Raw genomic sequence first — 57,671 nt, forward strand, 5'->3', positions numbered from 1 at the left:
ATATTACCTGCGCCAAAATGTAATGCTTTCATAGTGTTAACCTTCATCAATGTTTTTACCCGAGAGGGCTGGGGTGAGGAACGTTTCCCCTCACCCTAGCCCTCTCCCCCATGGGGGAGAGGGAAGAGAACTTATTTGTTAAGAAGTGCCAGGACTTCTTCCACGCTGGTGGTGCTCGCCAGACGCGCAATGACAGATTCATCGTCCAGCGCGTTGGTCAGGCTGGTAATCACCTGAATGTGCTCGTTGTTGCGAGCGGCGATACCAATCACCAGACGGGCGATGTCATCTTCTTCTTCGCCGAAGCGCACGCCCTGCGGATACTGACAGAATACGACGCCGGTTTTCAGAACGCGATCTTTCGCTTCAACCGTACCGTGCGGCACCGCGATGGATTCGCCCAGGTAGGTTGGCGTCAGTTTTTCGCGTTCCAGCATCGCGTCAACGTATTCAGGCTGAACGTAGCCGCCTTTCACCAGCTGCTCGCCGGCAAAGCGAATCGCTTCTTCTTTAGTTGCCGCGGTACGACCAAGGAAGATGTTTTCCGCACCCAGTTTGAACAGGTGGGCATTGCTCTCGTCAAAGCTGTCCTGCAGGCTTGAGCGCACTTTCACTTCATTGTCTTCGTGACGTTGCGCCGCAACCAGACGTTCGGTCAGGCTGGTGTACAGGCCGCTGTCGAGGAAGTTGGTCAGCGAGATATGCTGCGCCTGCGGCACCTGGCGCATGGCGCGTTCGGTCAGGTCGCGGTGCGTGATAACCAGGTCAACGTCCGGCGGCAGGCTGTTAATGGCGCTGTTGGTGACGGAGATGTTGGTCAGGCCCGCATCCTGCACTTTCTTACGCAGCACGCCTGCACCCATTGCGCTGGAACCCATACCGGCATCACAGGCAACGATGATTTTACGAACGTGGCTCAGGTCGTTAGACACATCGCCAGCCGCCAGCGGGGTTGCGCCTTTGGATTCGGCTTTCATGTCGTGCATACGACGGGTCGCCGCTTCGATGTCATCATCTTCTTTCACTTTGCTGGTTTTCAGCAGGATAGAAGAGACCACGAAGGAGACGGCCATGGCTGCACAGATAGCCGCGATGTTGGCGAAGTACGCCCCTTTTGGCGTCATCGCCAGCACCGCCAGGATAGAACCCGGAGAGGCCGGAGACACCAGACCGCCGCCCAGCACGCTCAGGGTGAACACGCCGGTCATACCGCCAAGGATAACGGCCAGGATCAGACGTGGGTTCATCAGCACGTACGGGAAGTAAATTTCGTGGATACCGCCCAGGAAGTGGATGATTGCCGCACCACCAGCAGACTGCTTAGCGCTGCCGCGACCAAAGAACATGTACGCCAACAGTACGCCCATACCCGGACCCGGGTTGGCTTCAATCAGGAAGAAGATAGACTTGCCGAGATCGTGAGACTGCTGAATACCCAGCGGCGAGAAGATGCCGTGGTTGATGGCGTTGTTGAGGAACAGGATTTTCGCCGGTTCTACGAAGATAGACGCCAGCGGCAGCATATCGTGCGCAACCATAAAGTTAACGCCTGCCGCCAGAATTTTGGACAGCACTTCTACCGCAGGGCCAATGCCGAGGAACGCCAGAATCGCGAGGATCATCCCGATGATGCCCGCAGAGAAGTTGTTCACCAGCATTTCGAAGCCGGATTTGATCTTACCATCAACCCAGACGTCGAATTTCTTAATCGCCCAGCCGCCCAGAGGACCGGCAATCATTGCACCGAGGAACATCGGCATATCCGCACCGACGATAACCCCCATGGTCGTGATGGCACCCACTACGCCACCACGGTCACCGCCCACCAGTCGACCACCGGTGAAACCGATGAGCAGCGGCAGGAGATAGGTAATCATTGGGCCAACAAGTTTCGCCAGCGTTTCGTTAGGCAACCACCCTGTCGGAATGAACAATGCAGTGATGATACCCCACGCGATAAACGCGCCGATATTTGGCATCACCATGTTGCTGAGGAAACGACCAAAGCTTTGAACTTTGATCTTGAAATCGGATGACATAAAACACCCCTTCTTCTGTTTACGCTTAGGCTTGCGGCCCGAGGTTTATTGTTAATGAGGCGGCAGAGGTAGCCGGGCCCTGTTCTGATGCTGTGAAATCTGGCACTGAATCGTTCAACTGTCCAGACGGCGAAAATTTATGTGACGTGTATCACGTAAATGTAGGGGGTGTGGACATTAATGAGGTGATCTGAATCACAAAATGTATGACTAAAAAAAATACGATGGTGAGAAAAACGACAAAAACCACCCTTTTCTGTGATGAGCGTCACGATTTGATTTTGTGGGTTTGTTTCTGGATTGTGACTGATTTCACAAAATATTTTTATGCAGATTTCTCCGGCTGTGATCGGCGGCAAACTCTGCTTCGCGATTCAGCGCCAGGAGGATATTGCACGACACGATAAGCTAAAAAACCACTTTTGATGTGTGGTATGGCGAAAAGTTAAAAGGTGGATTACGCTCATATTGTAAGGTTAAGTATATTATTATTCAGGATATATTTTGACACGCTTATAAACTTGCACGGAGATATTATAAAAACCGATACTCCCCGGCTCTGAAATAACCAGTATACCTTATGTATTTTAAAATAAATTAATTAGGTTGCGTACTGTTTTATTAATTCAATGAGTTGACGTTGTTTAAGTGAGGAGAATATGTTTCTCAACTATTTCGCGCTGGGCGTATTGATTTTTGTATTTCTGGTTCTCTTTTACGGAATCATCGCCATCCATGACATTCCTTATAATATGGCCAAAAAGCGAAACCATCCGCATGCCGATGCGATTCACACGGCAGGGTGGATTAGCCTGTTTACGCTCCATGCCATCTGGCCGTTCCTGTGGATATGGGCCACGCTGTACCGTGAAGATCGCGGCTGGGGGATGCAAAACCACATCACCAAGCCTGATGAGGTTCCGGGCATGGATGCGCTGGCCAAACGCGTGGCCGAATTAGAACAAAAGCTGGCCGCGGTACAGCCCGCTGCTGATAAAAACACGCTGGAGCGCTAATCATGGATCTGTTGATTATTTTGACCTACGTGGCATTTGCCTGGGCCATCTTTAAAATATTCCGAATTCCGGTTAACCAGTGGACGCTTGCCACCGCGACATTAGGCGGGGTATTTATTGTTGCCGGACTTATTCTGTTAATGAACTATAACCACCCGTATACCTTTACGGCGCAAAAGGCGGTTATTTCTATTCCGATTACGCCGCAGGTGACCGGTGTGGTCAGTGAAGTCACCGATAAAAATAACCAGCTTATTAAAAAAGGCGAAGTGTTATTTAAGCTGGATCCGGGCCGCTACCAGGCGCGCGTCGACAGACTCCAGGCCGACCTGGTGACCGCGACGCATAATATCGACAATCTGAAAGCGCAGCTTTCGGAAGCGGTCGCCAATACCACCCGCGTATCGGCTGAACGCGATCGCCTGTTTAAAGATTATCAGCGCTACCTGAAAGGCAGCCAGGCGAAGGTGAATCCGTTTTCTGAAAGCGATATCGACAACGCGCGCCAAAATTATCTCGCACAGGATGCGATGGTGAAAGGCTCCGTTGCCGAACAGACGCAGATTCAAAGCCAGCTGGACAGCATGGTGAACGGCGAGCAGTCGCAGATTGCCTCCTTACGCGCGCAGCTTGCCGAAGCGAAATACAACCTGGATCAGACCGTGGTGCGTGCGCCAAGCGATGGTTACATCACCCAGGTCTTAATCCGTCCCGGAACTTATGCCGCCGCGCTGCCGCTGCGTCCGGTGATGGTCTTTATTCCTGAACAGAAGCGTCAGATCGTGGCCCAGTTCCGTCAGAACTCGCTGCTGCGTCTGAAGCCGGGCGATGAAGCGGAGGTGGTGTTTAACGCGCTGCCGGGCCAGGTGTTCTCCGGTAAGCTCACCGCAATTCTGCCTGTGGTGCCGGGAGGAACCTATCAGGCGCAGGGCGCGCTGCAGTCTCTGACGGTCACACCGGGTACGGATGGCGTGCAGGCCATCATAGAGCTGAGCCCTGACGCTGAAGTCGATGCCCTGCCGGACGGTATCTATGCCCAGGTGGCGGTCTACTCGGACCATTTCGCCCACGTCTCGGTGATGCGTAAAGTATTGCTGCGCATGACCAGCTGGATGCACTACCTCTATCTCGATCACTAATCCTTCCTGGGCAGGAATACGACACGCATACCTGCCCTTTTTTCATCGCTTGATCCATACTGACTTTTTTCCGGCATCAAGGATCAGGCAATGAAACTCATCGGTAGCTACACCAGTCCCTTCGTGCGAAAAATCTCGATTCTCCTGCTGGAGAAAGGGATTGAATTTGAATTCGTGAATGAACAGCCCTACAACGCTGAAAACGGCGTCGCGCAGTACAACCCGCTGGGGAAAGTCCCGGCGCTGGTGACGGACGAGGGCGAATACTGGTTCGATTCCCCGATTATTGCGGAGTATATCGAGCTGTTGGGCGTTGCCCCGGCAATGCTGCCGGCTGACCCAAAGGCGGCGCTGGCGATGAAGCAAATTGAAGCCCTGGCCGATGGCATTATGGATGCGGCGTTAACCTCCGTGCGTGAACAGGCAAGGCCCGCTGCCCAGCAGTCGGAAACGGAACTGTTACGCCAGCGGGAAAAAATCAGCCGCAGCCTGGACAGGTGCGAACAGCTTATCCGGGAAGGAAAGATTCAAACCGACAGCCTGAACCTGGCAACCATCGCTATCGCCTGCGCCATTGGCTATCTTAACTTCCGCCGCGTTTCCCCTGGCTGGTGCGTCGACCGTCCGCTGCTGGTGAAGCTTGCAGACACGCTTTTTAGCCGCGAGAGCTTTGCCCGTACCGAACCGCCAAAGGCTTGATGCGGGTTATAACACTTCGGCGTCGGAGGCGGTACAATCCCTCCACATGTTAACTCCCTCTCCCGTCGGGAGGGGGGAAGATATTTACTCGCCAGGCGCTTTCATGACTACTCATCATTCGCTGTACAGCCAGATCCCCGCTACCGACCGTCTCCTTCGCGAGCCCCGCATTCATGCTGCCGTTGAGCGTTTTGGCCATACCGCGACGGTGGAGATGTTACGCCTGCTTCAGGACGAAGCCCGATGCGCTATTCAGGCAGAAAACGCCTTGCCCGACTGGTGCGCGGCGTGGGAGCAGGAAGTTGAAAACCGGCTGGATGAGAAAGCGCAAAGCGCGTTACGCCCGGTGATTAACCTGACCGGTACCGTGCTGCATACCAACCTGGGACGCGCGCAGCAGGCGGATGAGGCTATCGCGGCGGTTGTGCAGGCCATGCGGGCGCCCGTGACGCTGGAGTACGATCTGGACGGCGCCGGACGCGGGCATCGTGACCGGGCGCTGGCGGATCTGCTGTGCCAGCTGACCGGTGCGGAAGATGCCTGCATTGTGAATAACAACGCCGCCGCGGTGCTGCTGATGCTGGCGGCCACCGCCAGCGGCAAAGAGGTGGTGGTTTCCCGCGGCGAGCTGGTGGAGATTGGCGGGGCGTTTCGTATTCCGGACGTGATGCGCCAGGCGGGCTGCACGCTATATGAAGTGGGCACCACTAACCGCACCCATGCGAAAGATTATCGCGCGGCGGTGAATGAAAATACCGCCCTGCTGATGAAGGTCCACACCAGCAATTACCATATTGAAGGCTTCACCAAAACGGTTGAAGAGGCGGAGCTGGCGGCGATTGGCCGCGAACTGAATATTCCGGTGATTGCCGATCTCGGCAGCGGCTCGCTGGTGGATCTGAGCCTTTATGGGCTGCCCAAAGAGCCGATGCCGCAAGAGATGATTGCCGCAGGCGTCAGCCTGGTCAGCTTTTCCGGCGACAAGCTGCTTGGCGGGCCGCAGGCCGGGATTATCGTCGGCAAGCGCGAGCTGATTGCGCAGCTCCAGCAGCATCCGCTCAAGCGCGCCCTGCGAGCCGATAAAATGACGCTTGCCGCGCTGGACGCGACGCTGCGGCTCTATCTCCATCCGGAGAAACTGGCCGACCGCCTGCCCACGCTGCGTCTGTTAACCCGCGATGCCGCTTCGATTCGCGCCCAGGCCGAATTACTGCTGCCGCGCATTGCCCCGTGCTACCCCGATTTTGACGTTCGCATTGAACCCTGCCAGTCGCAGATTGGCAGCGGTTCGCTGCCGGTGGACAGGCTGCCGAGTGAAGCGCTCACGTTCACCCCGCGTGACGGCCGCGGCAGCCACCTTGAAGCCCTGTCGTCGCGCTGGCGTGGCCTTCCCGCGCCGGTTATCGGGCGGATTTACGATGGCCGAATGTGGCTGGATCTGCGCTGCCTTGAAGATGAAGAGCGATTTCTGGAGATGTTGTTGAAATGATTATTGCCACCGCCGGTCACGTCGACCACGGAAAAACCACGTTGCTGCAGGCGATTACCGGCATAAACGCCGACCGCCTGCCGGAAGAGAAAAAGCGCGGCATGACCATCGATCTGGGCTATGCCTACTGGCCCCAGCCTGACGGTCGCGTACTGGGTTTTATTGATGTACCGGGGCATGAAAAGTTTCTGTCTAACATGCTGGCGGGCGTGGGCGGCATCGATCATGCCCTGCTGGTGGTGGCCTGCGATGACGGCGTGATGGCGCAAACCCGCGAGCACCTGGCGATCCTGCAGCTGACCGGCAACCCGCAGCTGACCGTGGCGCTGACCAAAGCCGATCGCGTGGATGACGCACGCGTCAGCGAGGTGCGCGAAGCGGTACAGGCGACCTTGCAGGAGTATGGTTTTGCCGATGCACCAATTTTTGTCACCGTGGCGACAGAAGGGCGCGGTATCGATGAACTTCGCCACCACTTACAGCAGCTTTCGTCGCGTGACCACGCCAGCCACCACCGCTTCCGACTGGCCATTGACCGGGCGTTTACCGTCAAAGGTGCGGGGCTGGTGGTGACCGGTACGGCGCTGAGCGGTGAAGTGAAGGTAGGCGATAGCTTATGGCTGACGGGCGTTAACAAACCGATGCGCGTGCGCGGCCTGCATGCGCAAAATCAGCCCGCGGAGCGTGCTCATGCCGGGCAGCGGATCGCGCTAAACATTGCCGGGGATGCGGAAAAAGAGCAGCTTAACCGCGGCGACTGGCTGCTGGCCGATGCCCCACCTGAGCCGTCTGAACGCGTCATTGTCTCCCTGCAGACAAACGTGCCCCTGACCCAATGGCAGCCGCTGCATATTCACCACGCGGCCAGCCATATCACCGGGCGCGTGTCGCTGCTGGAAAACGACCTTGCCGAACTGGTATTCGATTCTCCGCTCTGGCTTGCAGACAACGATCGTCTGGTTCTGCGTGATATTTCCGCGCGGGAAACGCTGGCCGGGGCACGGGTGGTCGCGCTGAATCCACCGCGACGCGGCAAGCGTAAACCTGAATATCTGCAGTGGCTGGCAGCGTTGGCGCAGGCCAGCGATGATAACGCCGCGCTGCGGGTGCATCTCGATCGCGGTGCGGTGAGCCTGCGTGATTTTGCATGGGCACGCCAGCTGAGCGAGGAAGGGTTACGCCTGCTGGCCCAGCAGCCGGGCTTTATTCAGGCTGGAAACAGTCTGCTAAACGCCCCGGTTGCTGCACACTGGCAGCGTAAAATACTGAACACGCTCGAAACCTACCATGAACAGCATCAGGATGAGCCTGGCCCGGGCCGTGAGCGTCTGCGGCGCATGGCGCTGCCGATGGAAGACGATGCGCTGGTGCTGCTGCTGATTGAAAACATGCGCGAAAGCGGGGCGATCAAAAGCCACCACGGCTGGCTGCATCTGCCGGATCACAAGGCCGGGTTCACCGAAGAGCAAGAAGCGGTATGGCAAAAAGTGGCCTCGCTGTTTGGCGATGAGCCGTGGTGGGTTCGCGATCTGGCCCGCGAAACGAATACCGACGAGCAGGTAATGCGTCAGGTATTGCGCCATGCGGCGCAGCAGGGGCTGATAGTCGCGATCGTGAAAGATCGTTATTACCGTAACGATCGCATTGTGGCCTTTGCGAACCTGATCCGCGAGCTGGATCAGGAGCGGGGCTCTACCTGTGCAGCCGATTTCCGCGACCGGCTGAACGTGGGCCGCAAGCTGGCGATTCAGATCCTGGAGTATTTCAACCGCATCGGCTTTACCCGCCGTCGCGGTAACGATCATTTATTGCGAGATTCGTTATTATTTCCTGAAACTCCGTGACCCCCGTCGTAAAGCCGTTACCGGTTGGCGAGAAAATCGCCAGCCGGAACTACCCTTGATGTACACCAACAGCAAGGAGACGGTCATGACAAACAATCCTCCCTCATCGCGTATCCAGCCCGGCGAGTATGGTTTTCCCCTCAAGCTGAAGCCCCGTTATGACAACTTTATTGGCGGCGACTGGGTGGCACCCGTCGACGGCGAATACTATTCCAACCTGACCCCCGTTACCGGCCAGCCGCTGTGCGAAATAGCCAGCTCAGGCAAGCGCGACATCGATCTGGCGCTGGATGCGGCGCACAAAGCGAAAGATAAATGGGGCCACACCTCTGTTCAGGATCGTGCGGCCATTTTGTTCAAAATCGCCGACCGGATGGAGCAGAATCTGGAGCTGCTGGCGACGGCGGAAACCTGGGATAACGGCAAGCCGATCCGGGAAACGATGGCGGCAGACGTGCCGCTGGCCATTGACCACTTCCGCTATTTTGCCTCCTGCATTCGCGCTCAGGAGGGTGGAATAAGCGAGGTAGACAGCGACACCGTGGCGTATCACTTCCACGAACCGCTGGGCGTCGTCGGGCAAATCATTCCGTGGAACTTCCCGCTGCTGATGGCGAGCTGGAAAATGGCGCCCGCGCTGGCTGCCGGCAACTGCATTGTGCTGAAACCGGCGCGTCTGACCCCGCTCTCGGTGCTGCTGCTGATGGAAATCGTTGGCGATCTTCTGCCGCCGGGCGTGATTAACGTGGTCAACGGCGCGGGCGGTGAGATAGGGGAATATCTGGCTACCTCGAAACGGATCGCTAAAGTGGCGTTTACCGGGTCGACGGAAGTGGGCCAGCAGATTATGCAGTACGCCACGCAGAATATCATTCCGGTTACCCTGGAGCTGGGCGGGAAATCCCCGAACATCTTCTTCGCGGACGTGATGGAGGAAGAGGATGCCTTCTTCGATAAAGCCCTGGAAGGGTTCGCGCTGTTTGCGTTTAACCAGGGCGAAGTCTGCACCTGCCCGAGCCGCGCGCTGGTGCAGGAGTCCATCTATGAGCGCTTTATGGAGCGGGCCATTCGCCGCGTAGAGTCTATCCGCAGCGGTAACCCGCTCGATAACGTCACGCAGATGGGGGCGCAGGTCTCGCATGGACAGCTGGAAACTATCCTCAACTACATCGATATCGGCAAGAAAGAGGGGGCGGATATTCTGACCGGCGGTCGCCGTAAGGTGCTCGGCGGGGATCTGCAGGAAGGGTATTACCTTGAGCCGACGATCCTGTTCGGTCAGAACAACATGCGCGTCTTCCAGGAGGAAATTTTCGGACCGGTACTGGCCGTGACCACCTTCAAAACGATGGAGGAGGCGCTGGAGATTGCCAACGACACGCCGTATGGCCTGGGAGCCGGCGTCTGGAGCCGTAACGGTAATCTGGCTTATAAAATGGGCAGAGGCATTCAGGCCGGGCGCGTATGGACCAACTGCTACCACGCCTATCCGGCGCATGCGGCATTTGGCGGTTATAAGCAATCGGGCATCGGGCGTGAAACCCACAAGATGATGCTGGAACATTATCAGCAGACGAAATGTTTGCTGGTCAGCTACTCCGATAAACCGCTGGGGCTGTTCTAATCGCCCTGCTCAGGCCGTCCATGGGCGGCCTGAGCTATTTGCTGGCGCAGGCAGTTCAGAACGCCATCCAGAACGTATTGCACGCGCCAGGGTTGGTATTCGCGTTTGCGGAAGATGGCCGTCAGATCGAGCCACCACTCTTCCTGATGCGGGAAGCAGGGGACCAGCATCCCTTGCGTTAATTCTCTTTTCAGACTCTCTTTTGGCGCAAAAACAATCCCAAGATTATTTCTTGCCAGCTCCAGGGCCGTCTGCGTATTGTCGCAAATATAATTACCGGTCACCCGGTAGTCATGCACGTTATCGCTGCCATGCACGCGGAAACGCCATATATTTGCATCATCGACCAGCATGGAGTCAATGAGAATACAGGAATGATTAATTAAATCTTCAGGTCCCTTTAAGGGATGCTTATTTAAATACTCAACGGTTGCAAATGCCGTAACGGAATATTTTGTTAACACGCTGGCAACCAGACTTTCGTCTTTCGGCTGCGCATAGGTAATTAAAATATCGCAGTCATCTGGAAACGAAACACCTTCAGCAAATTCATTGCGATCCAGATTGTACGTTTTCAGGGATATGCGGATGTCACCGATATCCTCGATTTTGTGGATCACATGTCGAGACAGATAGGTCACAATACCCGTAGGGGCGTAAATCGTGACCTTACCGCGTTTTTCATGCTTGTAATCAGCAATGAAATTAACAAGTTGCGTGTTTTTATCCAGCGTGGCGTTAACGTAGGGAAGTAACGCTTCACCGAACTGAGTAAGCGCCAGCTGGCGCGTGGTGCGTTCAAAAACCTTGAGTCCAACCCGCGTTTCAAAATCAGACAGATATTTGCTGACGTTGGCCTGCGCCATGCCCAGCAGGGCGGCGGCATCACCAATGCTGCGAGTTGCGGCGATGACGGATATGATTTTTAATTCGCGTGGCTTTAGCTGTAAATTACTCATCCTGCGCACCCATCTATATGATTTTATATATAATATTATATAAACCGCAGCGTTGCATTGGCAAATTTGTAACCATTATTATGCGCCTCGCTTGTTTGGCATTTTAATGGATTACATGTAATGACTATTAAATACAATTTACTCATCGCGGCCACGTTATTTGCAACATCCTCAGCAATGGCCGGTGACTTTTCACTAGGAGCGGGGGCTGTATTTAATGAGTCTCCTTACAAAGGCTATAACGAAAATACGACCGCAGTACCGTTAATTAGTTACGAAGGCGATAGCTTTTATGTTCGCCAGACCACGGGCGGATGGATCCTGTGGAAAGACGCAAAAAACGAACTCAGCCTGACCGCATCGTGGATGCCGCTGCATTTCGATCCTGATGACAACGACGACCATCAGATGAAAAAGCTTGATGAGCGTAAAGCTTCTGCCTTCCTCGGCGGCGCGTACTACCGCCACGAAAGCTGGGGTTCGCTGAAAGTGGCGGTCTCGGGCGATGCCACTGATGAAAGCGGCGGTCTGATCGGCGAGGTTTCATACTTCCGCCCAATCAGGATGGAACGCCTGACCCTGACGCCCTCTGTCGGTATTTTCTATAGCGACGAAAGCTATAACGACTACTACTACGGCGTATCCGGCAGCGAGTCTCGCCGCTCCGGACTGGATCAATACACCGCCGGTGACAGCTGGACGCCATACGTTGGCCTGGCGGCTAAATATCAGTTAACCCAGAAGCTATACCTCAACGCCAGCGCGGTTTACACCGTTTTGCCTGACGACGTGAAGAACAGCCCGGTGATCGATCGCGACGACAGCTTCGCGCTGATGACCGGCCTGACCTGGCGTTTCTGATGCGCTAAAGCCGGGTGGCGGCTTCGCCTTGCCCGGCCTACATGGACTACCATCGCAGTTTTACGTAGGCCCGAGCAAGCGAAGCGCTGCCGGGCATATTTGAGAGTACCTATCTCCCGTTTCCCTTTCCGTCATGACTTCCTCATTAATATTCCTGATACGCTAATGCGATCTGCGCCATCAATAAAGGTGCGTATCATGTGTATCATTCTTAAAGAAATTTATACTGGGCACTCTCGCCCGGATTTGGCGACGGGCGCGAATTAAGCACGGATATCAGGAGTCGTTATGTTTTATCCGGCTTACATTCATTCTGATTCCGACGGTAGCGCCAGCGGCTTTTTACCTGACGTTCCAGGCTGAGGCAGCACGTCGCGTGCTGCCTCAGTAAAAAATTAATTATATAGAGCTGCTGTCGCTTTCAGGATATCAGCAAAGGAATAGATATCATCGACTGTCGTTATAGGATGACGCGTTTCGTTTTTTTCTATGTCGAAAAGTCCGATGTATTTTTGCGTACGATTGAAATGCAATCGGCAAAGGGGTTTGCGGTTGTTGTCATCTACAAGGATACCAAAGTAACTTTTGGTATCTCTGTGAGTTATACGGGGTGCCTCCAGTACTGCTCTGGTGATTGCTTTAACTATATGATATCCCTCGAGCTCCTCTAGCGTTGTAACCACATCACTTTCATCTTTATGTTCGTCTTCCTCAATCTGTGATGACTCATTTGGAGTATCGATGATCGCTGGGGTTATGCCCGTAATAGCTGACTTAAGTCGCTCATTAACCTGATCATTTATGTACTGGCTTGCAGCTTTTTTGGTCAAGTTTAAAAAAGATTCTCTGACTTTTTGAGTCAGAATCCCATCATAAACTCGGGATGCAAAAAATTTCACAAAGTCATCTTCAGGATTATTTAGCTGAGAATGCAGGATTTTTTTGATTTGACTGACATATTTTAATTCACCAGCAGCATTGATAATTGATTCCAAATCAAACGAAGACTTAGTTAATTTTCTTAGCTCAGGTATGATATTTTCGTCAATATCAAGAAGATCTACTTCCAAAAATGGTTTTTCATCCATTTTATTGGGAGCATCCAGATCTGTAAAAAATTTATAATTTTGTCCATTGGTGAGGATTGAAATTCTGGCGTTTGTTACATGGAAATACCTGAATAACTGCGAAGCATGATTTATATTTAATGGTTCGCCAATTTTCTTACATTCAATAAGTATCTGAACGTCATTATTTTTCATTATAGCATAATCGATTTTCTCGCCCTTTTTTGTACCAACATCACAGACAAACTCAGGTGTTACCTCTGAAGGATCAAAAACATCATAACCCAGAACGTTATGAATGAATGGCATTACAAATGCGGTTTTTGTTGCTTCTTCAGTATTAATTACATCAAGTTGTTGTTTTATTTTATTTGATAAGGCATTTAATCTTTCTGTGAATTCCATGGGATATCCTTATTTTTAGCTGTGTGTCTTTATGGAATAACACTAAAATGCATGTCAGACAATGGTATGTCTGAGCTGAACTGCTGCAAAAAAACAATACCGAGGGTTAGATCACATTGTCTTTCAGTCGATGATAATCCGTGAACTCGGCATCGCTGAGCTTGATAAAAATATTATATATCCATAAAGGTGACATTATTCTTGTTTATGTTTATCCACCCAAATCCGCATCTCTGCTACTCCCCTATTTGCCCAACTGAACCGGGGTATAAAGGTTAGCGTGCAGTGCTGGCGCTGGAGATGATTTTATAGCAGGTGTCGCTCTCTTCAGGGAATGGAGACAGCGTGGATCAGGCCGGTGCGGCGATGGCGTGGAAGGCGAAGCAGCTTATTCGCACGCAGTTTCATTTACCGCTTTCGATGTCGCAGCTGGCAAAAGCGTTGCACTGCAATGCCGATTACCTGGGGCACGTATTTCGCCGGACTTTCCACTGCCCTGACGGAGGCGATACATCGCCAGCGCGTCAGGGCAGTGGAAAAGCTGTTGCTGGATGGCTCTGCGTCGCTTACCTAAGTAGCAAACCGCTATGGTTTTAATGACGTGGGCTATTTTCGGCAAATATTTTCAAAGCATACGGGCTTAACACCTGCCGTCTGGAAACGGCGGTATTGTAAAGAGCATAATAATTCTGGCTGAGCGCCTCCTATTTGACCCATCACACCTTCGCTGAATCGGGCAGTATGTAAGATGTGTGCAGTACCGGCTTTTAATGCACGCGAGGCGTAACACATGAACCGATTTATCGTGGCGGATGCGGAAAAATGCATTGGGTGCCGCACCTGCGAAGTGGCCTGCGCGGTGTCGCATCAGGACGCCGTCTCCGCTCATGCCTTTACGCCCCGCCTTCGGGTGGTTAAGGGGGACGACTACACAACGGCAGTGGGTTGCCATCAGTGCGAGGATGCGCCATGTGCTAACGTCTGTCCAACCCATGCTATCAGCCGTACGGCGGGAGCCTGGCTCGTTGAGCAGACGCGCTGCATTGGGTGCAAAAGCTGTATGGTGGCGTGTCCGTTCGGGGCGATGCAGGTGCGCATGGAGGGAAATAAGCCGCAGGCGCTGAAATGTGATTTATGCCTGCATCGCGGAGGCGGACCGGCCTGCGTGGAGGCCTGTCCAACCCACGCGTTGCGATGCGTTGATCCTGCCAGACTACGCGCCGAACGGCTGCATAATCTGGCGTAAGAACTTACTGGCCGTCTTCGCGCCAGGCTTTTTCAATTTCTTCGGCGAGAATTTTAACACCCGCTTCGATTTTTTCCGGATCGGGCACGTAGTTCATGCGCATGCACTGGTGTGTATGCGGCCACGGCTTATCCAGCCCCGGGAAGAAATAATCGCCTGGTACCATCAGCACGCCGCGCTTTTTCAGGCGCTGGTAGAGCAGTTCGGTGGTGATAGGCAAATCCTTAAACCACAGCCACAGGAAAATCGCCCCTTCAGGTTTATGGATCAGGCAGCGTTCTTCCGGCAAGTAGCGGCGAAGTATCGCAATCGTCTCCTGAACGCGCTGGTAATAGAATGGCTTGATCACGTCATTTGACAGACGCAGCAGGTCGTTGCGCTTAATCATTTCGCACATCATCGCCGGGCCAATGCCGCCCGGTGAAAGGCTGATAATGCCGTTCATATTGGTAATGGCGGTGATGATTTTCTCGTTGGCGATGATGATGCCGCAGCGGCTGCCCGGCAGACCCAGCTTAGAGAGGCTCATGCACAGGACAATGTTCGGGTTCCACAGCGGACGCGCTTCGCTGAAGATAATGCCCGGGAACGGCACGCCGTAGGCGTTATCGATCACCAGCGGAATGCCGTGCTGATTCGCCAGCGCATCCAGCTTCATCAGTTCGTCGTCGGTGATCACGTTGCCCGTTGGGTTAGTCGGGCGCGATACGCAGATCATGCCCGTCTCTTCACCAATATGCAGGTGTTCAAAATCGACGTGATATTTGAACTGGCCTTCCGGCAGCAGCTCGATGTTCGGGCGCGCGGAGACGAACAGATCCTCTTCCAGGCCGGAATCGGCGTAGCCGATATACTCCGGCGCCAGCGGGAACAGCACTTTTTTGGTGGTGCCGTCGGCGCGACGCCCTGCGAACAAGTTAAACAAGTAGAAAAACGCGCTCTGGCTGCCGTTTGTCAGTGCAATATTCTGTGGTTCGATATCCCAACCCAGCTCGTCACGCAGCATTTCGGCGAGGAGTGCCAGCAGTTCAGTTTTCCCCTGCGGGCCGTCGTAATTGCAAAGCGCATCGGTTGCTTTGCCACTTTCCAGCATCTGAGCGAGCAGCGTCTGGAAATAGGTATTCATCTCCGGAATTTGAGCCGGGTTTCCGCCGCCGAGCATGATTGCGCCCGGTGTGCGCAGCCCGTCGTTGAGGTCCTCCATCAGGCGAGTAATGCCTGAATGGCGGGTAAATTTGTCGCCGAAAAGTGAAAACGTCATAGCAGGTGATCTGTCGAGCTTATTTTGAAAGTGGGTAACCATAACGCTAGCACCGTGCTGGTGCAAATCGGGTGATGTGGTCGGATTTGTTGTTTTGTATGGCGGAGTGGGGTTTATGTAGTGAATAGTTCTGGTGGATTTTCCCTCAGCCCAGCCCTCTCCCACAGGGAGAGGGAACTGGAGTGAGCCGTTATTGATTACCTGCCCATACCACCATCACCTTATCGCCATTGTGCTCGCGCACGAATCCATACCCCTCGTTTAGCGACAGCGTGGTTTGTTTGCCTTCACCAATCGCCGGGTGGCGGGCGCGGAACTGGCCCAGCGTTTGCCAGTGGGCGACGGTTAAGGCCTGCTTGCCCGTGACGTCCTGCCAGTTCATATCCGAACGGGTGCCCTGTAATGGATCAGAACCCGTCGGACCGAACGGACGCTCGGATTCATCACCGTAATAGATTTGTACGCTGCCGGGTGCCAGCAGAAGCAGCTCCGCCGCGCGCTGGCCCCCTTCGCGGAACAGACGCGTATCGTGTGATGAGAGATAGCTCAGCACGTTGAAACTTTGCAGCTTTTCCGCCATCTGCTGCCAGGTGAGATCCATATCGGCCAGGCAATCCACCGCTTTTGCCGCCTGCTCCTGATAGTCAAAGTTGATCATCGCATCAAAACCGTGGCGGTAATAATCGCTTTGCATCACCCCGTGGCCCCAGGATTCTCCGGTCATCCAGAACGGTGCGTTGTCGAGCTTTTTGTCCGGGTTCGCCCCTTTCCAGGCGGCCAGCGCCTGACTTGCCTGGTCTTTCAGCTGTTGCCAGGCCGCAAGCTCAACGTGTTTCGCCGTATCCACCCGGAAACCGTCGATGCCGTAGTCACGTACCCACTGGCTCAGCCAGTGGGTCAGATAATCGCGCGGGGTATATCCCGGGATGGCCTTCGCGTGGGTGTCGGGCTTGTGTTGGTAGAAGTTTGGCAATCCGGAAGGCGTCGTGGATTCCGTTTTCAGATCCGGCAGAAATGCCAGCGACATGGTCAAATCGTCGAAGCCGGGGTTGTCGTAATCGCCGATGTCCGTGCGGATCCACTTTTTGCCCCACCATTTCTCCCATGCGGCTTTGTCGCTAAAGTTGATGTAGTCGTTAAAGCTGTGCCAGCTTTGGCCCGCGCCCGGCTTCCAGTCCGTCCAGCGTTCTCCCAGCGTCTTTTTCAGCTCATCTCCCTTCAGATACAACGAGCCAAACTGGTACTCCTGCATATCAGCAAGCGTCGCGTAGCCCGCGTGGTTCATGACGATATCGAACAGGATGCGAATGCCGCGCTTGTGCGCTTCGTCGACAAGATGGCGTAAATCATCTTCGGTGCCCATGTTGGCGTCGAGCTTCGTCCAGTCCTGAGTGTAGTAGCCGTGATAGGCGTAATGCGGGAAATCCCCTTTAGTGCCACCGCCTACCCAGCCGTGGATCTGCTCAAGCGGGGAGCTTATCCAGAGCGCGTTCACTCCCAGCTGCTGTAAATAATCGAGCTTGCCGGCGAGCCCTTTAAGGTCTCCGCCGTGGAAGGTGCCAATCTCCTGCATACCGTCTTTATGACGACCGTAGCTGTTGTCGTTGCCCGGGTCACCATTCACATAACGGTCGGTCAGCACAAAATAGACGGTGGCGTTTTGCCAGCTAAACGGCGCAGGCTTGTCGGTTTCGGCGCGCTCAAGCAGCAGGAGGCCGTTACTGTTAGCGGCTGGCTGCAGGGTGATTTTTCCATTCTGCACCGTCGCCGTCTGTTTACTGTAGTAGTCGCGTACGACGGAGCCCTCCGGGAAGGTACTGCTGACGTCCAGCGTCAGCGGTTTACCGTCCCACTTCGGACACTGGCGGATGACGTTTGCAACCGGCTGTTCTGCGACACTCTGAATCGTCAGCAGCAGGGTGGGCGTGCCGGAGCGGGTATCAATCCGCATCTGGTAGTTACCGTCGCGGAAAAGGCGCCACTGCGGCGGCGTGCCGTCACAGGGCTTGAGCGACAGCATCTCGTTGAGTTTTATCGCGTCCGCAGGCTGCCAGCACGTCGTGTCAAAACTCAGCGTCAGAGGACGCGTACCCTTCGCAAGCTTTGCCTGGCTGGTGAAGACCCCGGTGCCTTCGGCGCTAAATGCGCTAAACCCCGGCGATGACCAGTCGGCATGCGCCAGTGCGGGTAACATCAGAAAGGCTAATGCGGTACGTTTCATTCCTTTTTCCTGTCGCGGCATTTTTGACCAGTGTGCCATCAGGCGAGGGGCAAAAACTCATCCCCTGTCGCTTTCTGCCAGGAGGATGCGTGAGGATGAGTGATCTCGCGCAAAATTAGGCAGTTATCTGCGATAGCGCACACAGTTTTTGTGGAATGATGTTTTTATGAGCAAGTTTCAGGTGACATAGTTTCGGAATTGGACTATTTCTATACGTGCTCTTGAAGTCTATTTTTGATATGATTTGAGATTCCGCTCTCAAATTTGTGAAAAAAATAAGGTGTTGGGATGATTACATCCGACCAGGAGACCTAATGATATCGACTCCCATTCGACGATATGGGGCTGCGATACTCATGTTACTCACCACGGCATTTTCGGGTGAGGTGCTTGCGAAGACGCACACGGATACAACGAGTAAGAAAGCCCACGTAATAAAGACGACAAGTAGTAAGGTTAGCAGTAAACAAGAGTATTCTCGCAATAGTGCAAAGAGTAGTTCACTTCCTGATTTGCGAAAATACCCTTCCGGAACACCAAGGAAAAAAGCGTTTCTCCGGACGGTAATGCCTTACATCACGAGTCAAAATGCCGCGATTACTGCGGATCGTAACTGGCTGATTTCCAAACAGTACGATAGCCGCTGGTCGCCGTCAGAGCGCGCGCGTCTGAAAGATATCACAAAGCGCTATAAGCTGAGCTGGAACGGTAACACGCGTCGTGTGCCGTGGAATGCACTCCTTGAGCGTGTGGATATCATCCCGGGCAGCATGGTTGCGACCATGGCTGCTGCCGAAAGCGGCTGGGGTACTTCTAAGCTTGCGCGTAGCAACAACAACCTTTTCGGCATGAAATGTGTGAAAGGTCGTTGTAATAATGCCCCTGGCAAGGTGAAAGGCTATTCGCAGTTTGAATCTGTGAAGGATTCCGTCAGCGCCTACGTGGTGAATCTGAACACGCACCCGGCCTACTCATCGTTCCGTAAATCCCGCGCTCAGCTGCGTAAAGCGGACCAGGAAGTGACGGCCAGTACGATGATCCACAAGCTGAAAGGTTATTCGACAAAGGGACAGAGCTATAACAACTATCTGTTCGCCATGTACCAGGATAACCAGCGCTTAATCGCCGCCCATATGTAATCTCGAAAAAACGCCTTCCACTGGAAGGCGTTTTCATTTCTATATCAACACCTCGCTGTGGCGATCCCGATACTCCTTCGGCGTGGTGTCATACTCTTTGCGGAACACCGAATAGAAGTATTGCAGAGACGGGTAACCGCACATCTGCGAGATTTCGTTGATCGATAGCGACGTGGAAATGAGCAGGCTGCGTGCTTTCTCCAGCTTTTCAGCATGGATGACGGCATGAATGGTTTCGCCCACCTCTTCTTTAAAACGCTTCTCCAGATTCGAACGCGAAATGCCCACCGAATCCAGCACCTGATCGACCTTTATCCCTTTGCAGGCGTGGTTGCGAATGTAGTGCATGGCCTGAATAACGGCCGGGTCGCTTAAGGAGCGATAATCGGTTGAGCGACGTTCTACGACGCGGACAGGAGGCACGAGCAAGCGCTGAAGCGGCAGAGATTCTTTATCCAGCAGACGATGCAGCAGCTTCGCCGCCTGATAGCCCATCTGACGCGTGCCCTGTGCAACGGAGGAGAGCGCCACGCGAGACAGATAGCGGGTCAGTTCTTCGTTATCAATGCCAATCACGCACAGCTTTTCGGGCACCGGAATGTGTAAATGTTCGCAGACCTGCAGCACGTGACGCGCGCGAGCGTCCGTCACGGCGATAATACCGGTTTGCGGCGGCAGCGTTTGCAGCCAGTCCGCCAGGCGGTTTTGCGCGTGCTGCCAGTTTTCCGGCGCGGTCTCCAGCCCCTGGTACACCACGCCGCGATACTTCTCCTGTGCGACCAGCTGGCAAAACGCGTGTTCTCGCTCAACGGCCCAGCGCTTGCCGCTGGTGGTGGGTAAACCATAAAACGCGAAGCGGTGAACGCCTTTCTCTTTTAAATGGAGAAAGGCGGCCTCGACCAGGGCATGGTTATCGGTGGCAATATAATGAACCGGCGGATAGTGTTCGGGCGAATGATAGGAGCCACCGACGCCCACGATCGGAACGTCGACGTCGGTCAGCAGTTGCTCAATAACGGGGTCGTCATAGTCGGCGATGACGCCATCGCCCAGCCAGTCTTTGATGTTCTCCAGACGGGTGCGAAAATCTTCTTCAATAAAAATATCCCATTCAGATTGCGACGCCTGCAAATATTCACCCACGCCTTCCACCACCTGACGGTCGTAGGCCTTATTGGCATTGAATAACAACGTAATGCGGTGACGCTTTTCAAACATGGCTCACTTCCCAATTAAGTCACAATACGGTTATCAGGCCCGTCGCTTGGTGGCCGAGTCCATCCAGACTGCCAGTAAAAGAATGGCCCCCTTGACGATATACTGCCAAAACGTCGGGACGTCCATCATACTCATCCCGTTATCCAACGACGCCATGATAAATGCCCCCATGACCGCGCCCGCCACGCTCCCGATACCCCCTGCGAGGCTGGTGCCGCCAATGACGCAGGCGGCGATAGCATCCAGCTCGGCGATGTTACCGGCGGAGGGAGAACCGGCACCCAGACGCGAGCTGAGGATCAGCCCGGCGATAGCGACCATCAGGCCGTTAATGGCGAAAACCGCGAGTTTGGTGCGTTCGACGTTAATACCCGAGAGACGGGCAGCTTCAAGGTTGCCGCCAATGGCATAAATACGACGGCCAAACGCGGTGCGCGTCGCCATAAACATGCCGCCCAGCAGTAAAAGCGCCAGCAGCAGGACGGGTGTCGGGACACCGCGATAGTCGTTTAAAAGCCAGATGGCGCCCAGCACAATGACCGCCGTGAGCGCCTGACGTCCCACCACTGAGGTTGAAGCAGGTGAAGCCAGCCCCAGCGACTGACGACGCATGCGTCCACGCCACTGCCACGCGACAAACGCCAGCAACCCCACCACACCGATCGTAAAGCCTACGCTATCTGAGAGGTAACTCTGGCCAATCTGCGACATGGCTGCACTGGTCGGGGAGACGGTGGTGCCGTTAGTGATGCCTATTAAGATCCCGCGGAAGGCCAGCATCCCCGCCAGGGTGACAATGAACGATGGCACCTTACGGTAGGCAACCCACCAGCCGTTCCAGGCCCCCAGAACCATACCCAGCACCAGCGTGACCGCCACGGTTAGCGGCAGCGGCCAGCCGAGCCAGACGTCAAAAATTGCCGCGACGCCGCCGAGGAGCCCCATCATCGACCCGACCGACAGGTCGATCTCCGCGGAGATAATCACGAACACCATGCCCACGGCCAGAATGCCGGTGATAGCGGTCTGGCGGAGCAGGTTGGAGACGTTACGCGCGCTTAAGTACGAGCCATCGGTCATCCAGGTAAAGAACAGCATGATGACGATAATGGCCGCGATCATCACGAAAACCTGCAGGTTAAGCGCTTTTAGCCCCGCGAACGCACCGGGCGTCGGAACAGCGACTTTGATATCAGACGGATTGCTTTTCGACATGACGTTCGCTCCTTAAAGCGGCTTCCATCACCTGCTCCTGCGTCAGGTTCTGGTTAATCAGGTTGGCTTTCAGTTTTCCCTCATGCATGACCAGCACGCGGTCGCTCAGGCCGAGCACTTCGGGTAACTCAGACGAAATCACAATGACGGCAATCCCTTGCTGTACAAGCTGATTAATCAGTTTGTAGATTTCATATTTGGCACCGATATCAATCCCGCGCGTCGGCTCATCAAGGATTAATATGCGTGGATTGAGAAGCAGGCAGCGCGCCAGAATCGCCTTCTGCTGGTTTCCCCCGCTCAGGCGGCCTATCGCCAGCTCCGGCGAGGAGGTTTTGACCTTCAGCCGGGCAAGCGACTGGAGGATGCACTGCTGCTCGGCGGCGTCGTCCAGGCTGCTCAGCGCGCCGGAGAACCGATCGAGTGCCGCAAGCGTAATGTTTTTACCCACCGCCATTACCGGTACGATGCCGTCTTTCTTACGATCTTCCGGCACCATGGCAATACCGTGGGCAATCGCCTGCTGGCAGTTGTCGATTTTCACCGGCTGGCCGTCGATATAAACCTCGCCCTCCCAGCGCCCCGGCCACACGCCAAAAAGGCACTGTACGGCTTCGGTGCGCCCGGCACCGACGAGGCCAGCAATCCCAAGAATTTCACCGCTGTGAAGGGAAAACGAGACGTTATTGACGCGCTTGATGTGGCGGTTAACGGGGTGCCACGCGGTCAGATTTTCCACGCGCAGCACTTCATCGCCCTTAGCGTGAGGCTCATTCGGGTAGAGCGCCGTCAGCTCGCGGCCCACCATCATGGTGATGATGTCATCTTCGCTCATCCCGGCGGCTTCACGCGTGCCGATGTGCTGCCCGTCGCGGATCACGCAGATGGTGTCCGAAATGGCTTTAACCTCGTTCAGCTTGTGCGAAATGTAGATACAGGCGATGCCGTGGTTTTGCAGATCGCGGATGATGTTGAGCAGAACCGCGGTTTCCTGTTCGGTGAGCGAGGCTGTAGGCTCATCAAGGATCAGCAGCCTGACCTGCTTATTGAGCGCTTTAGCGATTTCGACCAGCTGCTGTTGCCCAAGGCCCAGATCCCCCACGCGGGTATCCGGTGAAATGTTGAGGCTCACCTGCGCCAGCAGCTTTTCGCAGCGGAGCGTCATGGTGTCGTAATCCAGCACGCCGTGGCGGGAAATTTCGGCTCCGAGGAAAATGTTTTCCAGTACGGTGAGATGCTTCACCAGCGCCAGCTCCTGGTGGATGATGGCGATGCCTTTGCGTTCGGTATCGCGGATGTGTGTCGCCTGAATCACTTCGCCGGCAAAGATGATTTCGCCTTCGTAGCTGCCGTGTGGGTAGATCCCGCACAGTACTTTCATCAGCGTCGACTTGCCCGAGCCGTTCTCGCCGCACAGTGAAACCACTTCGCCGGGGTTCAACCGGAGGCTAACGTTATCGACGGCTTTCACCGTGCCGAAGCGCTTGGTGATGCTTTTCATTTCAAGTAAATAGGGCATAACCGCTCCACATAACCCGAGGGAAGAACAGTACTACGTGATGCGCCCCCGCAGAGCAGGGGCCGCGCCGGATTACAGTTCGCTCTTCTTGTGGAAACCGTCTTTAACCACGGTGGCGTCAATGTTCTCTTTATTGACTTCAATCGGCGTGAGCAGGCGAGCCGGAACGTCTTTCAGGCCGTTATTCAGCGTTGCGTCTGCTTTAGGTTGTTTGCCATTGCCCAGCTCTACGGCGATTTCCGCCGCCGTATTTGCCAACTGGGTAATCGGTTTGTAGACCGTCATGGTTTGGGTGCCTGCGATAATGCGTTTTACGCCAGCGAGATCGGCATCCTGTCCTGAAATGGCGACTTTACCGGCCAGTCCCTGGGCGCTCAGAGCCTGGATAGCACCGCCTGCAGTGGCATCGTTGGAGGCCACAACCGCATCAATTTTGTTGTTGTTGGCCGTCAGCGCGTTTTCCATAATTTTCAGCGCGTTTTCTGGCAGCCAGCCGTCGGCCCACTGATCGCCTACCACTTTAATTTTCCCGTTGTCGATGTACGGCTTAAGGACTTTCATTTGCCCTTCGCGGAACAGTTTGGCGTTGTTATCTACCGGAGAGCCGCCCATCAGGAAATAATTGCCCTGAGGCACTTTGTCGATCAGGCTTTGCGCCTGTAATTCCCCGACTTTTTCATTGTCGAACGAAATATAATAATCAATATCCGCATTATTAATCATGCGGTCATAGGCCAGGACTTTTATGCCTTCCTGTTTGGCTTCTTTCACCACGTTACTTAATACCTGGCCGTTATAGGGGATAATGACCAGAACATCGACGCCACGGTTGATCATATTCTCGATCTGCGACATTTGTGTTTCTTCGTTGCCGTTAGCCGACTGAACAAACACGCTGGCGCCGAGGGATTCTGCTTTTTTAACAAAAATATCGCGATCTTTTTGCCAGCGCTCCAGGCGCAGGTCGTCAATCGCCATGCCAATTTTGACCTCTTTGGCATGCCCTGCAAAGCTTGCAAGGAGGAGCGTAGTGCAGAGCGTTAGAGTCAGGTTCTTTATCTTCATAATTATTAGGCCTTTTTGTAGGGGTATGTGTTGCTGAGATAAAAGAAACATTCACTGCTGAGACGCAGCAAATTTTTAACGCGGAAAGGCGGGCTGGCAATTACAGATTTTTATCTTCTCATTATGATATTTGGTTTATTTCTGAATTTATGACCGCGATCGGATTTTAAAATACGTAACGTCTTAATTACATTTGATTCTGGAATATGCGCCGAAAAATAGTTTGTCTGCGCATTATTTTGCGAGCCAGCGCACAGTTGTGCATTCTCTCAATAGCAGTGTGAAATAACGTAATTGAGCAACCCAAAATGTCTATTCACTATTACTCCTGTATCAACGACTCGCCGCATACCCTGATTATGGAGCTCAATATGCAAGCTTATTTCGACCAACTCGATCGTGTTCGTTACGAAGGCCCAAAAACGACCAATCCTTTAGCATTTCGTCACTACAACCCGGATGAGCTGGTGCTGGGTAAGCGCATGGAAGATCATCTGCGCTTTGCCGCCTGTTACTGGCATACCTTCTGCTGGAATGGCGCCGATATGTTCGGCGTGGGTTCCTTTGACCGCCCGTGGCAGCAGCCGGGTGAGGCCATCGAGCTGGCAAAACGCAAAGCCGATGTTGCGTTTGAGTTCTTCCACAAGCTGAACGTGCCGTATTACTGCTTCCATGACGTCGACGTGTCGCCGGAAGGAGCATCGCTGAAAGAGTATCTGAACAACTTTGCACAGATGGTGGATGTACTGGCGGCAAAACAGCAGCAAAGCGGCGTGAAGCTGCTCTGGGGCACGGCAAACTGCTTCACAAACCCTCGCTACGGCGCGGGTGCGGCCACCAACCCGGATCCGGAAGTGTTTAGCTGGGCGGCCACGCAGGTTGTGACGGCAATGAACGCTACGCATCAGTTGGGTGGCGAGAACTATGTCCTGTGGGGTGGCCGTGAAGGCTATGAAACCCTGCTCAACACCGACCTGCGCCAGGAGCGCGAGCAGATTGGCCGCTTTATGCAGATGGTTGTCGACCACAAGCACAAAATCGGCTTCCGCGGCACGCTGCTGATCGAGCCGAAACCGCAGGAACCGACCAAGCACCAGTATGACTACGACGTGGCGACGGTATATGGCTTCCTGAAGCAGTTCGGCCTGGAAAAAGAGATTAAAGTTAACATTGAAGCCAACCACGCCACGCTGGCGGGCCACTCTTTCCACCACGAGATCGCGTCTGCAATTGCGCTGGGCATCTTCGGCTCTGTCGATGCGAACCGTGGCGACGCGCAGCTGGGCTGGGACACCGATCAGTTCCCGAACAGCGTGGAAGAGAATGCGCTGGTGATGTACGAGATCGTCAAAGCGGGCGGTTTCACTACCGGCGGCCTGAACTTTGACGCCAAGGTGCGTCGCCAGAGCACCGATAAATACGATCTGTTCTACGGCCACATTGGCGCGATGGACACCATGGCGCTGGCGCTGAAAGTGGCGGCTCGTATGATTGAAGACGGCGAGCTGGATAAACGCGTAGCGAAGCGTTACAGCGGCTGGAACAGTGAGCTGGGCCAGCAAATCTTGAAAGGTCAGTTATCGCTGGCGGAAATTGCGAAGTACGCTGAACAACAGCAGCTGGCGCCGCAGCACCAGAGCGGGCACCAGGAACTGCTGGAAAATCTCGTAAACCACTATCTGTTTGATAAGTGATTGAGCTGAAGATGCACGTAGGCCCGGTAAGCGTTAGCGCCACCGGGCATTTCTGTTAAAGGAGTCACCGTAATGTATATCGGGATCGATCTTGGCACATCGGGTGTGAAAGCCATCCTGTTGAGCGAGCAGGGCGACGTGTTAGCAACGCAGACGGAAACGCTGCAGGTTTCACGTCCGCATCCGCTGTGGTCGGAGCAGGATCCGGAGCAGTGGTGGCAGGCGACGGATCGCGCAATCAAAGCTTTAGGGGAGCAGCACAGCCTGCGTGACGTGAAAGCGCTGGGGATTGCCGGGCAAATGCACGGCGCTACGCTGCTCGACAGCCAGCATCGCGTGCTGCGCCCTGCGATCCTCTGGAACGATGGCCGCTGTGCGGAAGAGTGCGCGCTTCTTGAGGCGCGCGTACCTGCCTCCCGCGAGATTACCGGCAACCTGATGATGCCCGGTTTTACTGCGCCCAAATTGCTGTGGGTGCAGCGCCACGAACCGGAGATTTTCCGTCAGGTGGCGAAAGTCCTGCTGCCGAAAGACTATCTGCGTTTTCGCATGACGGGCGATTTCGCCAGCGACATGTCCGATGCCGCGGGCACCATGTGGCTTGACGTGGCGAAACGCGACTGGAGCGAGGCGATGCTGGATGCCTGCTATCTGACCCGGGAACATATGCCCGCGCTGTACGAAGGCTGTGAGGTGACAGGCACACTGCTGCCAGCCTTTGCGGAACGCTGGAATATGCCTGCCGTACCGGTGGTGGCCGGGGGCGGTGACAACGCGGCGGGCGCCGTGGGCGTTGGCATGGTTGAGGCGGGCCAGGCGATGCTGTCGCTGGGAACGTCCGGCGTCTATTTTGCCGTCAGCGACGGGTATCGCAGTAATCCTGAAAGCGCTGTGCACAGCTTCTGTCATGCCCTTCCCGGGAAATGGCATTTGATGTCGGTAATGCTCAGTGCGGCGTCCTGCCTGGACTGGGCGGCAAAACTCACCGGCATGGACGACGTTCCGGCGCTCATTTCTGCGGCGCAGCAGGCGGATGAGGCTGCGGGTACCGTCTGGTTTTTACCGTATCTTTCCGGCGAGCGTACGCCGCACAACAACCCGGAAGCGAAAGGGGTGTTCTTTGGCTTAACTCATCAACATGGCCCGGCAGAACTGGCGCGCGCGGTTCTGGAAGGCGTGGGGTATGCGCTGGCCGACGGGATGGACGTGGTGCACGACTGCGGCCTGAAACCGACGAGCGTCACCCTGATTGGCGGCGGTGCGCGAAGCCCTTACTGGCGACAGATGCTGTCGGATATCAGCGGTTTGCAGCTGGATTTCCGTACCGGCGGGGATGTCGGGCCCGCGCTCGGTGCCGCGCGCCTGGCGCAGATAGCCATTCATCCGGAACAACCGCTTTCGCAACTGTTGCCGCAGCTTACGCTTGAACAGGCGCACGTACCTGACGCGGGGCGCCATGCGCGGTACGCGGAAAGGCGTGATGTGTTCCGCAAAATCTACCAGCAGCTGCTGCCGCTGATGTCGTAAATACGCTTGTCCGGGAGTGGCACGAGGATGTCCTTTTTTGGTCTGTGCGTGCCTTCATTTCCTTGCCAGTATGGTGTCACACCCACTGGCGAGGAGATTTATCATGTCACGTATTGCATTAATCAACATCGATACTCAGCAGTCCTTCCATCAACGCAATTACTGGCAGGAGGACGAAATTCCTGCCTTTCAGCAGGCGATGCTGGGGCTGATTGAAGGCTGCCAGGCGCGCAATATTCCGGTCGTTGATATTTTTCACGTGGATGAAGACGGCCCCTTCACCCTCGAAAGCGGCTATGTCAAACCGATGGCCTTTTTGCGTCATCAGCCGGATGTGGTTTTCCAGAAACACGTCCATAATGCCTTCACGGATACCGGGCTTGACCGCTGGCTGCGCGAGCGTGATATCAACCAGCTGATTATCTGCGGCATTCGCACTGAACAATGCTGTGAAACCACCGCCCGGGTGGCATCCGATCTGGGTTATGCTGTGACCTTTGTTAGTGAGGCAACGCTAACGTTTCCCATGACGTACAAGGGCATTACCCTTAGCGCAGCGGAAATTCGCCATCGTACCGAGACGGTTCTGGCCGGGCGTTTTGCCGAGATTAAAACGGTAGCGGAGACGCTGGAGTCATTGTAATGCGCATCGACGTCTGGTTCGTGATGTTGCCCGGGGTGCTGTCATTAGACATGACCGGCCCGGCAGAAACCTTTGTGCTGGCAGGCGACGCGTTTCGCCTGCATTACATTGGCCCGCAGCCGGAGGTTCCGACGTCCATTGGCCTGACGATGAGCGGCATCCAGCCGCTGCCGGATCGTCTCCCGGAAGGCAGCCTGCTGGTGCTGCCGGGTGTGAGCGACTCCCGCAGTCAGTTCTCAACGCCACAGGCGCAGAAGATCCAGCACTGGCTGATGCGCCTGCAGCCGCAGATCCAGCGCCAGGAAATCACCGTGATGTGCGTCTGTTCAGGGGCCTTACTGGCGGCGAAATCGGGCCTGCTGGATAACAAACAGTGCACAACTCACCATGACGTTATAAGCCGTCTACGCACTGCGGCGCCCACGGCGACGATTAAAGAAAACCGCATATTTGTGCAGGATGAGAACATCTGGACCAGCGCGGGGATCACGTCAGGCATCGATCTGGCGCTGCATATGATTAACCGCCTGTGCGGCCCCGAAAAGGCGCTGACCGTAGCGCGTGAGATGGTGGTCTGGTTCCGCCGTTCCGGTGACGATCCCCAGCTATCCCCGTGGCTGCGCTACCGCAATCATCTTCATCCGGCGATCCATCGGGCGCAGGATGCGCTCACCGCCGAGCCGCAAAAAACGTGGAGCTTGCCTGACATTGCCGCACTGGCGCACGTCAGCCCGCGTCATCTCACCCGGCTTTTCCAGTCACATTTAGGGATTAGCGTTCGCGATTATCTGGAACAGCTGCGTCTGGCGGTGGCGGAGCAGTGGCTATTGCAGGGGCACGGCGTTGAGCAGGCTTCACTGGCGGCGGGGTTTTCTTCCCCGCGCCAGTACCATCGCGCCCGGCAGCGCAGCGTTAACTGACGAAGCGGCGAACGTCTATTTTTTGCAGCAGCATCGACAGCAGCAGGCTGATCGCCAGCGTGGCGGCAAAAATCCAGACCATATCCAGCACCGGCCAGCTTTTTAGCTCAACGCCTCTCGTGCGCAGCGCGTGGATCACCAGCGCGTGAAAACCGTAAATCCCGAGAGAGTGCCGCGAGATAAGGCTCAGCACGGGCAGGGGACGCGCGTTCAGGGTATTTTTGGCGAGCGTGAGCAGCGAAACGGCACAGATAAAGACCATCGGCCCGCAATAGAGATACCAGGTATCGGCAAAATTGCCGCGCCACTGCAGCTCGTGCAGCGTCCCGCGTGAAATCACCGCCACCCCAGCGATAAACAGCGCCCCGCAGAGCCAGTTCAGACCGCGTTTTTGCGTGTCCATCATCCCGATGGCGCGCCCCAGCATGCCGTAAAGCACGTAGTAAAAAGTATCGCCATTGATATAAAGGTTCACCGGCAACCACTCAAATCCGTCGATTTTTTGCGAAACCGTATTCGGGTTGGCGATGATGCCAATCACCACCATCAGGGCCAGAAGCATTTTACCGCTGACGTTTTTTACCTGGATGAGCGGGGAGACCAGATAGATAACGATAATGGCGAAGAAGAACCACAGGTGGTAGAACACCGGTTTTTGCAGCACGTATTTCAGCGATAGCCCGGCGTTAATGGAGGTGAACAGCGCGATATAGAGCAGGGCAACGGCGCTGTAGAACCCCAGACAGGCCGCGATGCGAATGAAGTGCCGCGGCTGCGCGCTGCGTTCGCCAAAAAAGAGAAAGCCGGAAATCATAAAGAACAGCGGCACGCTGACGCGTGACGCAGAGTTGAGAATATTGGCGATATCCCAGTTAACGGGGCTGATGCTGTGGGCATTCGTGACGTACCAGGTCGTCGTGTGGATCATGACCACCATCAGGCACGCTACTCCTCGCAGGTTATCAATCCAGTTAATTTTTGACTGCATCAGTTCCTCGTATTCCCTGTAAATTGAGTGTGACTGCCATTGTCCAAAAGTCTTCGCTTGGAAAATTCTGAGTTTTATTCCGCAGGCTTGTAGGGAGGCCGCGAGATTCGCAGAATGCCGGACCGTAATCTATAAAAGCTTTGATACTAAAAATAACAGCCACTGACCAGGGCGGTAAAAAAAATGATGATGAAGCGTGTGGCGTCACTCTTTCTGCTGGCGATCCTGGCGGGATGCAGCGCACCGCAAGAAGCACCTGTGCAGAAAGCGCAGCAGGGTAAAATGAGCCCGGAACGTTCACTGAATATGGAAGCGCTCTGTAAAGATCGGGCCGCTCGCCGCTATAACTCTGACGTACAGAAAATTGATGTCACCGGGTTTGAGCGTTTTCAGGGAAGCTACGAGCTGCGGGGGCATACGTCGCGCAAAGAGGGCTTTGTCTGCTCGTTTGATGCGGACGGTCAGTTTTTACACCTCTCTATGCGCTAGCCTGCTCGTATAATCAACAGCCAGACGCCGTCAGCGTTCTGGCCGGAAGGCTTATTTCCCCAATTTTCCCTAAACAACCCCGTTTCGTACTGTATATCTTGCAGCCAGCGGGTATACTGGTCCCTTCCATTTAAAACCACACGTATCCAGCACGAAATACTATGCAAAAGTTTGATACCAAGACCTTCCAGGGCCTGATCCTGACCTTACAGGATTACTGGGCTCGTCAGGGCTGTACCATTGTTCAACCTTTGGACATGGAAGTCGGCGCCGGCACTTCACACCCGATGACCAGCCTGCGCGCGTTGGGGCCAGAGCCAATGGCGACCGCGTATGTGCAGCCTTCCCGTCGTCCGACCGATGGTCGTTACGGTGAGAACCCGAACCGTCTGCAGCATTACTATCAGTTCCAGGTGGTGATTAAGCCATCACCCGACAACATTCAGGAACTGTACCTCGGGTCGCTGAAAGAGCTGGGTATGGATCCAACCATCCACGACATTCGCTTCGTGGAAGATAACTGGGAAAACCCAACGCTGGGTGCCTGGGGTCTGGGTTGGGAAGTGTGGCTGAACGGCATGGAAGTGACCCAGTTCACTTACTTCCAGCAGGTTGGCGGTCTGGAATGTAAGCCAATCACTGGTGAAATCACCTACGGTCTGGAACGTCTGGCGATGTACATTCAGGGCGTAGACAGCGTTTACGACCTGGTCTGGAGCGACGGCCCGCTGGGTAAAACCACCTACGGCGACGTGTTCCATCAGAACGAAGTGGAGCAATCCACCTATAACTTCGAATACGCGGACGTGGACTTCCTGTTCACCTGCTTCGAGCAGTATGAGAAAGAAGCGCAGCAGCTGCTGGCGCTGGAGACTCCGCTGCCGCTGCCTGCCTACGAGCGTATTCTGAAGGCCGCCCACAGCTTCAACCTGCTGGACGCCCGCAAAGCCATCTCCGTGACTGAACGTCAGCGCTACATTCTGCGTATTCGTACCCTGACCAAAGCCGTTGCAGAAGCTTACTATGCGTCCCGTGAAGCCCTTGGCTTCCCGATGTGCAACAAGTTGAAGTCAGAAGACATCAAAGAAAACGAATAAGAGGCGGCCATGTCTGAGAAAACTTTCCTGGTGGAAATCGGCACCGAAGAGCTGCCACCAAAAGCCCTGCGCAGCCTGGCTGAATCTTTCGCTGCGAACGTGACCGCCGAGCTGGATAACGCTGGCCTGGCACACGGTAAAATTGAGTGGTTTGCCGCACCGCGCCGTCTGGCGCTGAAAGTGGCTAACCTGGCGGCGTCTCAGCCGGATCGCGAAGTCGAAAAACGTGGCCCGGCGATTGCCCAGGCGTTTGACGCGGAAGGCAAGCCGAGCAAAGCGGCTGAAGGCTGGGCGCGCGGTTGCGGCATCACCGTCGATCAGGCCGAGCGTCTGACCACGGATAAAGGCGAGTGGCTGCTGTATCGTGCGCACGTGAAAGGCGAAAGCGCGGAAGCGCTGCTGCCGGACATGATTGCCACGTCTCTGGCGAAGCTGCCGATTCCTAAGCTGATGCGCTGGGGCGCGTCCGACGTGCACTTCGTGCGTCCGGTTCACACCGTGACCCTGCTGCTGGGCGATACCGTTATCCCGGCGACCATTCTGGGCGTGGCGTCCGATCGCGTGATCCGCGGCCACCGCTTCATGGGTGAGCCTGAGTTCACCATCGACAATGCTGACCAGTACCCGCAGATCCTGCTGGAGCGCGGTAAGGTTATTGCCGACTACGAGCAGCGTAAAGCCAAAATTAAAGCGGATGCTGAAGAAGCGGCGCGCCAGATTGGCGGTAACGCAGACCTGAGCGACAGCCTGCTGGAAGAAGTGACCTCTCTGGTGGAATGGCCGGTTGTGCTGACGGCGAAGTTCGAAGAGAAATTCCTCGCCGTTCCGGCTGAAGCGCTGGTGTACACCATGAAAGGTGACCAGAAGTACTTCCCGGTTTACGCCAACGACGGCAAGCTGCTGCCAAACTTCATCTTCGTGGCAAACATCGAATCGAAAGATCCGATCCAGATTATCTCCGGTAACGAGAAAGTCGTTCGTCCGCGCCTGGCGGATGCAGAGTTCTTCTTCAACACCGACCGTAAAAAGCGTCTGGAAGATAACCTCCCGCGCCTGCAGACCGTGCTGTTCCAGCAGCAGCTGGGTACGCTGCGCGACAAGACCGACCGTATTGCGGAGCTGTCCGGCTGGATTGCCCGTGAAATCGGTGCGGACGTCAACCACGCGACTCGCGCGGGCCTGCTGTCCAAGTGCGACCTGATGACCAACATGGTGTTCGAATTTACCGACACCCAGGGCGTGATGGGCATGCACTACGCGCGTCACGATGGCGAAGCGGAAGATGTAGCCGTCGCCCTGAACGAGCAGTATCAGCCGCGCTTTGCGGGTGACGAACTGCCGTCTAACCCGGTTGCCTGCGCCGTGGCGATCGCCGATAAGATGGACACCCTGGCGGGTATCTTTGGTATCGGCCAGCATCCGAAAGGCGACAAAGACCCGTTTGCGCTGCGTCGTGCTGCGCTCGGCGTGCTGCGTATCATCGTTGAGAAGAACCTGAACCTCGATCTGCAGACCCTGACCGAAGAAGCGGTGCGTCTGTACGGCGACAAGCTGACTAACGCGAACGTTGTGGATGACGTGATCGACTTCATGCTCGGTCGTTTCCGCGCGTGGTATCAGGACGAAGGTTACACCGTTGACACCATTCAGGCGGTGCTGGCGCGTCGTCCAACCCGTCCGGCTGATTTCGATGCGCGTATGAAGGCGGTTTCCCACTTCCGTACGCTGGAAGCGGCATCTGCCCTGGCCGCGGCCAACAAGCGTGTATCCAACATTCTGGCGAAATCCGACGAGACGCTGAACGAGCGTGTGAACGCCGCGACCCTGAAAGAGCCGGAAGAGATTGCTCTGGCGATGCAGGTTGTGGTGCTGCGCGACAAGCTCGAGCCGTACTTCGCAGAAGGTCGCTACCAGGAAGCGCTGGTGGAGCTGGCCGAGCTGCGTGACGTGATCGACGCCTTCTTCGAGAAAGTGATGGTGAACGTAGAAGATAAAGAGCTGCGTATTAACCGTCTCTCTATGCTCGATAAACTGCGCGAGCTGTTCCTGCGCGTGGCGGATATTTCGCTGCTGCAGTAATGGGCCCGCTGTTACAAATGCTAAAAACCCGCTTCGGCGGGTTTTTTTATGGGTCTTTTGTAGGCCGGATAAGCGCAGCGCCATCCGGCAGGTTTAGCCGATCGCGATTGTGCCTTCGTCTGTCTGTAGCCAGCGCGGTGCCTTCAGCGTATCGGCAAAGTAGCTGACCAGCTCGCACAGCAAATCTTCCATAACGATTTCAGATTGTCGCGGCAGTGAGCCGTTCATCAGCATCTGCGTAAGCTCCTGACAGTAGCGCCCCAGCTGATCGCATTCGGGTTCGAAAGACGGAACGCGTGACGGGAGTTCCTTCACGGTCAGTCTGGCTTTTAAAGCGTCCGGAACAGGTTCCAGAAGCGTGGGTTGCAGAAGATTCAGACAGGCATAAAGTCTGCCGTAAAGCGCCATTTTTGGGGCGGGTTCTTCGCAATCTACCAGTGCGTCGGTAAAACGTTCGCAGTTATCCGCTAGTTCGGTGAAGTCGGTGGCGTGGTTGAAGGGCAGGGTGAATAAAGAATGAGCTTGGGTTGGGGTAGTAGCCATATTGGCAGCCTCCGATAAGTGATAAAGCTTCCACCACCGGAAATGCTAACTTCGCTGGTGGTGGACTGAACAGAGTTAGCATTACCGGCCTTATCGGATACCGGCGCATCTTTCGATGCCCCTGCTCAGCCCACCATTGAGATGTAGCAAAGCATGCTGCACATAATGTGCCGCCGATAAGATAAGCCAGGATGCTAAACCCGGCACCTGATTTTGCAGGTGCAAAGAGAACTTACTGCTCATCAAAACAGGCGGCAATAGATTTGAGCTATGCCACTGAGGATATTACCATTTCTGGAAAGAGACTCGCAAAATTACCGCAATGAAAAGCATACTGCGGGCAGAGGTCTTACAGCGACGCTATGGTCCGGCTGTAAATCGCCGAGGCGTTTCCTGCAGGCCGGGGCGAGGCGCATGGATGCGCCGAGAGGGCGGGCTTTACAGGGATGTTACCTCCGCCCGTCCCCGATAAGCCGGAAGGAATAAGCCGAAGGTACCGCGTAGCGGCGATTTACCGCCGGGAGCCCGGGTAGCCAGGGTGGTGGCGACTGAGCCACCCTGGCATGTTCACGGGTATTGTCTTTACAGAGTAGCAAGGAACATAAAGTGAACGGAATGACCACCAGAGCCGTATGCTTCCCCTCACCCCAGCCCTCTCCCTCAAGGGAGAGGGGGCCGTCAGTGCAGACAATATTTGGTGGGGATCCCTCAGCCCAAAGGGAGAGGGAGTACAAATCGCCCAAAATTTAACCTTGAAACCTTCAACACATTACCGCTATCCTTAACGCGTTAACTTTCTCGCGCTGGAGTGCCCCCCAAAAATGAACAAACACGACTGATGAATTTCGATCCTTGCTAAACGCCACCGCGTCGGCAGGGGATGTTTTGATTTCATTCAGGAGTGCTTATGGCTCATTTTGCGCAGTCCCCTTCTTTTATTTTGCATCAGGTCACCTGTCAGTTTCCGACGGGCGATACACTTTTTGGTCCGCTGAATCTCACGCTGGAACCCTCCCTGTGCGCGCTGGTTGGCCGCAACGGCAGCGGGAAAACGCGTCTGCTGCGTATGCTGGCGGGGCTGGAAGAACCGGCTTCTGGTCATATTGAACGCTTTGGCTCGCATGCCTGGGTGGCGCAGCAGCACGTCATTTCGCCGCAGACGACGCTTGCTGAACTGCTCAGGTATGACGCTATTTTTGCGGCGCGTAAGCGCATCGACAGCGGCAATTACCAGCCTGACGATCTGGACACGCTCGACGGCCGCTGGGATGTCGCCGAGCGCCTGAGCGAGGCGTTTATCAATGCGAATCTCCCGCCGTTTGACCCGGATAAACCTGCCGCTGAACTCAGCGGCGGCGAGCGCGTTCGCGCCCTGCTGTGCGGGGCGTTTACGGCTGAGGCGGATTTCATGCTGCTGGACGAACCCACTAACCATCTGGATCGACAGGGCCGGGCGTGGTTTTACGACCAGCTCAGCCGTTTTCAGGGCGGCGTGCTGGTGGCTTCCCATGACCGCGAGCTGCTTGAGCAGGTGCCGCGTATCCTTGAGCTGAGCGCCTCGGGTCTGCGCAGCTACGGCGGGAATTATGCGGATTATCAAACCCAGCGCGATGCCGAACAGCAGGCGGCCCGCGCGGCGCTGGAACATGCTGCAACCGAGCGCAAACGCACTCGGGCACGCATGCAAAAAGAGCATGATGACAGCCAGCGGCGTTCGGCAAAGACATTGCGGACCGTCGATACCCTGAATATCGCGTCGTTCGAGCGGGTCAAATATAAAGGCGCGGCAAAGGAGCGGATCGGCTCCTGGAAAAAACAGCACAGCGAGCAAAATGAAGCCCTGAACGCCGCGGTAAGCAAGGCGCGTGAACGCGTTGAAGAAGATAACCCGGTAATGTTCACCCTGCCGGGGAGTCAGATCCCGGACGGGAAGCAGGTACTGGTGCTGGAGGATCTGGTGCTGCCGCATGTGCCTGTTCCTCCGCTCAACTGGCGGATGGACGGACCGATGCGCGTGGCGTTAAAGGGACCGAACGGCTGCGGAAAATCGACGCTGTTAAAAACCATCCTCGGCGAGATTGCTCCCCGTTCGGGTACCTGTAGGGTTTCAGTCAGCTGCGCTTATCTTGACCAACATCTTTCCCGGCTCGATCTTTCGCAGTCGGTCATGACGCATCTCAACCTGAGTCATACGCCTCTGGAAGAAGGGGTATTGCGAACCCGTCTGGCGCAGCTTCAACTGGGTGCTGACAAAGTTACGCTCCCGCTGGCGGAGCTCAGCGGCGGCGAGCGTCTTAAGGCCGCGCTGGCCTGCGTGCTGTGGCGCGCGGAGGCTACGCAGCTTTTGCTGCTGGATGAACCTACCAACCATCTGGATTTGGCCTCAGTCCAGGCCATTGAAGCGGCACTGGCCGGTTTCCCCGGCGCGCTGCTGGTGGTATCACACGACGAGGCTTTTTTAAGAGGTTTAACGTTAACGCATGAGTGGGTATGGGAAGAGGCGGGCTGGCGTTGCGAGAGCCTTTAAAACACAAGCCCCCGCAGAGGCGGGGGCATTCAATCTTCACTACGCTATCTGTTTGCTGAGTGCAGGGTTGGCCTGAATCAGGCGCATCAGCCTTAACTCGGTTGGGGTGGGTTTCTCACGTTTTGACTCCCACTCCTGCACCATAGCCACGCTGACACCCATCGCTCTGGCGAATTCTTCTGTTTTCAGTCCTGTCCCTTTGCGCAATTGCTCGTATTCTGTAAAGGGATTGGATTTTTGTTGCAGGGTAATCGCCTGCGGTACGTCTTTAAAAATGATCTGTTCCAGGCTGCTCAGCAGCTCAAACTCAGGATCTTTATATTCCATTGAGGACTCCTCTTAAATCTCACATCGTGATCAAGAACATCAGAGAGCCAGTTAAGAATAGTCCCTAATACGAACCCAGGATCGTTACGGGTGTGATTAATCGTGCGATAACGATCGCTTTACGCGATTCAGCGATATGGATAGTTATGCTAATTACCTGATTAGTCATATGTCGGCTTCGGCAGGTATTTTTTTGTAAATGGTAAGAAATAAATCGGCAATAGCCGTTTTGCATGAAAAGAGTATCTTGCAAGGCTGACCTGGACTATCCTTGTCAGCGTCGGGCACGCGTGTGCCGGTGTGCGCTTTTTTGGGTGAAAGGAGTAATAAAATGGCGACAGGAAAGTCCTGCTCTCGCTGGTTTGCGCCTATTGCGGCGTTGTTGATGGTTGTTAGCCTGAGTGGGTGTTTTGATAAAGAAGGCGATCAGCGCAAAGCGTTTATCGATTTTCTGCAGAATACAGTGATGCGCAGCGGCGAGCGGTTGCCGACGCTGACTGCGGATCAGAAAAAACAGTTTGGCCCCTTCGTGTCCGATTACGCCATTCTTTATGGTTATTCACAGCAGGTGAGCCAGGCGATGGATTCCGGTATCCGCCCGGTAGTGGATAGCGTGAACGCCATTCGCGTTCCGCAGGATTATATGACTCAGCGCGAACCGCTTCGCCAGTCCAACGGTGCGCTTGGCGTACTGAGCCAGCAGTTGCAGAATGCGAAAATGCAGGCTGACGCGTCACGTTCTGCGCTGAAGCAGGGCGACGATCTCAAACCTGTCTTCGACAAAGTGTATGAGAAAGTGGTGACGAAACCGTCTGAAGCGCTGCAACCGCTGATTCCGGCCGCGCAAATCTTCACGCAGCAGCTGGTTCAGGTGGGTGACTTTATCGCCCAGCAGGAAACTCAGGTGAGCTTTGTTGCCAACGGCATTCAGTTCCCGACCTCGCAGCAGGCAAGCCAGTACAATACGCTGATTGGGCCGCTAGCCTCCCAGCATCAGGCCTTTAGCCAGGCCTGGAGTGCCGCAGTCACGGCCACAGAATAAACCAAAAAAAACCCGCTTCTGGCGGGGTTTTTTTATGCATATCGAAAATAACGCTTGTCATTCATCTACCACATCGGTATAACTATCCCCGTCGGTTTGTTACACAGACCTAAAGCAGTTTAGTAAAGCAGTCCAGATTGTTATCCATAGATACCCTTCGTAGTGACCCTTCCTTCATCGCTTAAAAATCTGTAACGCAATCCATCAAGCCGGAAGGCACAATATATTTGTTAATAAGGTAATTTCTATGTCTGCTAAAATGACTGGTCTGGTAAAATGGTTCAACGCTGATAAGGGTTTCGGCTTCATCACTCCTGACGATGGCTCTAAAGATGTGTTCGTACACTTCTCTGCTATCCAGAACGATGGCTACAAATCTCTGGACGAAGGTCAGAAAGTTTCCTTCACCATCGAAAGCGGCGCTAAAGGCCCAGCAGCTGGTAACGTTGTAAGCCTGTAAGCTTCCAACCCAGTAGCACAAAATTCAAAAACCCGCCTCCTGGCGGGTTTTTTCGTTTCTATCGTTGCACCTGCGGGTTCACGCAGTTTATCTCCACCTTTCCGCTAAGAGCGGCGATGAGATTATCGACCGCAGTGGCCGCCATGTTGTAGCGCGTCTCATGGGTGGCGGAGCCGATGTGGGGCAGGGCAACGACGTTTGGCATTGTCAGCAGCGGGGAATCCAACGGCAGCGGCTCCTGCTCAAACACGTCCAGACCTGCGGCATGGATCTGACCGTTTTTAAGGGCCTCAATCAGCGCCTTCTCATCCACCACCGGGCCACGACCCGCGTTGATGAAAATGGCGGATTTCTTCATTTTTTCAAATGCGGATTTGCCAATCAGATGACGCGTTTCGTCCGTCAGCGGCAGAACCAGACAAACAAAATCGGCTTCCTGCAGCAGAGTATCCAGCTCGCAGTAACGGGCGTTGAAGCGTTCTTCGGCTTCACCGTGATGGCGACGCGCGTTATACAGAATCGGCATGTTAAAACCAAAATGCGCGCGCTGCGCCAGCGCCAGCCCGATACGACCCATACCGACAATGCCCAGCGTCTTGCCGTGAACGTCCACACCGAACCAGTCCGGTCCAATGCTTTTTGTCCATTCGCCCGCTTTGACGCGCTCAGCCACTTCCACCACGCGACGGGCCGTGGTGAGCATCAGCGCCATCAGCGTATCGGCCACGGTTTCCGTCAGGGCATGTGGGGTATGCATCAGCAGGATCTTGCGGGCGTTAAGGGCATCCACGTCGAAGTTGTCGTAACCCACGGAAACGGTAGAGGTAGCACGAAGCTTCGGCATTTTCTCCAGCAGGGCGACATCCACTTTCTCGCTTGAACCCAGCAGGCCTTCGGCGCTGGCGAACGCTTCGGCGTGCTGCGCCACGGTTTCCGGGCTCAGGTTCTTCACCTGCGTGACGGTGAAGTGTTCTTCAAGGCGTTTCTGCAGATCTTCCGGCAGTGCTTTGTACAAAATGACGGACGGCTTCATGCTAATCTCCGTTGATTTTTAAGGGTTCAGGCGTGGCGTGCGCCAACAGGATGCTGTTGATTATTAGCAGGCTTAACAATCAGAGTAAGCCACACGGAGGCGAAAAGCGCCACCCCCATAAAGATGTACGATGCGGACGGGCTGCCGGTGGCACCGTTCAGGTAGCCGACGAACCATGAGCCGCAGAACGACCCAAGCGCACCCATACTGTTAATCAGTGCCATCGCGCCACCCGCGACGTTACGCGGCAGCATTTCCGGGATGATGGCAAAGAACGGACCATACGGGGCATACATTGCGGCACCGGCGACCACCAGCAGGGTATAAGAGGCCCAGAAGTGATTTGCACCCACGGCCCACGAGCCGATAAAGGCAAAAGCAGCGATCAGCAGCAGCGGCCAGACAAACAATTTTCGGTTCTGCAGCTTGTCCGATGCCCAGGAGACGACGATCATGGCGATGGTTGCCGCCAGATATGGTACGGATGACAGCCAGCCTACTTCGACCATGCCGAGGTTTTCGCCGCCGCTGCGGATAATCGACGGCAGCCACAGCACAAAGCCGTACACGCCAATGCTCCAGGTAAAGTACTGCGCGCAGAGCAGGATCACGTTGCGCGAGCGGAAGGCTTCACCGTAGTTGCGTACCGCCTTCAGACCTTGCTGTTCTTTATCCAGCTGCGCCTGCAGCGCCGCTTTTTCGTCTTCGGAAAGCCATTTCGCCTGGGCAGGTTTATCTTTTACCAGTACCCACCAGCAGAATGCCCAGATCACTGCCGGAACCCCTTCGATGATAAACATCTCGCGCCAGCCGAAGGACTGGATCAGGTAGCCAGACACCACCGACATCCACAGCACCGTGACCGGGTTACCGAGGATCAGGAAGGTATTCGCGCGCGAGCGTTCAGATTTGGTAAACCAGTTGCTGATGTAAATCAGCATCGCCGGCATGACCGCCGCCTCAACGACGCCGAGGATAAAGCGAATGGCGGCCAGGGCAGGAATATTGTTCACCACGCCGGTCAGTGACGCGCAGGCACCCCACAAGATCAGACAGACGAAGATCAGCTTACGCACGCTGCGGCGTTCCGCATAAATCGCGCCGGGGATCTGGAAGAAGAAATAGCCCAGGAAGAAAAGGGCACCGAGCAGGGAGGAGATACCTTTGGTGATGCCGAGGTCCTCGGTGATCCCCGCTGCGGACGCGAAGCTGAAGTTGGCACGGTCAAGGTACGCCAGGCTGTACGTGATAAACACGATTGGCATGATGTACCACCAGCGTTTTACTGCATTGGTCGAACTGTTCATAGGCTTGCCTCTGTTGTTGAGGTTGTTACCGCCGTTGTCTGTAGGGTACACGGTGGCTTAATTATTTGGTGTGGCTTGCTGCCCTCACCCTGGCCCTCTCTCACAGGGAGAGGGAAGTTAAACGCCGAGCTCTGCTCGCGTGGGTAATCCTTCGCTGTCGCCCTGCACCTGAATGGCCAGCGAGCCAATCTTGTTGCCCCGCGCCACGGCCTGCGACAGCGTTTTGCCTTCCAGCAGGGCGCTAATGACGCCCACGGCAAAACCGTCGCCCGCGCCGACGGTGTCGACCACGTTCTCAACCCTGACCGCTGCGACCGCGCCCTGTTGGCCGTCGGCCGTCTTAAACCATGCACCATCGGCGCCGGTCTTCAGCACCACAGCTTTTACCCCTTTATTCAGGTAGAAATCGGCAATGCCTTCCGGCGTGCTTTCGCCGGTCAGAATCATCCCTTCTTTCAGGCCCGGCAGAACCCAGTCAGCCTGGAACGCCAGACGGTTCAGCTTCTCGACCATTTCCGCTTCGCTTTTCCACAGCACCGGGCGCAGGTTCGGATCGAAAGAGATCGTTTTTCCCTGGGCTTTCAGCGTGGCTGCCGCGTGAGCCAGCAGTTCATACGAGCTGGCGGACAGCGCTGCCGCCACGCCGCTCAGGTGCAGATGGCGAGCGGAGGCAAAATAGTCGGCGTGGTAATCCGCCACTGAGAGGTGGCTTGCGGCCGATCCTTTGCGGAAATACTCCACGATGGGATCGGTTCCATTTTCGACCTTGGATTTAAGCTGAAAGCCGGTAGGGAAGCGTCCGTCGAGGGTGACGCCTGCGGAATCAATCCCCTCTTTTTTCAGCGAATCGAGAACGAAATGGCCAAAGCTGTCGTCCCCCACGCGGCTGACCCAGCCGACGTTCAGGCCAAGGCGCGCCAGGCCGGTCGCGACGTTCAGCTCTGCGCCTGCGACGCGTTTGATAAAGTGCTCTACCGCGCTCAGCTCGCCCGTTTCGGTGGCGACGAACATCGCCATGGCCTCGCCGATCGTGATGACATCCAGCGTCTTGTGCATGGTTTACTCCTCGCGCAGCAGGTTGACGTAATGGCGGGTAACGGCGGTTAAATCCGTCCCTTCCAGCGGGAACTCGATACCGCGCGGGGCATCGGCAGGCAGCTGGCCGAGCAGATCCAGCCAGCGCGCATCAGCGTGGTCCGGCGCCACGGCGCGGAAGTTATCTTTATGCGGCACGGCGGCTTTCACGTGGATATAGCTCACCGCAGGGGCAAGGCGACGGGCGGCCTCTTCGGGGGAGTCACCGACCCACAGCCAGTTGCCCATGTCGAAGGTCAGCGTGATGGGTAAAGCCATTTCCCGACAGGCGGCCTGGAAGCGCTGCATGGGCGCGAGCTGGCCGCAGTCGGTCTGATCGTTCTCCACGACCAGCGCCATGCCGCTTGCGTTCAGCAGGCTACGCAGGCTGTCGAGAGGCTGCACATCGCGGAAATGGCCCAGGGAAACCTTCAGCCACAGGGCGTTCAGGGTGCTGGCCTCAGAGAGATAGCGGGTCAGGTCCGGGTTGAGGGTGCCGTCGGGCATAAACAGGGCGGCGGGGGCGGAGTAGCACGCCAGCAGGCCCAGCAGCTCAATGGATTCGCCCAGCGCAGGCAGCGTCAGCAGCTCTTCGCTGCTGAACAGTTCCCGGCGGATCTCCACGCCGTCTGCCCCCGCGCCTGCAATAACGGGAAGCATTGCCCGCTGGCCGCCTGCCTGTCGCACCTGTTCCGCACCGTACGCGGCGGTGACCACCATAATTTTCCTGCCCATCTTCGGACTCCATCGCAACATATCAATACTATTACGCTAGATGGAACCGGTTCCAAAGAAAAGGTCAGGATGTCGAATTTATGATCGGTATCACAAGGGAAAATTAACGCGCCGTGGAGCCGCGAACGATCAGCTCTCCGGAGAAGACCTGCTCGCGAACGGCATCGCTGGTGCCTTCAATGCGACGAACCACTTGTTCAACAGCAGCATAACCAATCTGCCAGGTGGGTTGTTTGAGGGTAGTAATGCCGACGCCCGCCAGCTCCGCCCACTCCAGTTCATCAAACCCCAGCAGACCGATATCGCTGCCCCAGTGCAGGCCAATGCGCTTGAGCGAGCGGGCGACCTGAAGCGTCAGTGCCCCGTTGGCGGAGATAACGGCTTTGCGCATCCCGCGATGGCGCGTGTGGAACTGGCGCAGGGTGTTGTCGAGCTGGTCGGCTTCGTGAAGCGGCGTTTCGGCATTTTCGGCGATCACGCCGGGATATCGCTCCAGCGTGGCGCGAAATGCGCTGAGGCGCTCGCGACGGGTATTGACCATCCCTAGCGGTTCACTCAGAAACAGAATGGCCTCGAAGCCCTGTTCGATCAGATGTTCGGTGGCGGTCGTGGCGGCCTGGGTGTTATCCAGCCCGACCACATCGCAGGCAAATTCCGGGATTTTACGGTCGATGAGGACCATAGGCAGAGAGGACTGCTGCAGGCGGTTTAAACCCTCTTCCCGCATGCCCACCGCGTTCACCACGATCCCTTCGACCTGATAGCTGCGCAGCAGATCGAGGTAATGCAGCTCCTGGTCGACTTCGTTGTTGGTATTACAGACCAGCGGCGTGAAACCTTTCTCGCGACAGGCGGCTTCAATACCGCTGAGCACGTTAACGGAATAGGGGTTGGTGATATCGGCGATGATTAGCCCGATAAGGCGGGTGCGGCCGCGTTTGAGCCCCCGCGCCATGAGGCTGGGACGGTAGTCGAGTTCGGCAATGGCCTGTTCAATACGCGCCAGCAATGCGTCGGACAGCAGGTGTTTCTCGCCGTTAAGGTAGCGCGAAATGCTGGTTTTACCGGTTTTGGCGGCTTTCGCCACGTCGCTGATGGTGGCCCGGGCTGGTTTGCTCATCGCTGATTTCCCTGAATTTAGTGAGAATACCTTAACGGGAAAATCAACGATGGCAAGTGGTTCATACCGTGGTGTGCGGTCTAATGCCCTCACCCCGCCCCTCTCCCACGGGAGAGGGTGCAACCACTAAAAACGGCAACGAGCGTTGCCGTTTTGCTTTTACCTACTGAATTGGGCTTAACGTAATCTCTACGCGGCGGTTCTGCGCTTTGCCTTCCGCCGTGCTGTTACTGGCGATAGGGTTGGCAGGGCCCATGCCGCTGGTGCGGATGCGGTTCGCTTCAACGCCCTGGGTGATCAGCGAGCTGGCCACGGCGTCGGCGCGCTGCTGGGACAGACGCATGTTCAGATCCTGGCTGCCGGTGCTGTCGGTGTAGCCCATCACGTTCACGGCGGTCTTGTTGTACTCTTTCAGTACCATCGCCACGCCGGTAAGGGTGTTCGCACCTGCGGGTTTCAGCGTTGCGCTGCTGCTGTCGAAGGTCACGTTGTTCGGCATATTCAGGATGATGTTATCGCCGCTGCGCGTCACGCTCACGCCGGTTCCCTTCATTTTGTCGCGAAGCTTCGCTTCCTGCACGTCCATGTAATAGCCAACGCCGCCGCCCAGTGCCGCACCCGCCGCTGCGCCAATCAGCGCGCCTTTACCGCGGTCTTTCTTGGAGGAGGAGAGTGCCCCCACGCCTGCGCCGACCAGCGAGCCGATACCTGCGCCAATGCCGGATTTACCCGCTTCACGCTCACCGGTGTAAGGGTTAGTTGTGCAGCCAGAAACAGCTAGTGCACCGCTCACCAGAGCGGCAATAACGAGTACGCGTTTTTTCATCTTCTTTCCTTAATCCTTTTTATTCTTTGCCACGGCGAGCGTGGCAGTTGATTATGACGTCCAGATACGGAGAAAATTCCGGGTATAACTCTGAAATTTGTGACAAACCATAAACTGCCTCAACAAGAAGGCCGTAAACCTGCACGCAACCAGGAGCGCACGCTTGAGCACCTCAACGAAAACCATTCTGACCGCCGCCCACTGGGGGCCGATGCTGGTCGAAACCGATGGCGAAAATGTTCTGTCGTCCCGCGGGGCACTGCCAACCCAACATCCCAACTCGTTACAGACCGTCGTTCGCGATCAGGTGCACAGCAAAACGCGCGTGCGCTGGCCGATGGTGCGTAAAGGTTTTTTGGCCTCGCCGGACAAGCCGCAGGGGATCCGCGGTCAGGATGAGTTTGTTCGCGTGAGCTGGGATGACGCGCTGGCGCTGATCCACGCCCAGCATAAGCGCATTCGCGACACTTACGGTCCGTCGTCCATTTTTGCCGGCTCCTACGGCTGGCGTTCTAACGGCGTGCTGCACAAGGCCTCAACGCTGCTGCAGCGCTACATGAGCCTGGCGGGAGGCTATACCGGCCATCTCGGGGATTACTCCACCGGCGCGGCGCAGGCGATCATGCCGTACGTCGTGGGAGGGAACGAAGTGTACCAGCAGCAGACCAGCTGGCCGCTGGTGCTGGCACATACCGACGTGGTGGTGCTCTGGAGCGCTAACCCCCTCAACACGCTGAAAATTGCCTGGAACGCCAGCGACGAGCAGGGCATCGGGTATTTCGACGCGCTGCGCAAAAGCGGCAAGCGCATCATCTGCATTGACCCGATGCGCTCTGAAACCATGGATTTCTTCGGCGACAGCGCCGAGTGGATTGCCCCGCATATGGGCACCGACGTGGCGATGATGCTGGGGATTGCCCATACGCTGGTAGAAAACGGCTGGCACGATGTTGAATTCCTGACGCGCTGTACCACCGGCTTCGATAAATTTGCCGACTACCTGACGGGCCAATCCGATGGGGTAGCAAAAACGGCAGAGTGGGCGGCAGATATTTGCGGCGTACCTGCGGAGAAAATCCGCGAACTGGCGGCGTTGTTTCATAAAAATACCACGATGTTGATGTCCGGCTGGGGAATGCAGCGTCAGCAGTTTGGTGAGCAAAAACACTGGATGCTGGTGACCCTTGCCGCGATGCTTGGGCAGATCGGCACGCCGGGCGGCGGTTTTGGTCTCTCCTATCACTTCGCGAACGGCGGTAACCCGACGCGTAAAGCGGCGGTGCTGGCGTCTTTGCAAGGCTCGGTGCAGGGCGGCGTGGATGCGGTAGATAAAATTCCGGTGGCGCGGATCGTTGAAGCTCTGGAAAACCCCGGCGGGTTTTATCAGCACAACGGCCTGGACCGCCACTTCCCGGACATTAAATTTGTCTGGTGGGCGGGCGGATCGAACTTCACGCACCATCAGGATACCAACCGCCTGATCCGCGCCTGGCAAAAGCCGGAGCTGGTGGTGATTTCCGAGTGCTTCTGGACCGGTTCGGCTAAGCATGCCGACATCGTGCTCCCGGCGACCACCTCGTTTGAGCGTAACGATCTCACCATGACCGGCGACTACAGCAACCAGCATATGGTCCCGATGAAGCGCGTTGTCGCCCCGCGAGACGAAGCACGTGATGATTTTGACGTGTTTGCTGAACTGAGCGAGCTCTGGGAAGCGGGCGGCCGCGAGCGTTTTACCGAAGGGAAAAGCGATCTGCAATGGCTGGAGAGCTTCTACCAGATTGCCGGCCAGCGCGGCGCGGCGCAGGGCGTGACGCTTCCGCCATTTGCCGAGTTCTGGGAAGCGAACCAGATCGTCGAGATGCCGGAGAGCGAACAGAACGCGAAGTTTGTCCGTTTCGCCGATTTCCGCCGCGACCCGGAGAACCACCCGCTGAAAACCGAGAGCGGAAAGATCGTGATCCACAGCGAGCGCATCGCCAGCTTTGGCTATGCCGACTGCCCGCCACACCCTATGTGGCTCGAGCCGGACGAATGGCACGGCAACGCCCAGCCGGATCAGCTGCAGGTGTTGTCTGCGCATCCCGCGCACCGTCTGCATAGCCAGCTTAACTATACGTCTCTGCGGGAGCAGTATGCGGTCGCCGGGCGAGAGCCGATCACGCTGAATACCCTCGATGCGAAAGCGCGCGGGATTGCGGACGGCGACGTGGTGCGCGTCTGGAACTCGCGCGGGCAGGTGCTGGCAGGGGCGGTAGTGAGCGACGGAATTAAACCGGGCGTGATCTGCATTCATCAGGGCGCATGGCCCGACCTTGAGCCCGCCGAGGGAGGGATCTGTAAAAACGGGGCGGTTAACGTGCTGACCAAAGATCTCCCCAGCTCGAAGCTGGGGAATGGCTGCGCAGGGAACACGGCGCTGGCCTGGGTAGAGAAATATCAAGGCCCCGAGCTTACCTTAACGGCGTTTGATCCGCCTGCCAGCTCATGATCCACGTCGGGTGCTGGGTGTCATCCTGCCAGGCGCTGTCTTCAATGCGAAAGCCCTGAGCATGGTAGAAATTCACCGCCCGCACATTTTTCTGATATACCTCCAGGGTTAAATGCGGGAAGCGCTGTTGAACATGGTTCAGCAGCGCGCGCCCGATGCCTTTCCCGATGCATGATGGTGCGACAAACAGCGCGCCGACAAACTGAGACTGCATCACGCTGATAAATCCGTATGGCTCGCCATCCTGTTCCCAGACCCAGGTTTCCGCCGACGGCAGATAAACGTCCCGCACCATGGCCTCGTTCTCTTTCCAGTAACCCGGCTCGATAAACGGATGCGCTTCCGTGGTGCTTTCAAGCCACAGGCTCAAAAGCGGCGCGGTATTCTCACTTTGCCATTTGCGGATCATGATGGCCTCCCGGATGACAGAAGCAGCCGGTAACGTGGTCGTTGACCAGGCCACAGGCCTGCATAAAGGCGTAGCAGATGGTGGAGCCGACAAACTTAAAGCCGCGTTTTTTCAGGGCCTTCGAGAGCGCATCCGAGGCCGGGGTAGAGGCCGGGATTTCCGCGAGCGTGGCGGCCCGGGTGACCTGCGGATCGTTGTTCACAAACGTCCAGACAAAATCTGAGAACGATTCGCCGTTTTGTTCCATCGCCAGGTAAGCGCGTGCGTTACCGATGATGGCCTGGATCTTACCGCGATGGCGGATGATGCCGGCGTCCTGCACCAGTCGTTCCACGTCTTCATCGGTCATCGCGGCGACGGCGACAGGATCGAACTGATGGAAGGCGTTGCGGTAGTTTTCGCGTTTCTTCAGCACCGTAATCCATGACAACCCCGCCTGCTGGCCCTCCAGGCAGATCATCTCAAAGAGTTTTTTGCCATCCGTTTCCGGTACGCCCCATTCCCGATCGTGATAATCGATATAAAGCTGATCCTGGCTCACCCAACCGCAACGTTCCATCCGTCATCTCCCTTAGTGATACTGATTTCGCAAATATTTCGTTCTGACTGGCTTGACGTGTTTACTATAAAGACAATAGTTAATACAAGGGCTATAAGCTCTTCCTGAATAACGACAAATATCGCCGAATTCGGCTCTCTCTGGGGTCGCGTTGATGATGATAAAAAAAATCAGTGGTCGCCATGCTGCTTCTGGCCTGGTGGGGATTTCTGCCTGCCTGTTTTTTTGTAATACAGCGTCTGCCTGGCAACAGGAATATATCGTTTCAGACGCCCAAAATAATACGGCGGAACGCTATACATGGGACGCGGATCACCAACCGCGTTATGAGGATATTTTGGCTGAGCGCATTCAGTCTTCACAAAATGCGCCGGGTCTTGCCCTGAATATACCGTCTGGCAGTGCGACGGAGGGGGCGATGAGCGTGGGCTGGAATTTTCCGGTTTCAGCGCGTATCACCACCGGCCCGGTAGTGGCGTGGCGCTACGACGGCACGGCTCCCATGATGATCAACGAGTTTGGTGATAGCGCGTCGACGCAGGCAATCATCGACCCGCTCTGGCATGCCAGCGTCAGCACGCTGGGGTGGCGCGTGAATACCCAGTATGGCGATCTCCGGCCATGGGCGCAGATTAGCTATAACCAGCAGTTTGGTGAAAACCAGTGGAAATCGCAGTTTGGCATGCCGCAAACGCCAGCCCCTGCCCAAAACGGTAGCTGGATGGACGTCACCGTGGGAACGGATATTCCCTTTAATACGCACGTGGCGGCCTATGCGTCGCTGGCTCAAGGGGAGCACTCCACCACCGGTGAGGAGTTTTTATACACCCTCGGCGTTAGCGCAAATTTCTAGAGTTGTTACTTTTTTAAACGTTACGATAACATCTCGAATACAACAACCACGGGCTATACAGCGATAGCAGATACTAACACGCTGTCGCTTTATTCCTGGGCCAGGCCATTCATTCCCGATTCCAGGCATTTCATTCCGTTCCGCCTGCATTTCATGCCGTTTTACCCCAGGCGTTTTAAGGTTTTGTTTATCGTTGTCCTCAGCGAACTTCCTTAATTTCTCTTGCAGGACAACTGCCATGAACACATCATCTTATAACCGCACGCGCTGGCTCACGCTCTTTGGCACCATCGTCACCCAGTTTGCGCTGGGGTCGGTCTATACCTGGAGCCTGTTTAACAGCGCGCTTTCCGACAAACTCGGCGCGCCGGTCAGCCAGGTCGCGTTCTCCTTTGGTTTGCTGAGCCTGGGTCTGGCGATTTCGTCTTCGGTCGCGGGCAAGCTGCAGGAGCGTTTTGGCGTGAAGCGTGTGACCATGGCGTCCGGCATTCTGCTGGGGTTGGGCTTTTTCCTGACGGCGCACTCCAGCAACCTGATGATGCTGTGGCTGAGCGCCGGCGTGCTGGTGGGTCTGGCCGATGGCGCAGGTTATCTGCTGACGCTGTCGAACTGCGTGAAGTGGTTCCCGGAGCGTAAAGGCTTAATCTCCGCGTTCGCCATCGGCTCTTATGGCCTGGGCAGCCTCGGGTTCAAATTTATCGACTCCCATCTGCTGGCGTCCGTTGGCCTCGAAAACACCTTTATGATCTGGGGCGCAATCGTGCTGGTGATGATTCTGTCCGGCGCCACGCTGATGACCGATGCGCCGCAGCAGGAGGTCAAATCCGTTAACGGCGTGGTGGAGAACGACTTCACTCTCGCGCAGTCCATGCGTAAACCGCAATACTGGATGCTGGCGGTGATGTTCCTGACGGCCTGCATGAGCGGTCTTTATGTCATCGGCGTGGCGAAGGATATCGCGCAGGGGATGGTGAAGCTGGATGCCGCCACGGCGGCGAATGCGGTGACGGTCATCTCCATAGCCAACCTCTCCGGTCGTCTGGTGCTCGGTATTCTGTCTGACAAAATTGCCCGCATCCGTGTGATTACGATTGGGCAGGTGGTTTCGCTGGTCGGTATGGCGGCGCTGCTGTTCGCTCCGCTGAATGAAGCCACCTTCTTTGCGGCGATTGCCTGCGTGGCCTTTAACTTCGGCGGCACCATTACCGTCTTCCCGTCACTGGTGAGCGAGTTCTTTGGCCTGAACAATCTGGCGAAAAACTACGGCGTTATCTATCTTGGCTTCGGGATCGGCAGCATCTGCGGCTCGCTGATTGCCTCCCTGTTCGGCGGGTTCTACGTGACCTTCTGCGTAATATTTGCCTTGCTGATTATCTCGCTGGCGCTCTCGACCACGATTCGCCAGCCGCAGCGCGAAGTATTCAAAGAAGCGCACGCGTAAGCTGTATGAAAGAGGCCTCTGTGGCCTCTTTTTTCTTTATGCGAGACGCTTCCCGTTTCGATATTTTGTAAAAATTTACACCGATCACACTCTCTGCTGCCACTTTTCTCTCCCGCTGTGGTCTACTTACCGCGCTTGTAGACGTTTCTCATAACGCTTCCTTACGCATTTACTTACTCTGTCCGCTTTCTCTTTGAGATTCGACGGGTCTTTATACCCCTTCCCCCAGGGTTGTTTGCATGAAATACATTAGGTCTCTTACCCAGCAAAGATTGTGTCTGATGCTGGCTGTCTATATCGGATTATTTCTGAATGGCGCGGTACTGTTCAGGAGAGTGGAAGGTTATTTTGAAAACCTTACCGTGAGTAATGGTATTTTTGCCGCCATTGAAGTGTTCGGCTCCGTCCTCGCTACCTTCTTCCTCTTACGCCTGCTGTCCCTTTTTGGCCGACGTACCTGGCAAATTTTGGCCTCGCTGGTGGTGATTATTTCCGCCGCCGCAAGCTATTACATGACCTTTATGAACGTGGTCATTGGTTACGGTATCGTTGCCTCGGTGATGACCACGGATATCGACCTCTCGAAAGAGGTGGTAGGGAAAGGCTTTATCGTCTGGACGGTTTTAGCCTGTCTGATCCCGCTGTTCTTTATCTGGAGCAATACGTGCCGCTATACGCTGTTACGCCAGCTGCGCACCCGTGGACAGCGGATCCGCAATATCGTCGTCGTCCTGCTGGCCGGTCTGCTGGTATGGGCGCCTATTCGCCTGATGGAAACGCAGCAAAAACGCGTCGAAAAAGCGACGGGCGTGGATATGCCAAGCTATGGCGGCGTGGTGGCAAACTCGTATTTGCCGTCTAACTGGCTGTCAGCGTTAGGTCTGTATGCCTGGGCGCAGGCGGACGAATCCAGTGATGTGAAATCGCTGATCAATCCAACGAAACAATTCACCTACCAGCCGCCAGCCGACGGGATTGATGATACGTACGTCGTCTTTGTCATCGGCGAAACGACGCGATGGGATCATATGGGTATTCTCGGCTATAACCGGGATACCACGCCAAAGCTGGCGCAGGAAAAGAACCTGGTGGCTTACAGGGGCTATTCCTGCGATACCGCAACGAAGCTTTCGCTGCGCTGTATGTTTGTGCGTGAAGGCGGTGCAAGCGATAACCCTCAGCGCACGCTGAAAGAGCAGAACGTGTTTGCCGTGCTGAAGCAGCTTGGATTTAGCTCAGACCTGTTCGCCATGCAAAGTGAGATGTGGTTCTACACCAATACTCTGGCAGATAACATCGCGTACCGTGAGCAGATTGGCGCCGAGCCGCGTAACCGCGGTAAAAACGTCGACGATATGCTGCTGCTGGAAGAGATGTCGCAATCCCTCAAGAACCATCCGCAGGGTAAGCATCTGGTTATTCTGCATACCAAAGGGTCGCATTACAGCTATTACCAGCGCTACACGCGAGATTTCGCGAAGTGGCAGCCTGAGTGCGTGGGCATTAATAAAGACTGCAGCAAGCAGGAGCTGATCAATGCCTACGATAACTCGGTGCTGTACGTGGATACCTTCCTGAGTCGGGTGATCGACCAGCTGCGCGATAAAAAAGCGATTGTGATTTACGCGGCAGACCACGGTGAATCCATCAACGAGAAAGAGCACCTGCACGGTACGCCGCGCAAGCTGGCACCGCCGGAGCAGTTCCGCGTGCCGATGATCATGTGGATGTCGGATAAGTATCTTGAAAATCCGGAGAAGGCCAAGATGTTTGCTCAGCTGAAAAAAGAGGCGGAGATGAAGGTGCCGCGTCGTCACGTTGAGCTGTACGACACCATTATGGGCTGTCTCGGCTATACCTCACCGAACGGTGGGATTAACGAAAACAACAACTGGTGTAAACTCCCTGATAACAGCGTAAAAGCCGCGCAGTAGCTGCCCTGGCGAGAATATCGCCAGTTGAATGGCTTTTTGAAAATAAGGGATTGACGGGGGCGCACCTCAGCAGTAAGATGCGCTCCGCATTCGGCGAGTAGCGCAGCTTGGTAGCGCAACTGGTTTGGGACCAGTGGGTCGGAGGTTCGAATCCTCTCTCGCCGACCACATTCTGAAAAGGGCTAACCGCAAGGTTAGCCCTTTTTGCATTATGATCTTATCCCGTCAGAGTATCCAAAACGCCCCTTAGGCCTGCTTCTCCCTGCCTGTTAACGATTTTGTGACATAATCCATTGTATTTTTTTATATATAGATTGATCTTTTTTCGCGTTGCTTATGGATAACCTCAGCATTTTTCGCTGTGCGTTTTAACGTTCGCGGTATTTAGTGCTCAGATAATCACCATTCCGCAAGAAAATTTACCCATTCTGAATAAAAGTTAATCACTGATTGTTGCGATATATGAAGAGACTTGTGCTGCAAGATAGCGAGTAGCATAAATTTCCCTGCTGAAAACTGGCATACATAGTTTTTTTAATCTTTGTTTGCGGTTTCTCACACTCAGCGTAAATCCCCGTCACCTGTATTGACGTTTTCACATTCTGTTGACAGATTGTAGGGCATGAGGGGCATTTCAGGGACGATCTGCGCTGCAACTCAAACGCTCTTCTGAAAGGATTCTCCATCCCTTTAAAGCCTTCGGGCATCTCCGACCGGACCGGGTAAAAAATAAATAAAGGTCTGGCGGCGTAACACAACAAAGCAAAACATCACATTGGAGCAGAATAATGAGTATTTCCTTGAAGAAGTCAGGGATGCTGAAGCTTGGTCTGAGCCTGGTGGCTATGACCGTGGCAGCAAGCGTACAGGCAAAAACCCTGGTTTACTGTTCTGAAGGCTCGCCGGAAGGCTTTAACCCACAGCTCTTTACCTCTGGTACGACTTACGACGCAAGCTCTGTACCGATCTATAACCGTCTGGTTGAATTCAAAACCGGTACCACGGAAGTGATTCCGGGTCTGGCCGAGAAGTGGGACGTCAGCGAAGACGGTAAAACCTATACCTTCCACCTGCGCCAGGGCGTGAAGTGGCAGGACAGCAAAGAATTCAAACCAACGCGCGACTTTAACGCCGACGACGTTGTGTTCTCCTTTGACCGTCAGAAAAACGCTCAGAACCCGTACCACAAAGTGTCTGGCGGCAGCTATGAATACTTCGAAGGGATGGGTCTGCCAGACTTGATCGCTGAAGTGAAAAAAGTGGACGATAAAACGGTTCAGTTCGTGCTGACGCGTCCGGAAGCGCCATTCCTGGCTGACCTGGCCATGGACTTCGCTTCAATTCTGTCCAAAGAGTACGCGGACAACATGCTGAAAGCCGGTACGCCGGAAAAAGTCGACCTGAACCCAATCGGTACCGGTCCATTCCAGCTGCTGCAGTACCAGAAAGACTCCCGCATTCTGTATAAAGCGTTCGAAGGCTATTGGGGCACCAAGCCGCAGATCGACCGTCTGGTCTTCTCCATTACGCCTGATGCATCAGTGCGTTATGCAAAACTGCAGAAAAACGAATGCCAGGTGATGCCGTACCCGAACCCTGCTGATATCGCCCGCATGAAGCAGGACAAGAACATCAACCTGCTGGAGCAGGCTGGCCTGAACGTGGGCTATCTCTCCTTCAACACCGAGAAGAAACCGTTTGATGACGTGAAGGTGCGTCAGGCGCTGACCTACGCGGTGAACAAAGAAGCGATCATCAAGGCGGTTTACCAGGGCGCTGGCGTTGCTGCCAAAAACCTGATCCCACCAACCATGTGGGGCTATAACGACGACGTTAAAGACTACACCTACGATCCTGAGAAAGCGAAAGCGCTGCTGAAAGAAGCGGGCCAGGACAAAGGCTTTACCGTTGAGCTGTGGGCGATGCCGGTACAGCGTCCGTACAACCCGAACGCACGCCGTATGGCGGAAATGGTTCAGGCAGACTGGGCTAAGGTTGGCGTTCAGGCCAAGATTGTGACCTACGAGTGGGGCGAGTACCTGAAGCGCGCCAAAGCGGGTGAACACCAGGCGGTAATGATGGGCTGGACCGGTGATAACGGGGATCCGGACAACTTCTTCGCCACCCTGTTCAGCTGCGCGGCGGCGAAAGACGGTTCTAACTACTCTCGCTGGTGCTACAAGCCGTTTGAAGACCTGATCCAGCCGGCGCGTGCGACCGACGATCACAACAAACGTATCGAACTGTACAAGCAGGCTCAGGTTGTTATGCACGATCAGGCTCCGGCGCTGATTGTTGCTCACTCCACCGTGTACGAGCCAGTGCGTAAAGAAGTGAAAGGCTACGTGGTTGATCCACTGGGCAAACACCACTTCGAAAACGTATCTGTTGAATAATAAGTAGGGTGTTCTCCCTCTCCCTCTGGGAGAGGGCAGGGGTGAGGGGCGTGCATGCATCCCCTCACCCTAACCTTCTCCCGCTGGGAGAGGGAATTTACATTTGTGAGCAATACAGACGTCACGCCACTGGTCGTGCGTCATCAGAGAGAATCCGGGTTATGTTGCAGTTCATCCTCCGACGTCTGGGACTTGTTATCCCCACGTTTATCGGTATCACCCTTCTCACTTTTGCCTTCGTCCATATGATCCCCGGCGACCCGGTAATGATTATGGCGGGCGAGCGTGGTATTTCCCCTGAGCGCCATGCACAGCTGCTGGCGGAACTCGGTCTCGATAAGCCGATGTGGCAGCAATATCTCCACTATATCTGGGGCGTATTGCACGGTGATTTAGGGATTTCGCTGAAAAGCCGTCTTCCGGTGTGGGACGAGTTCGTGCCGCGTTTTAAAGCGACGCTGGAGCTTGGCGTCTGCGCCATGATTTTCGCCACTGCGGTGGGTATTCCTGTCGGGGTACTGGCTGCCGTCAAGCGTGGCTCTATTTTTGACCACACCGCGGTGGGCCTGGCGCTGACCGGCTACTCCATGCCTATCTTCTGGTGGGGCATGATGCTGATCATGCTGGTATCGGTGCAGCTTAACCTGACACCGGTCTCCGGGCGCGTCAGTGATATGGTCTTCCTGGATGACTCCAACCCGCTCACCGGCTTTATGCTGATTGATACGGCTATCTGGGGCGAAGAGGGCAACTTCATTGATGCCGTGGCGCACATGATCCTGCCTGCCATGGTGCTGGGCACCATTCCTCTGGCGGTGATCGTGCGTATGACCCGCTCATCGATGCTGGAAGTGCTGGGTGAGGATTATATCCGCACCGCGCGCGCCAAGGGCCTGACGCGTATGCGCGTCATCATCGTGCATGCGCTGCGTAACGCCATGCTGCCGGTGGTGACCGTTATCGGCCTCCAGGTGGGGACGTTGCTGGCGGGGGCGATCCTGACCGAAACCATCTTCTCCTGGCCTGGCCTTGGACGCTGGCTGATTGACGCGCTGCAACGCCGTGACTATCCGGTTGTGCAGGGCGGTGTACTGCTGGTCGCGACGATGATTATCCTCGTCAACCTGCTGGTCGATTTGCTGTACGGCGTGGTGAACCCGCGTATTCGTCATAAGAAGTAAGGGACCATCATGTCACAAGTCACTCAAAATAAAGTGGTCGCTGCACCGGTTCCTATGACACCGCTGCAGGAATTCTGGCACTACTTCAAGCGCAATAAAGGCGCGGTGGTAGGGCTGGTATATGTCGTAATCATGATCCTGATTGCGGTGTTTGCGAACTTCCTCGCACCGTATAACCCGGCGGACCAGTTCCGCGATGCGCTGCTCGCGCCGCCTGCCTGGCAGGATGGCGGTAGCCTGACGCACCTGCTGGGTACCGATGACGTGGGCCGCGACGTGCTGTCGCGTCTGATGTACGGCGCGCGCCTGTCGCTGCTGGTCGGCTGTCTCGTTGTTGTGCTGTCGCTGATCATGGGCGTTGTACTCGGCCTGGTTGCCGGTTACTTCGGCGGCATCGTTGATAACATCATCATGCGTATCGTCGATATTATGCTGGCGCTGCCAAGTCTGCTGCTGGCGCTGGTGCTGGTGGCGATCTTCGGCCCGTCGATAGGCAATGCCGCGCTGGCGTTGACCTTCGTGGCGCTCCCTCACTACGTGCGTTTAACCCGTGCGGCGGTGCTGGTGGAAGTGAACCGCGATTACGTCACCGCTTCTCGCGTGGCGGGTGCCGGTGCGATGCGCCAGATGTTCGTCAATATCTTCCCAAACTGCCTTGCGCCGCTGATTGTTCAGGCGTCGCTCGGTTTCTCTAACGCCATTCTTGACATGGCCGCTCTTGGCTTCCTGGGCATGGGTGCGCAGCCGCCAACACCGGAGTGGGGCACCATGCTCTCCGACGTGTTGCAGTTCGCACAAAGCGCCTGGTGGGTTGTCACCTTCCCGGGTCTGGCAATCCTGCTGACGGTGCTGGCATTTAACCTGATGGGTGATGGCCTGCGTGATGCGCTTGATCCCAAACTGAAGCAGTAAGAGGCACGAGATGGCGTTATTAAATGTAGATAAATTATCGGTGCACTTCGGCGACGAAGGCACCCCGTTTCGCGCCGTGGACCGCATCAGCTACAGCGTAAATCAGGGCGAAGTGGTTGGCATTGTCGGGGAGTCCGGTTCCGGTAAGTCGGTGAGCTCACTGGCGATCATGGGGCTGATAGATTACCCGGGCCGCGTGATGGCGGAAAACCTGCAGTTCAACGGTCAGGATCTGAAGCGCATTTCTGAAAAACAGCGCCGCCAGCTGGTGGGCGCCGAAGTGGCGATGATTTTCCAGGATCCCATGACCAGCCTGAACCCTTGCTACACCGTTGGCTTCCAGATTATGGAAGCGATTAAGGTGCATCAGGGCGGGAATAAGAAAACCCGTCGTCAGCGGGCGATCGACCTGCTGAACCAGGTGGGTATTCCTGACCCGGCATCGCGTCTGGACGTTTACCCGCACCAGCTCTCCGGCGGGATGAGCCAGCGCGTGATGATCGCGATGGCGATTGCCTGTCGACCAAAACTGCTGATTGCAGATGAACCGACGACGGCGCTGGATGTGACCATTCAGGCGCAAATCATCGAACTGCTGCTGGAGCTGCAGCAGAAAGAGAATATGGCGCTGGTGCTGATTACGCACGATCTGGCGCTGGTGGCCGAAGCCGCGCACAAAATCATCGTGATGTATGCCGGCCAGGTGGTCGAGACCGGAAATTCACACGATATTTTCCGCGCGCCGCGTCACCCGTATACCCAGGCGCTGTTACGCGCGTTGCCGGAGTTTGCCCAGGACAAAGCGCGTCTGGCGTCGCTGCCGGGTGTGGTACCGGGTAAATATGACCGTCCGCAGGGCTGTCTGCTCAATCCGCGCTGTCCGTATGCAACGGACAAATGCCGGGCAGAAGAGCCAGAGCTGAACCAGCTTGCTGACGGTCGTCAGTCGAAATGCCACTACCCACTCGATGATGCCGGGAGGCCAACACTATGAGTACGCAACAGGCCACCACGCAACAACCGCTGCTGCAGGCCATC

Annotated in this window: 49 protein-coding genes, 1 tRNA gene and 4 pseudogenes (2 of these 54 cut by a window edge); 31 read left to right on the forward strand and 23 right to left on the reverse strand. The window is 55.6% G+C overall.

The genetic code is table 11. The features are described 5' to 3' along the window. Together mtlD and NUX24_RS17310 are read right to left on the reverse strand one after the other, a co-directional pair. Positions 1-32 carry the beginning of a mannitol-1-phosphate 5-dehydrogenase gene (gene mtlD, locus NUX24_RS17305; RefSeq protein ID WP_257833070.1) on the reverse strand. Its footprint begins 1,117 nt before the window's first position, so only the first 32 of its 1,149 coding nucleotides appear in the window; its start codon is at positions 30-32; the stop codon falls past the left edge of the window. A 99-nt stretch (positions 33-131) separates the two neighbouring features. Further along, positions 132-2,039 (reverse strand): PTS mannitol transporter subunit IICBA, encoded by a 1,908-nt coding sequence (locus NUX24_RS17310; protein WP_023309922.1) that lies wholly within the window; start codon positions 2,037-2,039, stop codon positions 132-134. 659 nt (positions 2,040-2,698) lie between these two features. Here NUX24_RS17310 and NUX24_RS17315 point away from each other — a divergent pair. The 6 genes from NUX24_RS17315 (at position 2,699) to aldB (ending at position 9,850) form a co-directional block, all read left to right on the forward strand. Then, the gene (locus NUX24_RS17315; protein WP_023334046.1) at positions 2,699-3,055 is read left to right on the forward strand and encodes a DUF3302 domain-containing protein; all 357 of its coding nucleotides are present in this window, start codon (positions 2,699-2,701) and stop codon (positions 3,053-3,055) included. 2 nt (positions 3,056-3,057) lie between these two features. Further along, positions 3,058-4,194, forward strand: coding sequence for an HlyD family secretion protein (locus tag NUX24_RS17320; protein WP_126330474.1), 1,137 nt, complete (start codon positions 3,058-3,060; stop codon positions 4,192-4,194). A 90-nt stretch (positions 4,195-4,284) separates the two neighbouring features. Then, positions 4,285-4,893, forward strand: coding sequence for a glutathione S-transferase (locus NUX24_RS17325; RefSeq protein ID WP_126330476.1), 609 nt, complete (start codon positions 4,285-4,287; stop codon positions 4,891-4,893). 103 nt (positions 4,894-4,996) lie between these two features. Next, positions 4,997-6,382: an L-seryl-tRNA(Sec) selenium transferase gene (gene selA, locus NUX24_RS17330; RefSeq protein WP_257833075.1), complete on the forward strand. Its 1,386-nt coding sequence runs from the start codon at positions 4,997-4,999 to the stop codon at positions 6,380-6,382. Further along, on the forward strand, positions 6,379-8,226 hold the full coding sequence (gene selB / locus NUX24_RS17335; protein WP_214577271.1) for a selenocysteine-specific translation elongation factor: 1,848 nt from the start codon (positions 6,379-6,381) through the stop codon (positions 8,224-8,226). Before selA ends, selB begins: the two co-directional genes overlap by 4 nt. 85 nt (positions 8,227-8,311) lie before the next feature. Next, a complete protein-coding gene (aldB, locus tag NUX24_RS17340) occupies positions 8,312-9,850 on the forward strand; it encodes an aldehyde dehydrogenase AldB (RefSeq protein ID WP_023309928.1) in 1,539 nt (512 codons plus the stop codon). Here the strand turns inward: aldB and NUX24_RS17345 are convergent. Then, positions 9,847-10,809, reverse strand: coding sequence for a LysR family transcriptional regulator (locus tag NUX24_RS17345; protein ID WP_149323944.1), 963 nt, complete (start codon positions 10,807-10,809; stop codon positions 9,847-9,849). The genes aldB and NUX24_RS17345 overlap by 4 nt on opposite strands. Positions 10,810-10,929: 120 nt before the next feature. Here NUX24_RS17345 and NUX24_RS17350 point away from each other — a divergent pair, with 120 nt between their 5' ends. Further along, on the forward strand, positions 10,930-11,670 hold the full coding sequence (locus tag NUX24_RS17350; protein WP_047651762.1) for a MipA/OmpV family protein: 741 nt from the start codon (positions 10,930-10,932) through the stop codon (positions 11,668-11,670). Positions 11,671-11,958: 288 nt separating this feature from the next. Next, positions 11,959-12,030, forward strand: a pseudogene (locus NUX24_RS17355) (type II toxin-antitoxin system HicB family antitoxin); the annotation flags it as partial. Positions 12,031-12,065: 35 nt separating this feature from the next. On the opposite strand, the gene NUX24_RS17360 reads toward NUX24_RS17355, so the two are convergent. Beyond that, complete coding sequence (locus NUX24_RS17360; RefSeq protein WP_047651761.1) at positions 12,066-13,142, reverse strand: type I restriction endonuclease; 1,077 nt, start codon at positions 13,140-13,142, stop codon at positions 12,066-12,068. Positions 13,143-13,337: 195 nt separating this feature from the next. Beyond that, positions 13,338-13,439: pseudogene (locus tag NUX24_RS21865) on the reverse strand (hypothetical protein); the annotation flags it as partial. A gap of 48 nt (positions 13,440-13,487) precedes the next feature. Here NUX24_RS21865 and NUX24_RS17365 point away from each other — a divergent pair. Together NUX24_RS17365 and NUX24_RS17370 are read left to right on the forward strand one after the other, a co-directional pair. After that, a pseudogene (locus tag NUX24_RS17365) lies at positions 13,488-13,839 on the forward strand (helix-turn-helix transcriptional regulator); the annotation flags it as partial. Positions 13,840-13,932: 93 nt separating this feature from the next. After that, positions 13,933-14,388 carry a 4Fe-4S dicluster domain-containing protein gene (locus NUX24_RS17370; protein WP_257833081.1) on the forward strand — a complete coding sequence of 152 codons (456 nt, stop codon included), beginning with the start codon at positions 13,933-13,935 and terminating at the stop codon, positions 14,386-14,388. A 4-nt stretch (positions 14,389-14,392) separates the two neighbouring features. Here the strand turns inward: NUX24_RS17370 and avtA are convergent, their stop codons facing one another. Further along, complete coding sequence (avtA, locus tag NUX24_RS17375; protein WP_023309932.1) at positions 14,393-15,649, reverse strand: valine--pyruvate transaminase; 1,257 nt, start codon at positions 15,647-15,649, stop codon at positions 14,393-14,395. A 190-nt stretch (positions 15,650-15,839) separates the two neighbouring features. Continuing rightward, positions 15,840-17,870: an alpha-amylase gene (locus NUX24_RS17380; RefSeq protein ID WP_257833083.1), complete on the reverse strand. Its 2,031-nt coding sequence runs from the start codon at positions 17,868-17,870 to the stop codon at positions 15,840-15,842. 314 nt (positions 17,871-18,184) lie between these two features. On the opposite strand from NUX24_RS17380, the gene NUX24_RS17385 reads away from it, so the two are divergent. Then, positions 18,185-19,009 carry a protein bax gene (locus NUX24_RS17385; RefSeq protein WP_032661838.1) on the forward strand — a complete coding sequence of 275 codons (825 nt, stop codon included), beginning with the start codon at positions 18,185-18,187 and terminating at the stop codon, positions 19,007-19,009. A 39-nt stretch (positions 19,010-19,048) separates the two neighbouring features. On the opposite strand, the gene xylR is transcribed toward NUX24_RS17385, so the two are convergent. From xylR to xylF, 4 genes are all read right to left on the reverse strand, one after another. Beyond that, complete coding sequence (xylR, locus tag NUX24_RS17390; RefSeq protein ID WP_126330492.1) at positions 19,049-20,227, reverse strand: D-xylose utilization transcriptional activator XylR; 1,179 nt, start codon at positions 20,225-20,227, stop codon at positions 19,049-19,051. Between the two features lie 33 nt (positions 20,228-20,260). Further along, on the reverse strand, positions 20,261-21,442 hold the full coding sequence (xylH, locus tag NUX24_RS17395) for a xylose ABC transporter permease XylH (protein WP_257833086.1): 1,182 nt from the start codon (positions 21,440-21,442) through the stop codon (positions 20,261-20,263). Beyond that, entirely contained in the window at positions 21,420-22,961 is a 1,542-nt protein-coding gene (locus tag NUX24_RS17400) for a xylose ABC transporter ATP-binding protein (RefSeq protein WP_214577267.1), read from the reverse strand. The genes xylH and NUX24_RS17400 overlap by 23 nt, the downstream gene beginning before the upstream one ends. A 72-nt stretch (positions 22,962-23,033) precedes the next feature. Continuing rightward, on the reverse strand, positions 23,034-24,026 hold the full coding sequence (xylF, locus tag NUX24_RS17405; RefSeq protein WP_032650791.1) for a D-xylose ABC transporter substrate-binding protein: 993 nt from the start codon (positions 24,024-24,026) through the stop codon (positions 23,034-23,036). A gap of 371 nt (positions 24,027-24,397) precedes the next feature. Here xylF and xylA point away from each other — a divergent pair, with 371 nt between their 5' ends. From xylA to NUX24_RS17425, 4 genes are all read left to right on the forward strand, one after another. Next, positions 24,398-25,720, forward strand: a complete 1,323-nt coding sequence (gene xylA / locus NUX24_RS17410) for a xylose isomerase (protein ID WP_087823749.1) — start codon at positions 24,398-24,400, stop codon at positions 25,718-25,720. Between the two features lie 72 nt (positions 25,721-25,792). Further along, the gene (gene xylB, locus NUX24_RS17415) at positions 25,793-27,247 is read left to right on the forward strand and encodes a xylulokinase (protein ID WP_257833091.1); all 1,455 of its coding nucleotides are present in this window, start codon (positions 25,793-25,795) and stop codon (positions 27,245-27,247) included. Positions 27,248-27,350: 103 nt separating this feature from the next. Further along, complete coding sequence (locus tag NUX24_RS17420) at positions 27,351-27,890, forward strand: isochorismatase family protein (RefSeq protein ID WP_257833092.1); 540 nt, start codon at positions 27,351-27,353, stop codon at positions 27,888-27,890. Further along, positions 27,890-28,810: a GlxA family transcriptional regulator gene (locus tag NUX24_RS17425; protein ID WP_257833094.1), complete on the forward strand. Its 921-nt coding sequence runs from the start codon at positions 27,890-27,892 to the stop codon at positions 28,808-28,810. Before NUX24_RS17420 ends, NUX24_RS17425 begins: the two co-directional genes overlap by 1 nt. Here NUX24_RS17425 and NUX24_RS17430 read toward each other — a convergent pair. Beyond that, the gene (locus NUX24_RS17430) at positions 28,803-29,798 is read right to left on the reverse strand and encodes an acyltransferase (RefSeq protein ID WP_257833096.1); all 996 of its coding nucleotides are present in this window, start codon (positions 29,796-29,798) and stop codon (positions 28,803-28,805) included. The genes NUX24_RS17425 and NUX24_RS17430 overlap by 8 nt on opposite strands. Positions 29,799-29,981: 183 nt before the next feature. On the opposite strand from NUX24_RS17430, the gene NUX24_RS17435 reads away from it, so the two are divergent. The 3 genes from NUX24_RS17435 (at position 29,982) to glyS (ending at position 33,463) form a co-directional block, all read left to right on the forward strand. Next, entirely contained in the window at positions 29,982-30,287 is a 306-nt protein-coding gene (locus NUX24_RS17435) for a YsaB family lipoprotein (protein ID WP_047651750.1), read from the forward strand. A gap of 161 nt (positions 30,288-30,448) precedes the next feature. Continuing rightward, positions 30,449-31,384 carry a glycine--tRNA ligase subunit alpha gene (glyQ, locus tag NUX24_RS17440; RefSeq protein ID WP_126330506.1) on the forward strand — a complete coding sequence of 312 codons (936 nt, stop codon included), beginning with the start codon at positions 30,449-30,451 and terminating at the stop codon, positions 31,382-31,384. Between the two features lie 9 nt (positions 31,385-31,393). Then, positions 31,394-33,463 carry a glycine--tRNA ligase subunit beta gene (gene glyS / locus NUX24_RS17445; protein WP_047743151.1) on the forward strand — a complete coding sequence of 690 codons (2,070 nt, stop codon included), beginning with the start codon at positions 31,394-31,396 and terminating at the stop codon, positions 33,461-33,463. A 93-nt stretch (positions 33,464-33,556) separates the two neighbouring features. Here the strand turns inward: glyS and NUX24_RS17450 are convergent, their stop codons facing one another. Together NUX24_RS17450 and NUX24_RS17455 are read right to left on the reverse strand one after the other, a co-directional pair. Beyond that, entirely contained in the window at positions 33,557-33,967 is a 411-nt protein-coding gene (locus NUX24_RS17450; protein WP_257833124.1) for a hypothetical protein, read from the reverse strand. Beyond that, positions 33,931-34,071, reverse strand: a pseudogene (locus tag NUX24_RS17455) (hypothetical protein); the annotation flags it as partial. The pseudogene NUX24_RS17455 and the gene NUX24_RS17450, both read right to left, overlap by 37 nt. An 842-nt stretch (positions 34,072-34,913) precedes the next feature. On the opposite strand from NUX24_RS17455, the gene NUX24_RS17460 reads away from it, so the two are divergent. After that, positions 34,914-36,533, forward strand: coding sequence for an ABC-F family ATP-binding cassette domain-containing protein (locus tag NUX24_RS17460; protein ID WP_257833101.1), 1,620 nt, complete (start codon positions 34,914-34,916; stop codon positions 36,531-36,533). Positions 36,534-36,572: 39 nt separating this feature from the next. Here NUX24_RS17460 and NUX24_RS17465 read toward each other — a convergent pair whose 3' ends face one another. Further along, positions 36,573-36,860: an HTH-type transcriptional regulator gene (locus tag NUX24_RS17465; protein WP_029740975.1), complete on the reverse strand. Its 288-nt coding sequence runs from the start codon at positions 36,858-36,860 to the stop codon at positions 36,573-36,575. 331 nt (positions 36,861-37,191) lie between these two features. Between NUX24_RS17465 and NUX24_RS17470 the strand changes: the two genes are divergently transcribed. Then, entirely contained in the window at positions 37,192-37,902 is a 711-nt protein-coding gene (locus NUX24_RS17470) for a DUF3053 domain-containing protein (RefSeq protein WP_047651743.1), read from the forward strand. A 247-nt stretch (positions 37,903-38,149) separates the two neighbouring features. Then, a complete protein-coding gene (gene cspA, locus NUX24_RS17475) occupies positions 38,150-38,362 on the forward strand; it encodes an RNA chaperone/antiterminator CspA (RefSeq protein ID WP_003860775.1) in 213 nt (70 codons plus the stop codon). Between the two features lie 58 nt (positions 38,363-38,420). Here the strand turns inward: cspA and ghrB are convergent, their stop codons facing one another. The 6 genes from ghrB to NUX24_RS17505 form a co-directional block, all read right to left on the reverse strand. Beyond that, positions 38,421-39,395 carry a glyoxylate/hydroxypyruvate reductase GhrB gene (ghrB, locus tag NUX24_RS17480; RefSeq protein ID WP_257833103.1) on the reverse strand — a complete coding sequence of 325 codons (975 nt, stop codon included), beginning with the start codon at positions 39,393-39,395 and terminating at the stop codon, positions 38,421-38,423. 26 nt (positions 39,396-39,421) lie between these two features. Next, positions 39,422-40,702, reverse strand: coding sequence for an MFS transporter (locus NUX24_RS17485; protein ID WP_023309951.1), 1,281 nt, complete (start codon positions 40,700-40,702; stop codon positions 39,422-39,424). A 117-nt stretch (positions 40,703-40,819) separates the two neighbouring features. Next, on the reverse strand, positions 40,820-41,758 hold the full coding sequence (locus tag NUX24_RS17490) for a sugar kinase (RefSeq protein WP_257833105.1): 939 nt from the start codon (positions 41,756-41,758) through the stop codon (positions 40,820-40,822). 3 nt (positions 41,759-41,761) lie between these two features. Then, entirely contained in the window at positions 41,762-42,511 is a 750-nt protein-coding gene (locus NUX24_RS17495; RefSeq protein ID WP_257833107.1) for a sugar phosphate isomerase/epimerase, read from the reverse strand. A gap of 103 nt (positions 42,512-42,614) precedes the next feature. After that, on the reverse strand, positions 42,615-43,631 hold the full coding sequence (locus tag NUX24_RS17500) for a LacI family DNA-binding transcriptional regulator (protein WP_257833108.1): 1,017 nt from the start codon (positions 43,629-43,631) through the stop codon (positions 42,615-42,617). Between the two features lie 163 nt (positions 43,632-43,794). After that, complete coding sequence (locus NUX24_RS17505) at positions 43,795-44,457, reverse strand: OmpA family lipoprotein (RefSeq protein ID WP_024909080.1); 663 nt, start codon at positions 44,455-44,457, stop codon at positions 43,795-43,797. 211 nt (positions 44,458-44,668) lie between these two features. On the opposite strand from NUX24_RS17505, the gene NUX24_RS17510 reads away from it, so the two are divergent. Continuing rightward, the gene (locus NUX24_RS17510; RefSeq protein ID WP_257833126.1) at positions 44,669-46,948 is read left to right on the forward strand and encodes a molybdopterin guanine dinucleotide-containing S/N-oxide reductase; all 2,280 of its coding nucleotides are present in this window, start codon (positions 44,669-44,671) and stop codon (positions 46,946-46,948) included. Here NUX24_RS17510 and NUX24_RS17515 read toward each other — a convergent pair. Further along, the gene (locus NUX24_RS17515) at positions 46,911-47,357 is read right to left on the reverse strand and encodes an N-acetyltransferase (RefSeq protein ID WP_032661790.1); all 447 of its coding nucleotides are present in this window, start codon (positions 47,355-47,357) and stop codon (positions 46,911-46,913) included. The genes NUX24_RS17510 and NUX24_RS17515 overlap by 38 nt on opposite strands. Continuing rightward, positions 47,335-47,916: a DNA-3-methyladenine glycosylase I gene (tag, locus tag NUX24_RS17520; protein WP_029741572.1), complete on the reverse strand. Its 582-nt coding sequence runs from the start codon at positions 47,914-47,916 to the stop codon at positions 47,335-47,337. Before tag ends, NUX24_RS17515 begins: the two co-directional genes overlap by 23 nt. 154 nt (positions 47,917-48,070) lie before the next feature. On the opposite strand from tag, the gene NUX24_RS17525 reads away from it, so the two are divergent. The 9 genes from NUX24_RS17525 to dppF all read left to right on the forward strand — a co-directional run. Next, positions 48,071-48,769 (forward strand): autotransporter domain-containing protein, encoded by a 699-nt coding sequence (locus NUX24_RS17525; RefSeq protein WP_126330531.1) that lies wholly within the window; start codon positions 48,071-48,073, stop codon positions 48,767-48,769. Between the two features lie 238 nt (positions 48,770-49,007). Further along, on the forward strand, positions 49,008-50,210 hold the full coding sequence (locus tag NUX24_RS17530; protein ID WP_257833113.1) for an MFS transporter: 1,203 nt from the start codon (positions 49,008-49,010) through the stop codon (positions 50,208-50,210). Positions 50,211-50,449: 239 nt separating this feature from the next. After that, positions 50,450-52,144 carry a kdo(2)-lipid A phosphoethanolamine 7''-transferase gene (gene eptB, locus NUX24_RS17535; protein ID WP_047651726.1) on the forward strand — a complete coding sequence of 565 codons (1,695 nt, stop codon included), beginning with the start codon at positions 50,450-50,452 and terminating at the stop codon, positions 52,142-52,144. 91 nt (positions 52,145-52,235) lie between these two features. Continuing rightward, positions 52,236-52,312, forward strand: a tRNA-Pro gene (locus NUX24_RS17540). Between the two features lie 620 nt (positions 52,313-52,932). Then, positions 52,933-54,540, forward strand: a complete 1,608-nt coding sequence (gene dppA, locus NUX24_RS17545) for a dipeptide ABC transporter periplasmic-binding protein DppA (protein WP_033146993.1) — start codon at positions 52,933-52,935, stop codon at positions 54,538-54,540. A 161-nt stretch (positions 54,541-54,701) separates the two neighbouring features. After that, positions 54,702-55,721 carry a dipeptide ABC transporter permease DppB gene (dppB, locus tag NUX24_RS17550; RefSeq protein WP_023334097.1) on the forward strand — a complete coding sequence of 340 codons (1,020 nt, stop codon included), beginning with the start codon at positions 54,702-54,704 and terminating at the stop codon, positions 55,719-55,721. A gap of 9 nt (positions 55,722-55,730) precedes the next feature. Then, on the forward strand, positions 55,731-56,633 hold the full coding sequence (dppC, locus tag NUX24_RS17555) for a dipeptide ABC transporter permease DppC (protein ID WP_029742039.1): 903 nt from the start codon (positions 55,731-55,733) through the stop codon (positions 56,631-56,633). 10 nt (positions 56,634-56,643) lie between these two features. Next, on the forward strand, positions 56,644-57,627 hold the full coding sequence (gene dppD / locus NUX24_RS17560; protein WP_008502772.1) for a dipeptide ABC transporter ATP-binding protein: 984 nt from the start codon (positions 56,644-56,646) through the stop codon (positions 57,625-57,627). Then, a protein-coding gene (gene dppF, locus NUX24_RS17565) for a dipeptide ABC transporter ATP-binding subunit DppF (protein WP_126330539.1) crosses the window boundary here: on the forward strand, positions 57,624-57,671 show its start. The gene runs 966 nt beyond the window's last position; 48 of the gene's 1,014 nt are visible here — the first part of the coding sequence; it begins with the start codon at positions 57,624-57,626; the stop codon falls past the right edge of the window. Before dppD ends, dppF begins: the two co-directional genes overlap by 4 nt.

Source organism: Enterobacter sp. HG048, assembly GCF_024702055.1.
Taxonomy (GTDB): domain Bacteria; phylum Pseudomonadota; class Gammaproteobacteria; order Enterobacterales; family Enterobacteriaceae; genus Enterobacter; species Enterobacter dykesii.

Bases quoted from the DNA above. Each gene is read 5' to 3' on its own strand.
- NUX24_RS17310 (WP_023309922.1), bottom strand. From the start codon at position 2,039: ATGTCATCCGATTTCAAGATCAAAGTTCAAAGCTTTGGTCGTTTCCTC.
- NUX24_RS17315 (WP_023334046.1), top strand. From the start codon at position 2,699: ATGTTTCTCAACTATTTCGCGCTGGGCGTATTGATTTTTGTATTTCTG.
- NUX24_RS17320 (WP_126330474.1), top strand. From the start codon at position 3,058: ATGGATCTGTTGATTATTTTGACCTACGTGGCATTTGCCTGGGCCATC.
- NUX24_RS17325 (WP_126330476.1), top strand. From the start codon at position 4,285: ATGAAACTCATCGGTAGCTACACCAGTCCCTTCGTGCGAAAAATCTCG.
- selA (WP_257833075.1), top strand. From the start codon at position 4,997: ATGACTACTCATCATTCGCTGTACAGCCAGATCCCCGCTACCGACCGT.
- selB (WP_214577271.1), top strand. From the start codon at position 6,379: ATGATTATTGCCACCGCCGGTCACGTCGACCACGGAAAAACCACGTTG.
- aldB (WP_023309928.1), top strand. From the start codon at position 8,312: ATGACAAACAATCCTCCCTCATCGCGTATCCAGCCCGGCGAGTATGGT.
- NUX24_RS17345 (WP_149323944.1), bottom strand. From the start codon at position 10,809: ATGAGTAATTTACAGCTAAAGCCACGCGAATTAAAAATCATATCCGTC.
- NUX24_RS17350 (WP_047651762.1), top strand. From the start codon at position 10,930: ATGACTATTAAATACAATTTACTCATCGCGGCCACGTTATTTGCAACA.
- NUX24_RS17360 (WP_047651761.1), bottom strand. From the start codon at position 13,142: ATGGAATTCACAGAAAGATTAAATGCCTTATCAAATAAAATAAAACAA.
- NUX24_RS17370 (WP_257833081.1), top strand. From the start codon at position 13,933: ATGAACCGATTTATCGTGGCGGATGCGGAAAAATGCATTGGGTGCCGC.
- avtA (WP_023309932.1), bottom strand. From the start codon at position 15,649: ATGACGTTTTCACTTTTCGGCGACAAATTTACCCGCCATTCAGGCATT.
- NUX24_RS17380 (WP_257833083.1), bottom strand. From the start codon at position 17,870: ATGAAACGTACCGCATTAGCCTTTCTGATGTTACCCGCACTGGCGCAT.
- NUX24_RS17385 (WP_032661838.1), top strand. From the start codon at position 18,185: ATGATATCGACTCCCATTCGACGATATGGGGCTGCGATACTCATGTTA.
- xylR (WP_126330492.1), bottom strand. From the start codon at position 20,227: ATGTTTGAAAAGCGTCACCGCATTACGTTGTTATTCAATGCCAATAAG.
- xylH (WP_257833086.1), bottom strand. From the start codon at position 21,442: ATGTCGAAAAGCAATCCGTCTGATATCAAAGTCGCTGTTCCGACGCCC.
- NUX24_RS17400 (WP_214577267.1), bottom strand. From the start codon at position 22,961: ATGCCCTATTTACTTGAAATGAAAAGCATCACCAAGCGCTTCGGCACG.
- xylF (WP_032650791.1), bottom strand. From the start codon at position 24,026: ATGAAGATAAAGAACCTGACTCTAACGCTCTGCACTACGCTCCTCCTT.
- xylA (WP_087823749.1), top strand. From the start codon at position 24,398: ATGCAAGCTTATTTCGACCAACTCGATCGTGTTCGTTACGAAGGCCCA.
- xylB (WP_257833091.1), top strand. From the start codon at position 25,793: ATGTATATCGGGATCGATCTTGGCACATCGGGTGTGAAAGCCATCCTG.
- NUX24_RS17420 (WP_257833092.1), top strand. From the start codon at position 27,351: ATGTCACGTATTGCATTAATCAACATCGATACTCAGCAGTCCTTCCAT.
- NUX24_RS17425 (WP_257833094.1), top strand. From the start codon at position 27,890: ATGCGCATCGACGTCTGGTTCGTGATGTTGCCCGGGGTGCTGTCATTA.
- NUX24_RS17430 (WP_257833096.1), bottom strand. From the start codon at position 29,798: ATGCAGTCAAAAATTAACTGGATTGATAACCTGCGAGGAGTAGCGTGC.
- NUX24_RS17435 (WP_047651750.1), top strand. From the start codon at position 29,982: ATGATGATGAAGCGTGTGGCGTCACTCTTTCTGCTGGCGATCCTGGCG.
- glyQ (WP_126330506.1), top strand. From the start codon at position 30,449: ATGCAAAAGTTTGATACCAAGACCTTCCAGGGCCTGATCCTGACCTTA.
- glyS (WP_047743151.1), top strand. From the start codon at position 31,394: ATGTCTGAGAAAACTTTCCTGGTGGAAATCGGCACCGAAGAGCTGCCA.
- NUX24_RS17460 (WP_257833101.1), top strand. From the start codon at position 34,914: ATGGCTCATTTTGCGCAGTCCCCTTCTTTTATTTTGCATCAGGTCACC.
- NUX24_RS17465 (WP_029740975.1), bottom strand. From the start codon at position 36,860: ATGGAATATAAAGATCCTGAGTTTGAGCTGCTGAGCAGCCTGGAACAG.
- NUX24_RS17470 (WP_047651743.1), top strand. From the start codon at position 37,192: ATGGCGACAGGAAAGTCCTGCTCTCGCTGGTTTGCGCCTATTGCGGCG.
- cspA (WP_003860775.1), top strand. From the start codon at position 38,150: ATGTCTGCTAAAATGACTGGTCTGGTAAAATGGTTCAACGCTGATAAG.
- ghrB (WP_257833103.1), bottom strand. From the start codon at position 39,395: ATGAAGCCGTCCGTCATTTTGTACAAAGCACTGCCGGAAGATCTGCAG.
- NUX24_RS17485 (WP_023309951.1), bottom strand. From the start codon at position 40,702: ATGAACAGTTCGACCAATGCAGTAAAACGCTGGTGGTACATCATGCCA.
- NUX24_RS17490 (WP_257833105.1), bottom strand. From the start codon at position 41,758: ATGCACAAGACGCTGGATGTCATCACGATCGGCGAGGCCATGGCGATG.
- NUX24_RS17495 (WP_257833107.1), bottom strand. From the start codon at position 42,511: ATGGGCAGGAAAATTATGGTGGTCACCGCCGCGTACGGTGCGGAACAG.
- NUX24_RS17500 (WP_257833108.1), bottom strand. From the start codon at position 43,631: ATGAGCAAACCAGCCCGGGCCACCATCAGCGACGTGGCGAAAGCCGCC.
- NUX24_RS17505 (WP_024909080.1), bottom strand. From the start codon at position 44,457: ATGAAAAAACGCGTACTCGTTATTGCCGCTCTGGTGAGCGGTGCACTA.
- NUX24_RS17510 (WP_257833126.1), top strand. From the start codon at position 44,669: ATGCTGGTCGAAACCGATGGCGAAAATGTTCTGTCGTCCCGCGGGGCA.
- NUX24_RS17515 (WP_032661790.1), bottom strand. From the start codon at position 47,357: ATGATCCGCAAATGGCAAAGTGAGAATACCGCGCCGCTTTTGAGCCTG.
- tag (WP_029741572.1), bottom strand. From the start codon at position 47,916: ATGGAACGTTGCGGTTGGGTGAGCCAGGATCAGCTTTATATCGATTAT.
- NUX24_RS17525 (WP_126330531.1), top strand. From the start codon at position 48,071: ATGATGATAAAAAAAATCAGTGGTCGCCATGCTGCTTCTGGCCTGGTG.
- NUX24_RS17530 (WP_257833113.1), top strand. From the start codon at position 49,008: ATGAACACATCATCTTATAACCGCACGCGCTGGCTCACGCTCTTTGGC.
- eptB (WP_047651726.1), top strand. From the start codon at position 50,450: ATGAAATACATTAGGTCTCTTACCCAGCAAAGATTGTGTCTGATGCTG.
- dppA (WP_033146993.1), top strand. From the start codon at position 52,933: ATGAGTATTTCCTTGAAGAAGTCAGGGATGCTGAAGCTTGGTCTGAGC.
- dppB (WP_023334097.1), top strand. From the start codon at position 54,702: ATGTTGCAGTTCATCCTCCGACGTCTGGGACTTGTTATCCCCACGTTT.
- dppC (WP_029742039.1), top strand. From the start codon at position 55,731: ATGTCACAAGTCACTCAAAATAAAGTGGTCGCTGCACCGGTTCCTATG.
- dppD (WP_008502772.1), top strand. From the start codon at position 56,644: ATGGCGTTATTAAATGTAGATAAATTATCGGTGCACTTCGGCGACGAA.